At 54.5% G+C, this 55,052-nt stretch carries 51 protein-coding genes (1 of these 51 only partly in view); 27 read left to right on the top strand and 24 right to left on the bottom strand.

Annotation, left to right across the window (positions count from 1 at the left end):
- Positions 1 to 183 precede the first annotated feature (183 nt).
- The 7 genes from DB48_RS08625 to DB48_RS08595 form a co-directional block, all read right to left on the bottom strand.
- Positions 184 to 1,404, bottom strand: coding sequence for a hypothetical protein (locus tag DB48_RS08625; RefSeq protein WP_041509894.1), 1,221 nt, complete (start codon positions 1,402 to 1,404; stop codon positions 184 to 186).
- A gap of 855 nt (positions 1,405 to 2,259) precedes the next feature.
- Entirely contained in the window at positions 2,260 to 5,490 is a 3,231-nt protein-coding gene (locus DB48_RS08620) for an efflux RND transporter permease subunit (protein ID WP_041509889.1), read from the bottom strand.
- Positions 5,491 to 5,502: 12 nt separating this feature from the next.
- On the bottom strand, positions 5,503 to 6,744 hold the full coding sequence (locus DB48_RS08615) for an efflux RND transporter periplasmic adaptor subunit (RefSeq protein WP_041509888.1): 1,242 nt from the start codon (positions 6,742 to 6,744) through the stop codon (positions 5,503 to 5,505).
- A 61-nt stretch (positions 6,745 to 6,805) separates the two neighbouring features.
- Positions 6,806 to 8,101: a TolC family protein gene (locus DB48_RS08610; protein WP_041509887.1), complete on the bottom strand. Its 1,296-nt coding sequence runs from the start codon at positions 8,099 to 8,101 to the stop codon at positions 6,806 to 6,808.
- Positions 8,102 to 8,342: 241 nt separating this feature from the next.
- The gene (locus tag DB48_RS08605) at positions 8,343 to 8,741 is read right to left on the bottom strand and encodes a hypothetical protein (protein ID WP_052813721.1); all 399 of its coding nucleotides are present in this window, start codon (positions 8,739 to 8,741) and stop codon (positions 8,343 to 8,345) included.
- A 531-nt stretch (positions 8,742 to 9,272) separates the two neighbouring features.
- Positions 9,273 to 9,455 (bottom strand): DUF3012 domain-containing protein, encoded by a 183-nt coding sequence (locus DB48_RS08600; RefSeq protein ID WP_011867156.1) that lies wholly within the window; start codon positions 9,453 to 9,455, stop codon positions 9,273 to 9,275.
- Between the two features lie 49 nt (positions 9,456 to 9,504).
- Complete coding sequence (locus tag DB48_RS08595) at positions 9,505 to 9,888, bottom strand: STAS/SEC14 domain-containing protein (RefSeq protein WP_041509884.1); 384 nt, start codon at positions 9,886 to 9,888, stop codon at positions 9,505 to 9,507.
- Between the two features lie 110 nt (positions 9,889 to 9,998).
- Here DB48_RS08595 and arfB point away from each other — a divergent pair, with 110 nt between their 5' ends.
- From arfB to accC, 4 genes are all read left to right on the top strand, one after another.
- On the top strand, positions 9,999 to 10,409 hold the full coding sequence (arfB, locus tag DB48_RS08590; RefSeq protein WP_041509883.1) for an alternative ribosome rescue aminoacyl-tRNA hydrolase ArfB: 411 nt from the start codon (positions 9,999 to 10,001) through the stop codon (positions 10,407 to 10,409).
- 114 nt (positions 10,410 to 10,523) lie between these two features.
- Positions 10,524 to 10,976, top strand: coding sequence for a type II 3-dehydroquinate dehydratase (gene aroQ, locus DB48_RS08585; protein ID WP_041509882.1), 453 nt, complete (start codon positions 10,524 to 10,526; stop codon positions 10,974 to 10,976).
- 7 nt (positions 10,977 to 10,983) lie between these two features.
- Positions 10,984 to 11,415 (top strand): acetyl-CoA carboxylase biotin carboxyl carrier protein, encoded by a 432-nt coding sequence (accB, locus tag DB48_RS08580; RefSeq protein ID WP_041509881.1) that lies wholly within the window; start codon positions 10,984 to 10,986, stop codon positions 11,413 to 11,415.
- Between the two features lie 96 nt (positions 11,416 to 11,511).
- Positions 11,512 to 12,864: an acetyl-CoA carboxylase biotin carboxylase subunit gene (accC, locus tag DB48_RS08575; RefSeq protein ID WP_041509880.1), complete on the top strand. Its 1,353-nt coding sequence runs from the start codon at positions 11,512 to 11,514 to the stop codon at positions 12,862 to 12,864.
- 36 nt (positions 12,865 to 12,900) lie between these two features.
- Here the strand turns inward: accC and DB48_RS20550 are convergent, their stop codons facing one another.
- From DB48_RS20550 to DB48_RS08555, 5 genes are all read right to left on the bottom strand, one after another.
- Positions 12,901 to 14,541 (bottom strand): HD domain-containing phosphohydrolase, encoded by a 1,641-nt coding sequence (locus DB48_RS20550; protein WP_327270535.1) that lies wholly within the window; start codon positions 14,539 to 14,541, stop codon positions 12,901 to 12,903.
- Entirely contained in the window at positions 14,436 to 16,088 is a 1,653-nt protein-coding gene (locus DB48_RS20545; RefSeq protein WP_327270533.1) for a transporter substrate-binding domain-containing protein, read from the bottom strand. The genes DB48_RS20550 and DB48_RS20545 overlap by 106 nt, the downstream gene beginning before the upstream one ends.
- Positions 16,089 to 16,186: 98 nt before the next feature.
- On the bottom strand, positions 16,187 to 17,239 hold the full coding sequence (locus DB48_RS08565) for an MJ1255/VC2487 family glycosyltransferase (RefSeq protein ID WP_041509879.1): 1,053 nt from the start codon (positions 17,237 to 17,239) through the stop codon (positions 16,187 to 16,189).
- Between the two features lie 25 nt (positions 17,240 to 17,264).
- Positions 17,265 to 17,795: a phosphatase PAP2 family protein gene (locus DB48_RS08560; RefSeq protein WP_041509878.1), complete on the bottom strand. Its 531-nt coding sequence runs from the start codon at positions 17,793 to 17,795 to the stop codon at positions 17,265 to 17,267.
- Between the two features lie 97 nt (positions 17,796 to 17,892).
- The gene (locus DB48_RS08555) at positions 17,893 to 18,147 is read right to left on the bottom strand and encodes a YgjV family protein (RefSeq protein ID WP_033539479.1); all 255 of its coding nucleotides are present in this window, start codon (positions 18,145 to 18,147) and stop codon (positions 17,893 to 17,895) included.
- A 336-nt stretch (positions 18,148 to 18,483) separates the two neighbouring features.
- Here DB48_RS08555 and rraA point away from each other — a divergent pair, with 336 nt between their 5' ends.
- Entirely contained in the window at positions 18,484 to 18,969 is a 486-nt protein-coding gene (gene rraA / locus DB48_RS08550) for a ribonuclease E activity regulator RraA (protein WP_011867166.1), read from the top strand.
- Positions 18,970 to 19,092: 123 nt separating this feature from the next.
- Here the strand turns inward: rraA and DB48_RS08545 are convergent, their stop codons facing one another.
- Both DB48_RS08545 and DB48_RS08540 read right to left on the bottom strand, forming a co-directional pair.
- Positions 19,093 to 20,556 (bottom strand): serine hydrolase domain-containing protein, encoded by a 1,464-nt coding sequence (locus DB48_RS08545; protein ID WP_041509877.1) that lies wholly within the window; start codon positions 20,554 to 20,556, stop codon positions 19,093 to 19,095.
- Positions 20,557 to 21,209: 653 nt separating this feature from the next.
- Positions 21,210 to 21,863 carry an AbiV family abortive infection protein gene (locus DB48_RS08540; RefSeq protein ID WP_041509876.1) on the bottom strand — a complete coding sequence of 218 codons (654 nt, stop codon included), beginning with the start codon at positions 21,861 to 21,863 and terminating at the stop codon, positions 21,210 to 21,212.
- A gap of 1,101 nt (positions 21,864 to 22,964) precedes the next feature.
- On the opposite strand from DB48_RS08540, the gene DB48_RS08535 reads away from it, so the two are divergent.
- From DB48_RS08535 to hemB, 11 genes are all read left to right on the top strand, one after another.
- Complete coding sequence (locus DB48_RS08535) at positions 22,965 to 24,008, top strand: formimidoylglutamase (RefSeq protein WP_041509875.1); 1,044 nt, start codon at positions 22,965 to 22,967, stop codon at positions 24,006 to 24,008.
- Between the two features lie 200 nt (positions 24,009 to 24,208).
- Positions 24,209 to 24,964, top strand: a complete 756-nt coding sequence (gene ubiE / locus DB48_RS08530) for a bifunctional demethylmenaquinone methyltransferase/2-methoxy-6-polyprenyl-1,4-benzoquinol methylase UbiE (protein WP_041509874.1) — start codon at positions 24,209 to 24,211, stop codon at positions 24,962 to 24,964.
- Between the two features lie 223 nt (positions 24,965 to 25,187).
- Positions 25,188 to 25,811, top strand: a complete 624-nt coding sequence (locus DB48_RS08525) for a ubiquinone biosynthesis accessory factor UbiJ (RefSeq protein ID WP_041509873.1) — start codon at positions 25,188 to 25,190, stop codon at positions 25,809 to 25,811.
- Entirely contained in the window at positions 25,808 to 27,457 is a 1,650-nt protein-coding gene (gene ubiB / locus DB48_RS08520; protein ID WP_041509872.1) for a ubiquinone biosynthesis regulatory protein kinase UbiB, read from the top strand. The genes DB48_RS08525 and ubiB overlap by 4 nt, the downstream gene beginning before the upstream one ends.
- Positions 27,458 to 27,517: 60 nt before the next feature.
- Positions 27,518 to 27,748: a Sec-independent protein translocase subunit TatA gene (gene tatA, locus DB48_RS08515; RefSeq protein ID WP_041509871.1), complete on the top strand. Its 231-nt coding sequence runs from the start codon at positions 27,518 to 27,520 to the stop codon at positions 27,746 to 27,748.
- A 6-nt stretch (positions 27,749 to 27,754) separates the two neighbouring features.
- Positions 27,755 to 28,153: a Sec-independent protein translocase protein TatB gene (tatB, locus tag DB48_RS08510; protein WP_041509870.1), complete on the top strand. Its 399-nt coding sequence runs from the start codon at positions 27,755 to 27,757 to the stop codon at positions 28,151 to 28,153.
- A gap of 3 nt (positions 28,154 to 28,156) precedes the next feature.
- On the top strand, positions 28,157 to 28,912 hold the full coding sequence (tatC, locus tag DB48_RS08505; RefSeq protein ID WP_041509869.1) for a twin-arginine translocase subunit TatC: 756 nt from the start codon (positions 28,157 to 28,159) through the stop codon (positions 28,910 to 28,912).
- A gap of 111 nt (positions 28,913 to 29,023) precedes the next feature.
- Complete coding sequence (locus DB48_RS08500) at positions 29,024 to 29,563, top strand: hypothetical protein (protein ID WP_041509868.1); 540 nt, start codon at positions 29,024 to 29,026, stop codon at positions 29,561 to 29,563.
- On the top strand, positions 29,563 to 30,372 hold the full coding sequence (locus DB48_RS08495) for a TatD family hydrolase (protein WP_041509867.1): 810 nt from the start codon (positions 29,563 to 29,565) through the stop codon (positions 30,370 to 30,372). The genes DB48_RS08500 and DB48_RS08495 overlap by 1 nt, the downstream gene beginning before the upstream one ends.
- Positions 30,359 to 32,227: a sensor domain-containing diguanylate cyclase gene (locus DB48_RS08490; protein WP_041509866.1), complete on the top strand. Its 1,869-nt coding sequence runs from the start codon at positions 30,359 to 30,361 to the stop codon at positions 32,225 to 32,227. The genes DB48_RS08495 and DB48_RS08490 overlap by 14 nt, the downstream gene beginning before the upstream one ends.
- Before the next feature lie 92 nt (positions 32,228 to 32,319).
- Complete coding sequence (hemB, locus tag DB48_RS08485) at positions 32,320 to 33,336, top strand: porphobilinogen synthase (RefSeq protein WP_041509865.1); 1,017 nt, start codon at positions 32,320 to 32,322, stop codon at positions 33,334 to 33,336.
- A gap of 234 nt (positions 33,337 to 33,570) precedes the next feature.
- Here the strand turns inward: hemB and ubiA are convergent, their stop codons facing one another.
- The 5 genes from ubiA to DB48_RS08460 form a co-directional block, all read right to left on the bottom strand.
- Complete coding sequence (gene ubiA / locus DB48_RS08480; RefSeq protein ID WP_041509864.1) at positions 33,571 to 34,431, bottom strand: 4-hydroxybenzoate octaprenyltransferase; 861 nt, start codon at positions 34,429 to 34,431, stop codon at positions 33,571 to 33,573.
- 94 nt (positions 34,432 to 34,525) lie between these two features.
- A complete protein-coding gene (gene uvrD / locus DB48_RS08475) occupies positions 34,526 to 36,691 on the bottom strand; it encodes a DNA helicase II (protein WP_041509863.1) in 2,166 nt (721 codons plus the stop codon).
- A gap of 159 nt (positions 36,692 to 36,850) precedes the next feature.
- Positions 36,851 to 37,786: an SPFH domain-containing protein gene (locus tag DB48_RS08470; protein WP_041509862.1), complete on the bottom strand. Its 936-nt coding sequence runs from the start codon at positions 37,784 to 37,786 to the stop codon at positions 36,851 to 36,853.
- Positions 37,783 to 38,709 (bottom strand): SPFH domain-containing protein, encoded by a 927-nt coding sequence (locus DB48_RS08465; RefSeq protein ID WP_041509861.1) that lies wholly within the window; start codon positions 38,707 to 38,709, stop codon positions 37,783 to 37,785. Before DB48_RS08465 ends, DB48_RS08470 begins: the two co-directional genes overlap by 4 nt.
- Positions 38,710 to 38,738: 29 nt before the next feature.
- Complete coding sequence (locus tag DB48_RS08460) at positions 38,739 to 39,200, bottom strand: NfeD family protein (protein WP_041509860.1); 462 nt, start codon at positions 39,198 to 39,200, stop codon at positions 38,739 to 38,741.
- A 300-nt stretch (positions 39,201 to 39,500) separates the two neighbouring features.
- On the opposite strand from DB48_RS08460, the gene DB48_RS08455 reads away from it, so the two are divergent.
- Positions 39,501 to 40,253: an ion channel protein Tsx gene (locus DB48_RS08455; RefSeq protein WP_041509893.1), complete on the top strand. Its 753-nt coding sequence runs from the start codon at positions 39,501 to 39,503 to the stop codon at positions 40,251 to 40,253.
- 82 nt (positions 40,254 to 40,335) lie between these two features.
- On the opposite strand, the gene udp is transcribed toward DB48_RS08455, so the two are convergent.
- On the bottom strand, positions 40,336 to 41,094 hold the full coding sequence (udp, locus tag DB48_RS08450; RefSeq protein WP_041509859.1) for a uridine phosphorylase: 759 nt from the start codon (positions 41,092 to 41,094) through the stop codon (positions 40,336 to 40,338).
- Between the two features lie 443 nt (positions 41,095 to 41,537).
- On the opposite strand from udp, the gene DB48_RS08445 reads away from it, so the two are divergent.
- Positions 41,538 to 41,753: a YdcH family protein gene (locus DB48_RS08445; protein ID WP_041509858.1), complete on the top strand. Its 216-nt coding sequence runs from the start codon at positions 41,538 to 41,540 to the stop codon at positions 41,751 to 41,753.
- 63 nt (positions 41,754 to 41,816) lie between these two features.
- Here DB48_RS08445 and DB48_RS08440 read toward each other — a convergent pair whose 3' ends face one another.
- The gene (locus DB48_RS08440) at positions 41,817 to 42,992 is read right to left on the bottom strand and encodes a type III PLP-dependent enzyme (RefSeq protein ID WP_041509857.1); all 1,176 of its coding nucleotides are present in this window, start codon (positions 42,990 to 42,992) and stop codon (positions 41,817 to 41,819) included.
- Positions 42,993 to 43,215: 223 nt separating this feature from the next.
- Positions 43,216 to 43,671 carry a hypothetical protein gene (locus DB48_RS08435; RefSeq protein ID WP_041509856.1) on the bottom strand — a complete coding sequence of 152 codons (456 nt, stop codon included), beginning with the start codon at positions 43,669 to 43,671 and terminating at the stop codon, positions 43,216 to 43,218.
- Positions 43,672 to 43,904: 233 nt separating this feature from the next.
- On the opposite strand from DB48_RS08435, the gene DB48_RS08430 reads away from it, so the two are divergent.
- Positions 43,905 to 44,738 (top strand): mechanosensitive ion channel family protein, encoded by an 834-nt coding sequence (locus DB48_RS08430; RefSeq protein ID WP_041509855.1) that lies wholly within the window; start codon positions 43,905 to 43,907, stop codon positions 44,736 to 44,738.
- Between the two features lie 24 nt (positions 44,739 to 44,762).
- Here the strand turns inward: DB48_RS08430 and DB48_RS08425 are convergent, their stop codons facing one another.
- A complete protein-coding gene (locus tag DB48_RS08425; RefSeq protein ID WP_041509854.1) occupies positions 44,763 to 45,641 on the bottom strand; it encodes a radical SAM protein in 879 nt (292 codons plus the stop codon).
- Between the two features lie 294 nt (positions 45,642 to 45,935).
- Between DB48_RS08425 and DB48_RS08420 the strand changes: the two genes are divergently transcribed.
- A complete protein-coding gene (locus DB48_RS08420) occupies positions 45,936 to 46,127 on the top strand; it encodes a hypothetical protein (RefSeq protein ID WP_235375369.1) in 192 nt (63 codons plus the stop codon).
- Between the two features lie 79 nt (positions 46,128 to 46,206).
- Here DB48_RS08420 and DB48_RS08415 read toward each other — a convergent pair whose 3' ends face one another.
- Positions 46,207 to 46,659, bottom strand: coding sequence for a GNAT family N-acetyltransferase (locus tag DB48_RS08415; protein WP_041509853.1), 453 nt, complete (start codon positions 46,657 to 46,659; stop codon positions 46,207 to 46,209).
- 295 nt (positions 46,660 to 46,954) lie between these two features.
- Between DB48_RS08415 and DB48_RS08410 the strand changes: the two genes are divergently transcribed.
- The 7 genes from DB48_RS08410 to DB48_RS08380 all read left to right on the top strand — a co-directional run.
- Complete coding sequence (locus DB48_RS08410; protein WP_443018623.1) at positions 46,955 to 47,245, top strand: c-type cytochrome; 291 nt, start codon at positions 46,955 to 46,957, stop codon at positions 47,243 to 47,245.
- A gap of 393 nt (positions 47,246 to 47,638) precedes the next feature.
- Positions 47,639 to 49,714 carry a transcriptional regulator NosR gene (gene nosR / locus DB48_RS08405; protein WP_235375370.1) on the top strand — a complete coding sequence of 692 codons (2,076 nt, stop codon included), beginning with the start codon at positions 47,639 to 47,641 and terminating at the stop codon, positions 49,712 to 49,714.
- Between the two features lie 64 nt (positions 49,715 to 49,778).
- Positions 49,779 to 51,665 (top strand): TAT-dependent nitrous-oxide reductase, encoded by a 1,887-nt coding sequence (nosZ, locus tag DB48_RS08400; protein WP_041509851.1) that lies wholly within the window; start codon positions 49,779 to 49,781, stop codon positions 51,663 to 51,665.
- A 184-nt stretch (positions 51,666 to 51,849) separates the two neighbouring features.
- Positions 51,850 to 53,118, top strand: coding sequence for a nitrous oxide reductase family maturation protein NosD (locus DB48_RS08395; protein WP_235375368.1), 1,269 nt, complete (start codon positions 51,850 to 51,852; stop codon positions 53,116 to 53,118).
- Positions 53,119 to 53,122: 4 nt separating this feature from the next.
- Complete coding sequence (locus tag DB48_RS08390; protein ID WP_041509849.1) at positions 53,123 to 54,076, top strand: ABC transporter ATP-binding protein; 954 nt, start codon at positions 53,123 to 53,125, stop codon at positions 54,074 to 54,076.
- Positions 54,073 to 54,891, top strand: coding sequence for an ABC transporter permease (locus DB48_RS08385; protein WP_041509848.1), 819 nt, complete (start codon positions 54,073 to 54,075; stop codon positions 54,889 to 54,891). The genes DB48_RS08390 and DB48_RS08385 overlap by 4 nt, the downstream gene beginning before the upstream one ends.
- Positions 54,891 to 55,052, top strand: the 5' end (the start) of a protein-coding gene (locus tag DB48_RS08380; RefSeq protein ID WP_041509847.1) for a nitrous oxide reductase accessory protein NosL. 345 nt of this gene lie beyond the right edge of the window; the window shows 162 of its 507 coding nt (coding positions 1–162); its start codon is at positions 54,891 to 54,893; its stop codon lies off the right edge, out of view. The genes DB48_RS08385 and DB48_RS08380 overlap by 1 nt, the downstream gene beginning before the upstream one ends.

Genomic DNA, 55,052 nt, shown 5'->3' with positions numbered 1-55,052 from the left:
TTAATTGTAGAATAACTACTTATCTAAAAATCCTGCTTTGTTCTCAAGCGTTTTTCCTGCGCTATTTCTGATCACATGTTTACTGTGATTGGTATAAACCCTAAGTTCACCCTCGCCGATGGGCAGAAAAAAACCGCATCCTGTTAAGATGCGGTTTTTTATTTGGCGGCTAGGCCAAGCAGGCTAGAAATAGTAACCGAAGTTGATGTTAAAGCGCTTATTAGTGCCGCCATCACCCACCATAGAGCCTCCGATGAAAGGCTGATTCTCGGCGACCACAAAGTCAAAGTAGGTATACAGACCACCCGCAGTGACCGCCACCCCAGTCACGTTCATGAAGGTGTCTTCCTGGCCACTCGGCTTGTCGGTGATCAAGGAGTAGTCGTTATAGAAGGTCAGGTTTGATACTGGTCCCCACTTTACCGGCAGGCTATAGGCCAGGTCGGCCACATAACTGGTCGCCTCGGCAGGGATAGAATCGTAGAAGGCATAGGCGGCAACCACCATACGCTCTACATCCATGCCATCGACATCATACTTGTAGTCGGTGAGCTGCAACTTTAGGTTCCAGCGGTCATAGTTAAGCACCCCATGTACCGCCGCGGCAACCTGGTCACCGTCGGTGCCGTTTTCTATCTCAAGCTGGCCCATCTGACCCGACACGCCTAGCTCGAGCTTAACCTCGTCGAATTGAAAGTTATGGCTGTAACGGGCATTGAAGGTGTTCTTCTCACCGGCCGCATAGCCTGCGGTTGGCGCATCGTATATCCCCTCACCCGCCAAACGAACGCCTACTACGTCATAGGCATATCTGTGGGTGCGATCCGACACGTAACCATCCAGGCCACCTTGCTCGTCATTCTTGTAGAATGCGAGATCCAGTCGATTGCTGTCACTCTTATAGGTGTAGTTCAGACCCAAGTCGTAATCGTCTTCGAGACCCAGGTAGAAGTTAGAACTGAAGAAGTAGTTGTTCGAGGCATAGGTCAGGATACCGAACGGCACCTGAGTCACCCCTATCTTACCCTGCTGCTCCTCATCGAAGTTATAGCCGACCCAGGCATGATGGATCACGTTCATATATTCGAACCAACGATACTGGGCAGAGAAGATAACGTCGTCCAGATTACCGTTTACATCGATACGGAAGAGGTCGAAGTCGAAATCACCGCCGCGGTCGGTATTGGCGTCCGAATAGTCCTCGTAGGAATATTGGAAACGGGCTGCGCCGCCAAACTTGATCGACTTATCCATCTCCTTCTCTTCGGGCGCCTGCTCTTTCTCGGCTTCCAACTGCTCGATACGCGCCTTGAGCGCCTTAAGCTCTTCATCCACTGTCGTGGCGCCAGCATTGGCACTCAGGGCCAGCGCGATACAACTAGCTGCAAGTGTATAGCGAATCATCATTCATCCTCTTTGATTTATTTAGTTTTCTGCTTTTAAGCTGCCATCAACATCATGAGTATAGAAACCAGAGCACACTTAGGCCAAAAGCACCTAACCCGCTTAGTCAGGCAGGTAGATGGTCACCATTGAAACCAGAGGCCTCATACGCTTAGCAAAATGAATAAACATCGAGCCAAAACAATTAGCGCTCAAACCATGAAAGTTATTAGTATTATTATCGACGACAGCAAAGATGTGACCCAAATCGAACAAAAATGAGTTCACTCTGAGCATTAGGTGAAAAAATTTAACACATTTCACCCAAAAACTACAGAAAATTGCGATACAACAAGGATAAAGCGTCGGTAAAAATGCAGGAAACTAGTTACAGATCAAATCAAAATAAGAGGTAGCTGGAGGGAACGTAAGCATCTATCGCTAGGCTCTGCTTCAACCATTATCTAGGGAGTATGAGGATTGTCCATCTAGCGGCATATAGCTCAAAGCGTATCAATCCTCCATGCCCTAGGCAGGCAAGACTATCGCGCTAAAGCCAATTGAAATGACAGTTTAATACAGCACTTTGAAACAGCACTTTGGAGCAGTATTTTGAAGTTGTACTTTGAAACAGTACTTTAGATCAGTACTTTGAAAGAGCAGCTTGAAAAGACGAAAAAGCGCGGCCTCCTGCCGCGCGTGTTCACTTAAGGGAATTCCCCTTAGGATCTCTCCTCACAAGGTTAGTAATGAGCAGAGACTGAAAAGAGGAGGTCTCATTCCCCCAAGCTTCACCAAGGAAACATCAATGCGATGGCAAACTGAAAACATCGCCGCCTCCGGCCCTCCCTGGCCCCAATAAATCACTTCATCTTGCTAATCTAAGGCTTCCAGTTCCTTGTCAGCCTTAAGCGCCTTGGTCTGATATAGCCAGCGATACAGGGTCGGCAAAACCAGTAGCGTCAGGGCGGTCGAACTGAACAGGCCGCCGATGATCACCACGGCCAGCGGCTTTTGGATCTCGCTCCCCACGCCGCTCGACAACAGGATAGGGATCAGGCCCAGCGCCGAGGTCAGGGCGGTCATCAGCACGGGGCGCAGGCGCCCCACCGTGCCTTCATACACGCTGGTGTATAGCGCTTCCCCCGAGGCGCGGCGCTGATTGATGGAGTCCACCAGCACCACGCCGTTAAGCACCGCCACGCCAAACAGGGTGATAAAGCCTATGGAGCTGGGCACAGACAGATAGGTGCCGCTGACATAGAGCGCCACCACGCCGCCAATCAGCGCCAGCGGCACGTTGGCCATGATCAGCCCCACCTGCTTGATAGAGCCGAAGGAGAAGTAGAGCAGCAGGGCAATCAGGGCGATCGAGATAGGTACCACCAACATCAGCTTCTGCTGTGCCCGCTGCTGATTCTCATACTGACCACCGACCACGACCGTATAGCCAGGAGGCAGGTCGGCCTGGGGCACTATGGCGTAGATATCCTTCACCACAGAGCCCATGTCACGTCCCGATACGTTGGCCTGTACCACCACCCGGCGCTGCACGTCGTCGCGGCGAATGTTGGGCGGTGCCATCTCGACCACCACGTCGGCGACCTCTCCTAGACGCACGGTCGCGCCGCTGACACCGCTGAGCAAGAGGTCCTCCAGCGCATCCGGTGCGTTGCGATACTCACCGGCCAGGCGCACATTGATGTCGTATCTGGCGTTACCGTCTATCACCTGTCCGGCACTGGCTCCGCCAATGCCCTGGCTCACCAGGCTCATCACCTCATCGACGCTGATGCCATAACGGGCCAGTTGATCGCGCTTGGGACGCACCACCAACTGGGCCTCACCCGAGACCTGCTCCAGGGAGACGTCGACCGCGCCCTCGATACCAGATACCAGCTCACTCAATGCCTGCCCCTTGCTGGATAACACCTCGAGATCCGGCCCAAATAGCTTGATAGCCAGCTGCGCCTTCACCCCGGAGAGCAGCTCATCGACACGGGTGGCGATGGGCTGAGAGAAGGTAAACAACAGACCCGGGAAGACACTCAGCTTCTCCTCCATCTTGCGCTGCAGCTCAAGACGCGTCTCGGCGTGTTCCCACTCCTCTATCGGCTTAAGGCCGATATAGATCTCTATGTTGCTCACAGGTTCGGGGTCGCCGCCCAGTTCGGGAGCGCCGATACGGCTCAGGGCATAGTCGACCTCGGGAAAGCTCATCAGCAGGGCCTCCAGCTTGGGCGCCACATCCAGCGAGGTGCTCAGACTCGCCGTCGGTGCCAGGGTCACCCTCAGGTTGATGGTGCCCTCCTCCAGCTCAGGCACAAACTCGGTACCCAGTCTCGGCAGCAGTGCCATGCTGAGCCCAAACAGCATGATCGCGGTCAGCACCACCAGCTTAGGGCGGGCCAGCGTCGCGCTAAGCAGCCTGCGATAGACTGCCTCCACAGGTTTGAGTACCGGACTCTCCCTCAGGGTGACGCCACGTTTAAACAGGTAGACGGCCAGGGCAGGCACAGCTATCAGGGCGACAAACAGCGCCGCCACCATGGCCAATATGATACTCACCGCCATCGGCTGGAACAGCTTGCCCTCTACCCCCTCTAGGGCGAACAGCGGGGCGAACACCACTATGATGATGGCGGTCGCGAAGAAGATGGGACTGCACACCTCTTTGGCGGCCAGCATCACCCGCAGCGCGATACCGCCGCGCTCACCCGCTGCCTGGCCATCTTCCTCGCCGTGGTGAGGATCGACTTCGCCCGAGGCGCGCGCCCGCGCCGTATCAAGATGGCGCCTGTCGGGCTGAGTCAGGTGCTTGAAGATATTTTCCACCATCACCACAGAGCCATCCACCAGCATGCCGATAGCCACCGCCAGCCCGCCGAGGGACATGAGGTTGGCAGACATGCCAAAGTAGGCCATGACGAGCAACGCCAGGCCGATGGAGACGGGAATAGAGAGCAACACCAAAGCCGTCGCCCGCAGATTCACCAGAAACAGCGCCAGGATCACAACGATAAACACAAAGGCCATCAGGAGGGCATCGCGCACCGTCTCGACCGCCTTGTTCACCAGGTCGGCCTGATCGTAGAACACCTCGAAGGAGACTCCCTTGGGCAAGGCCTGCTCTATCATGGCGGTGCGGGCCGATATGTCGTCTATGGTCGCCTTGGTATTGGCGCCCATGCGCTTAAGCACCACACCGGCGACCACTTCTCCCAGCGCCTGCGGCGTGCCGCTATCGTCGCGGCGGGTCATGGTCACCGCCCCCACCCGGATCTCGGCGCCAAAGTCCACCCTGGCGATATCCCCCACACGAACCGGCGTGCCGCCAGCCTCCGTGAGCGGGATCTGGGCGATGGCCTCCAGGCCCGCCTTACCGGCGGGTAACAGGCCGTAGCCGCGAACCACCAACTGCTCCTGCCCCTGGTCCATAAACCAACCGCCAGCGTTGCGGTTATTGCTCTCCAACGCCTGGGTCACCTGATCCATGGAGAGACCATAGCTGCGTAGCTTGTTAGGCTCCAGCTGCACCTGATACTGACGCACCTCACCGCCGAAGGAGAGCACGTCGGTTACGCCGCCCACCGGCATCATGATGAGCTTCACCAGATAATCGTTGAGGCTTCTCAGCTCGGCCGCATCTATGCCGGACTCGGGCGTCGCCCGTAGGATGTACTGATAGATCTGTCCCAAACCCGAGGTGTTGGGGCCAATTTCAGGCACGCCCACGCCATCGGGAATCATCTCTCTGGCGGCCTGCAACTGCTCAAACACCTGCTGACGGGCAAAGTAGATATCCGTGCCCTCGGCAAACACCACGGTCACTATAGAGAGACCCGTGCGCGATAAGGAGCGCACCTCGGTCACCGACGGCAGGGCATACATGGCCGATTCCACCGGATAGCTGATCAGCTTCTCGACCTCCTCGGCCGCCAGCCCCTCGGCGGCGGTATTGACCGTCACCTGCACATTGGTGACATCGGGAAAGGCATCGAGATTGAGCTTAGGTAACATGGCGACACTGGCAATCACCCCGCAGAGCAGCGCCAGGGCCACCAGAAGCCGATTGCGTATCGCGCTATCGATAATTTTCTGAAGCATAGGAGCTACCTCTTAGTGATTGTGAATGTCGAAGCCAGACTTGGCCTGCTCTGAGGCCAGGAAGAAGGCGCCCGAGACCACCACCCGCATGTCCGGGCTAAGCCCCTGCACCAGGTTCATGCCGCGTTGGCGCTCACTCACCTCCACCTCGACGGCCTCGAAGCCCTCACCCTCTTCGACAAACACCTGCCAGTCGCCGTCACCGCCACGGGTCAGCGCGGCATCGGGCAATATCACCCCATCCTGACTTTCATCGGCCAGATAGATCTCGGCAAACTGCCCGGCGTGCAGCACATGGCCAGGGTTGGCGAAGGCCACCAGGATCTGCTCGGTACGGGTGACGGCGTCGATCTCATGGGAGCGGCCGATCACCTCGGCCTCCAGGCTGAACTCGCCCACCTTCACCAGCGCCTTGCTGCCTACCTTGATCTGCTGGGACTGGGTGGGCGTCACCTGGGCCTCGACCCAGAGGTGAGACTCGTCGGTGAGCTGCATCAGTGCGGTGCCACCAGCAAATACTTGTCCGCGCATGGCCACATCCTGCTGCACTCGGCCAGCCAGCGGTGCCAGCAGCTGATAGCGACCTATGGTCTCGGGATCCGATTCCAGCGCCTCGATCTGCGCCGGCATCATCTTAAGAGCGTCGAGTATGGCGCGCTTAAGCTCGGCATCCACCTGAGCCTGCAGGCGGCGACTGGCGCTTACCGCGCTTTGGCTCATGCGTTTAACCCGGCTCCACTCGGCGGCGGCATTGATATAATCCGCCTGGGCCTGGGCCACCGCCGCGCCCCCCAGCGTCAGCAGGGGCTGGCCCTTGGTCACTTCCTGACCCGGCACCACATGGCGGGCCAGCACGCGCACCTCTGACTGAGGCGCCAGGGTGACGGTGCGCTCTCTGTCCACCACCAGGGTGGCGGTAGCGACGGCGGCCAGACTAAAACCCTGGCGGCTGATGGGCGCCACACGAATACCGGCGAGCTGGCGCTGGGCCTGGTTGAGCACTAGCTCACCACCATGAGCCTCCTCACCGCCAAGGCTTTCCGCATCGCCATGCCCCTCGCTCTGATTCTTGGTCTGCTCTGGTGCCGACTCTTGTGTCAGCGGCTTCTTGTCCGACTCGGCGCCATGGTCATGCCCCTCGGCGCCGAGGGCGACCCCGCCCATGGCCGTCATCGTCATCAGGGCGCCGAAGCCCATGGCCCGCATCAGCGGGTTAACCCGTAGAAAACCTGTCTTATTTGATTGATTCTTCATAATTTTCACCTAAATTCTTTAGCCTTCTCTTTCGGTTCACTCAGTCCGTGCCGAAAGAGGATTAAACGCCTTCACGACTGACTTGACGCTGCAGGTATTCCTCCAGCTGGCCGCTCTGAGCCATCCAGTCGAGCCAGCTGCGATACAGGGCACTCTCGAGGGCCACTCCCGCCAGATAGCTGCTGGCCAGCTGCCGCTGCCCCTGCAGGTAGTCGCCTGTGCTAATGTCGCCCGCACGCCATTGCTGGGTCAGGGCATCCTGCACACCGGCACCGGAGGTGAGCACCAACTCACGCCACTGGCGGTAACGCTGCTGCAGTCTGGGCAGGCTTAGGTGAAAGAGTTTGGCGGCCTGGGTGAGGCTGCGCTCACGGGCCAGATAGTCTTGCTCGGCGATGGCAACCTGTGTGCCGGCCGCCGCCTTGGCTTCGCGGTAGTTGTTGCGGATCTGAATCGGGATAGAGAGCCCCACGCCTAGCTTGTTCTCCTCTCCCTCTCGCTCGGCGTTCAGGCTGATGCTGGGATCGGCGCTGGTATCTGCCGCCACCTGCTGGCTGGCAAGTTTGGCCATCATCACCTGCTGGTAGGCGCCGGCCAGTGCGGGCAGCTCGGGGCCAACCTCGCCACTCGCCGCTGTGTCGAGGGCTCCGATAAATTCGGCAAAGGGTAGTGCCAACTCACCAAAGCGGCTCAATACGCTGGCATCGGCGGCCAGGGATGCCTGCTCGGCATTCGCCAGTTCGGCGGCCTTACTGGCGAGATCCAGCTGCATCAGCTGCAGCTCGGCCCGTGACAGGGCTCCCGCCTCAAGCTGTTGCCGGGCGATGGCAAGCTGCTGCCTTGCACTCTCTAGCTGTTGCCCCTGAAAGGCCAGTAACTTGGCCTGCTGAGCCTGCTCCACCAGCGCCATCAGGAGGTCACCGTAGAGCTGGCTGCGCGCCAGGCGATTGTCCGCTAGCAGGATCTCGGCCTCGAGCTGGGCGATACGCTTGGCCACTCCGCGCTTGTCGCCCCAATCCAGGGTCTGACTCACCTCCAGGGTGTAAGTATCTTCGCTGGCATTTTGATAGCTCACCCCCAGCTCGGGGTTATAGACGGGCCTGTCTGCGGCCTCGACCAAGAGCCTGGCCTGACGAACCTTGGCCTGCTGCGCCTGGATCTCGGGCAGTTGATTTACCTTGGCCATCAGGGGGGCCAGCCACCCCTGAAAACCTGTTTCATCTATCTGCGCCAGCAGCGGCGCGGCTGCCATGTCACCGGATTCGGCGTGCTTTTGCTCGCCGTAAAGGGGCTCGGCGTAGAGGGGCGCGCACCATATGGCGCCCAGCAATGCGGTGGCGATTAAGGTCTTTCTCATCGCAATTCCTAATCTTAAGGATCAGGGTTTTCCGTCGCCTGTCGCCATAAGCAACAAGCCATGAGCAACAAGCCATGAGCAACAAGCCATGAGCAACAAGCCGTGCAGGTGCACGGTCTGTGACAACACAAAGCGCCACAACCGCTAGGCAGACAGTTGACAGAAAACACCCGATAAAAAACGGTCACCTCACAGAACCTGTGACATTCTCCAGGCCTGAAAAGGCATATTTTTTAACAGATTAAGAAAGAAGGATCGGCGGACGATAGGCCGCTTGTTGCTCCGGGGGAAGGTAGTGCAATCTGGCGCTCGCAGGCTCGTCGCTCACGGGCACAGAAGGAGTGAGTGTCAGCAGAGAGACTAAGGTCACATGACCGCCATGGCACTGGCAGTCGAGGCAGAGATCGAAGGTCTGAGTCTCTGTCTTGCTGATCTGATGTTGATGAGGTTTCTCTACTCCTGATTCCAGCTCTGGCTCATCGAAGGCGCACTGACAATCGATACATTGCGCCAGGCTTACCACCTCGGCGGTAAACTGCAAGTGGGGATGGGTTTCGCTCTCCTCTTCATGGCTACCAAGATGCAGCTGATGCGCGCCAAGATTCGCCCCTGCAAACTGCAGTGCGACGACGGCTATCATCATCAAGGCTAACTTGTGAACCAGTTGTCGAAAGAAGAGGCTCAAGCAAACTCCAAAAGGAAAAAGCGTAAAAAGGTCGGGAATTCAGACCCAGGGGTTGGCAAATAGTTCCAAGACTAGCGATTAAATAACGGGGCTCTCGCCCCATCATGCCAACCAGATCACACTGCTAGGGACTGTCTAAGGCCTGTCATTGCTGTTCGGTCTAAACGCATTTTATATGCGACCTTGCAGCTTACAGGAAAGCTCGACAGCCCTAGGGCCTGTTGATCTTTCAAGTTTAATTTTTGTTCAATCTAAACGCGTTTTGCGCGAGGCGAGAGCCATGAAGCATAGTTACTCTATGTGAATGGCGAACAACAAAGTGCAGCGCGCGTTTAGATGAACCCGTTGGGCAGCTTTTGTAGACCATTTCTACGGTGTTATCGCCAGTTTGTGTAGGATACTACACGGCACAGGCTCTGCCTTGTATAAATCACCTTCAAACTGCTGCAAAAACAAACGGCAAAGATCAACAGGCCCTAGCGGTAATTACTTAAATACGCAGTGCTTGGTGTAGTCGGCGGCTTCGTTGGCCGTCCAGTCACCCTTAGGCTTATCTTCCATCTGCTTACACCACTTTTCGCTACCCACCTCGGGAGCACAACCAGAAAGCGATGCCATCAGAGCCAGAGCCAGTGCGGCAGACGTCAGAGAGAGTGAAGATTTTAACATGAAGAGATTCCTTAAGGATGTCAGATAGTAATATTACCAGTCCTGGAGCCTAAGACTCCTGCTCGATCGGACAACTCAGTTTGGCGGTGATCCACTCGATAGCCTGGGGTTTATCTTCAAGAGCATACCACGCCACCTCCCCCTGCATAAAGGGGCCCATTAGGCGCACAGCATTACCAAACCAATCGGGCCCGCCCACCAGCACCAAGGCATCGAACCTAGGCAGTTGCAGCTCACCGACGCCCGAGAGCGACTGGCTCTCCCAGCCTTCCAGCAGCACGTCGGCCTCGATATAGAGACACACCTTACCCGAGGCCTGCTGATATTCCTCAATGATCGGGACTATCTTGCGGCAATAGTCCTGGGTCGACAATCGCCCGCTGGCAAATAAACTGATCACCCCATTGGTGATATCGGCGATTTGACATAACATACTCACACTCCGAGAAGGCGCCTAATTTGGCGACCATTTTGCATCATTTTGACAGGCCAATGATACAGGTCTAGATCAAATAAGCCGAACATGCCGACAAGCGAGCTCAGATGATACGGATCTCTCAACGCGTCCAACTAGCCGATAACGAAGTGGAATGGCAATTCATCCGCTCCAGTGGCGCCGGCGGTCAGCACCTCAACAAGGTTTCTACCGCGGCCCAGCTGATCTTCGACATCCGCCAATCCTCCCTGCCCGAGTTCTATCAACAGCGTCTGCTGGCTAAGTCGGATCATCGCATCACACAAAGTGGCAAGATCATCATCAAGTGCCAGGCCAGTCGCAGCCAGGACGCCAACCGTCAGACGGCGCTGGAGCAGTTTATCGCCCTAGTGGCCAGCGTAGGTCACACCGCCAAGAAACGGGTCGCGACTAAACCCACCAAGGCCAGCCAACGCAGGCGGGTCGACGCCAAGAAACAGCGCGGCGCCACCAAGGCCCTCAGGCAGAAACAGTTCTAGCCAACAAGCAGGCTAAGCCAAGCTGAATTTTAGTAACGAGTAGCCAAAATCGCCGATAAGTGTGCTAAGTTGCAGGTATCTGACTTAAAAGACTGAATCCATAAGGTGTTGTGCATGAGCAAATCGGTGAAAATTCTCCTGGTGAACGGCCCCAACCTCAACCTGCTGGGCCGAAGAGAGCCCGGCCATTATGGTCATCACACCCTGGCGCAGATCGTCGAGCAGCTACAGTGCTTGGCAGCCGAACAAGGCGCCAGCCTGGATCATATCCAGTCCAACGCCGAACATGAGCTGATCGACGCCATCCACCAGACTGACGCCGAATTTATCATCATCAATCCGGCGGCCTTTACCCACACCAGCGTGGCACTCAGAGACGCCCTGCTCGGCGTCGCCATCCCCTTTATCGAAGTGCATCTCTCCAACGTACATGCCAGAGAGGCCTTCAGGCATCACTCCTACTTCTCCGACAAGGCCGTGGGCGTCATCTGCGGCCTGGGCGAGCAGGGCTACCGCTACGCCCTGGATTCGGCCATCGCCCGTGTGAGAGCCAGCAAGGAGAAATAACCCCGCCATGGATATTCGCAAGATAAAGAAGCTGATCGAGCTGGTGCAGGCATCTGACATCACAGAGCTTGAGATCAAGGAGGGCGAGGAGTCTATTCGCCTCTGCCGCCAGGTGTCCGGTGCGCCGAATACTCAAACCCCAGGCGTCACCCTCGCGAGCGAGACAGAGCCCGAGACGCAAGCCAGTCAAACCGAATTTGAGGAGGAGACCCTGCTGCGCTCCCCCATGGTAGGCACCTTCTATCTCTCCCCCGCTGTCGATGCCGCCCCTCTGGTGGCACTGGGTCAGCAGGTCGAGCAGGGGGAGCCTGTCTGCATCATAGAGGCGATGAAGATGATGAATCAGATCCAGGCGCCACACGCAGGCGTAGTGAAGGCGATCCTCTGCCACAGCGGCGATGGCGTAGAGTTCGATCAACCTCTCATGGTTATCGAATGATGGTGATCGAATGATGATTCCCGAACAATGATTGTCGAATGATGGTGATAGAATAGGGATAAAACCAACCCCCAGGAGGCTCAGGTGGCACAAGCGATGCGCTCATTCAACAAGGTCTTGATCGCCAATCGCGGCGAAATCGCCCTGCGCATCATACGCGCCTGTCGCCAGCTGGGCATCAAGACGGTCGCCGTCTACGCCAGCGCCGACAAGGACAGTGCTCACCTGAGACTCGCCGACGAGACTATCTGCATCGGCCCTGCCCCCGCCAGAGAAAGTTACCTCAATATTACCGCCATCCTCGGCGCCGCAGATCTAACAAAGGTCGATGCTATCCATCCCGGTTACGGCTTTCTGGCGGAAAATGCCGACTTCGCCCAGCAAGTCACCGACAGCGGCTTTCACTTTATCGGCCCCAGCCCCGACACCATACGCCTGATGGGCGACAAGGTCAGCGCCATCGCCGCCATGAAGGCGGCGGGCGTGCCGACCGTGCCCGGCTCAGACGGCCTGCTGGGAGACGATGATGCCGACAACCTCAAGCTCGCCAGAGACATAGGCTACCCGCTGATCATCAAGGCCACCGCAGGAGGTGGCGGCAAGGGGATGCGGATCGTCGAGGCGGAGGCCGGGCTGCTCAATGCCATCGCCCTCACCCGCCAGGAGGCCGATGCCGCCTTCGGCAATGGCGGCGTCTACCTGGAGAAGTACCTCACCCGGCCAAGCCATATCGAGGTGCAGGTGCTGTGCGATCATCACGGGCATTGCATCTCGCTCGGCGAGCGAGACTGCTCGCTGCAGAGGGCCCAACAGAAGGTGATCGAGTCAGCCCCGGCGCCAGGTTTGACGCCAGAGCAGCGCAAACAGATAGGCCAAAGCTGCATAGAGGCCTGTCAGGCCATAGGCTATCGCGGTGCAGGCACCTTAGAGTTTCTCTACCAGGATGGCGAGTTCTACTTCATGGAGATGAACACCCGCATTCAGGTGGAACACACCATTACCGAGATGGTCACCGGCGTGGATCTGCTTGCCCTGCAGCTCAAGGTTGCCCAGGGCGAGCCTTTAAATTTAAATCAGCGATTAATCGCACCTAAGGGTCACGCCATCGAGTGTCGCATCAACGCCGAAGACCCGGCCAGCTTCGCCCCCTCACCAGGCCGGATAGACAAGCTACAGGTGCCCGGCGGGTTAGGGGTGCGCTGGGAGTCCCACCTCAGCGCCGGTGCCAGCGTGCCGCCCCATTACGATGCTATGGTCGCCAAGTTGATCACCTGGGGGGATGACAGGCCAGAGGCGATCGCCCGCATGCACACCGCCCTGGATGAACTGACTATCACAGGCATTAAGACCAATGTGCCGCTGCTCAAGGCACTGCTCGCCGACCCACAAGTGCAGCGGGGCGAGGCCTCGATACACTACCTGGAAGATACCTTCTTTCCTGGAAAATAAGTACCTGCAAGACTTCAAAACCAACCCCAGTCTCGACTAGGCCGCCAGGTACTTGTCAATATCCACCTCGTCGATCTGCTCTGCCGCCAGATAACGATTAGCGTACTCGAGATAGATGCCGCTTGAGAGGAACAGCTTAAACACCTCGCCGTCCACATGCTGATCGAGCACCATCTTATGCAGAATATCGATGGCGACGCTCAACGGCTTGGCCTTCTTGTAGGGCCTGTCGGCGGCGGTGAGCGCCTCGAAGATATCCGCCAGCACAAGTATGCGCTCGGGGATCGACAGGTCGTCGCCACTGAGCTTTCTGGGGTAGCCGGTGCCGATCAGCGTCTCGTGATGGGTCGAGGCATAGCGAGGCACACGCGCCAGCTCCGGCGGGAAGGGTAAGTTCTCCAGCATCTTGATAGTGCTGGTAATATGCTGATTGATCTTGAACCTGTCCTCGTCGGTCAGGGTACCACGGGAGATACTCAGGTTATAGATCTCCCCCTGATTATAGAGCGCCTCGGGCACAGTCATCTTGATGCCAAACTTAGGGTCGAACACCTCGGGGCGATGGCGAGGGACCACATGCTCTGGCTTGTCGGCCAGCAGCTGCTCTGTCACCGGCAGGCTGACCTCCTTAGTAGACTCGGGATGGTTAAGCTCCTCTACCGGCGAGAGGCCGAGACGATCATCAAAATGACGCTGCCAGGTGATTTGCGACAACTCCTTTAACCTGTCGATATCGGCTTGCTCCATGAACTCGCCGCCCACGTTGGCCCCGGCGATGAAGGCAAAGTCTTCCCTCAATTGCTCGCGGCGTTGGTTCAGCTCCGCTTTATGCTCGGCCTCAAGCTCGGGGCGCTCCAAGCACTGCTTAAGGTAGTGAATCTCGGCGTCGCGCCACAGCACCTCGAAGCGCATGCGCACCTCGTGGATGCGGTTATAGATCAGCTCCAGCTTGCTGCCCTTGTCCACGATATGCTCTGGCGTAGTGATCTTGCCGCAGTCGTGGAGCCAGGCCGCAATACGAAACTCTCTGTGTTCGTCGGCGTTATGGAAGCGAAACGCCTCAAAGGCGGGCAGATCCGATTTGGCCGCGTATTCGGCCAGCATCAAGCCCAACTCGGGCACCCGGTTACAGTGCCCGGCGGTATAGGGAGACTTGTCATCGATCGCCTGAGCGATCAACTTGATGAAGGCGTCCATCAGCGCCTTATGATCTTGCTCGTGCTGACGAATCGACTCGGCCATATCCACCAGGGAAACCGCCAGCTCGTCGATCTCCTTGATATAGGAATCTACCTTAGCAACCTCGTCATAGCGGCGAAACTTCACCTTGAGGTTTTCCAGTGCCAGCTGCTTGATCGGCGAGATAATGGGCGAGGCAAACACCCAGGAAAACGGCAGTGCCAGCAGCAGGCAGAGCCCTGTGATGGCTATCGACTGCTTCACCTTATCCAGGCTAGAAGCCAGCAACATCTCTTGGGGCACCAAGATGGCAAAAAACTCCTGTTCAGCGGCGTTACTGCCAAGGGGAGAGACATAGACAAAGCAGGGCTCCCCATTGAGCGAGGTGGCGATCAGCTGCTGCGACGGCTGGGATCGGCGGCGATATCGATAAGCGCCTTGTAGGGCACAGTCCCCTGCACCCTGGTCGGTGCCACCTGCTGCCCCTCGGCAAACCATTTATTGCGCAGCGCCTGCATCTGCTCTGGCGTGATATTGGCGATCGCCTTATTGATCAGCGAGATAAGGGCGGCATCCTCCGAATGCATCACTATGCTGAGCCCCGCCTTAACCTCCACGGGGGCGTAATCTAAGTCCTCATGAAACTGCAAGCCATCGATATAATATTGCTGCGCCGTGTAGCGCAGCACTATGCTGTTGTCGATGGCGGCATAGGCCCGCCCCTCTTTCACCGCCTGTAAGATCCCTCGGGTCGAGGGGATCTCAACCACCTGGATGTCGGGGAAATATTGCCTGATGATAGGAACGATCGACCAGCCCTCAGGGATCGCCACCCGCTTGCCCGCCAGCTGATCCACATGTTTAATCGACGGCTCTCCGGGCCGGGTCACGGCCGCGAAGGGCATGCTCAAGAAGGACTGACTGAAGACCCCTAACGAGCGATTGGCCTCGCTGTTAAGCACAGAGTGCAGCAGGTTGATCTCCCCCGCCTTAAACTTGTCGACAAATTCCGACCAGGTGAAGCCATTGTTGTAGTTAATGGTTAGCCCCGTCATCTCGGCCACCAGATTGAGCAGGTCTATGCTGTAGCCCATCGGGCGACCGGCCACGGCAAAGTCTATGGGGGGCCAGTCGGTCTCGTTGGAGGCGATAAGCGCCGGCGTATTGGCCACCAGCGCCTGCTCCTCTGGCGTGAGAGTCAGTGGCTGGGCGGCAGGAATATCGACCAAGGCGGCCTGCTGACGATTAGAGGCCACCAGGGCGCCGCTGGCACGGTAGACAAAGACTTCACGCCCCGCTTCACGCCCCGCCTCATCGCCGCTTCCCAGCTGTATCAGGTAGTCATCCAGACTCGACAGGGCCACGTCCACCGCCAGCACGGCATCGCTGCCTGGCAGGCGGATAGAATAGGTGATACCGGGAGCCTGCAGGTTCTGAAACAGATAGGGTTCGGTCTTAAACACCTTGTCACGGCGCGCATCGATAAACCAGGGGCGGATGCTGGCATCGTAGTCTGTGGGTTCCATGCGGCTCGCGCGCTGATTAAAGTCGGCATCGAGATAATGAAAGGCGCGAATACGCCCCTCGCCCTTGCCCTGAATGCTGATGATCACCCAGCGATCCTCCAAGGAGGCCTTGAGCTGGCGCCGCACTATGGGGTGGGCATCTAGGTTCACCAGCTCGAACAGATCGCCATCCGGGCTGCCCAGGTAGATGGCATAGATAAACTTTGCCGAGCGCATCGCCTGACCGAATACCTGCTTGGCCTCTCGGGTCAGCCCCATGGGGGTATAGAGCCCCTCGAAGTTGGCGACCAGCTTAGTGGTGTTAATAGCCTGGCTGTCGAGCTGACTCAGGTAGCTGCCTGTGCTGTCGGCGCTCTGGTTATAGAGCTTGAGGCTGGCCTCGGTGGCCAGCCGCTGCCCGAAATAATATTGCAGGCCGATCGCCACCGCGGCGGTGAATAGTGTGGCGATGATAAAGGTGCCCACCACAGTGACGCGTATGGTAAGCCGCTTAGGTTTGGCTAAGGTGAGACCCAGCATGCGATGTCCTTTCCCATGAGTATCCGACTCAATGAGTATAACCAGATATCCGCAGCTCTCACCATAAAAAGCGAGTTAACATCCTAAAAAATCACATATTAGGGACTTTTCTTGCGCCATGATTCCGGCAGTTCCACCTGCTGCCACAGCTCCTGGCACAATGTCTCGCCCTGATGCCAATTGCCCTGCTTGAGCCAAGAAACCAGAGCATCTCCCACCTGGGGATAGGCGATAGGCTCGGGCTTAGGCGCCCGCAGCCAGCGCTTCACCACTGCAGGATCGAGCCACTTCATGCTCTCGGCCGCCCCCAGCAGCTCAAGCGCCGCCACGTTAGAGAGCTGCTCAAACTGCCCGTGCAGCGGCTTGACCAACAGCTTCTTACCCAGAGTCAGCGCCTCACTGGCCAGCTCGAACCCGGCGCTGGCGATCACCCCACCACACTGGGCCAGCTTGGCCTTGAAGCCGTCACGATTAAAGCCAGACCAGATAACATGCTCGGCGCAGCCCAGGGGCGCAGCCGAGCCATGAAACACATGAAAACGATACTCGTCAAAGTCCCTGAGTAACGCGTTGATATCCTCGGGCGACTCGAACGGCAGATAGACCAGAATGTCGTGGGAGTTATAGCTCACCAGCTCGCTCACCTCCACGAAGGGCGGCAGCAGCGGGAAGCCAAAATGATGCCAGTGGCAGCCCAGCGCTCGATCGACCGGCGCAAAATAGTTGAGCAGCATCTGATTAAACCAGCCGTTACCCACCTTAGGCACATCATATTGCAGCGCCGCCTGATGGCTCACCCCTATAGAGGGCACCCCCTGAAGCCGCGCCGCCCAGGCAGAGACAGGTTCGAAGTCGTTAAGTACTAGGTCATAGCCGCTGAGATCTAGGCCGCGCACATCTTTGACCAGGGCGCTCAGGGAGTTCTGCAGCGCCGTCTTGGCGATGCTGACACAGCCATTTTGAGTCGCAAAGGTTAACCCGGCCTGGGTGCGATACTCGCCGAAACACTGCATGTCGAAATAACCTTGACTGTCACGACCGGAAAAGAAGAAATCGACATCGACCTGCTGATTTTTAAGGGCCGTCGCCATGACTCTGGCACGACTGAGATGGCCATTCCCTGTGCCTTGCACGCCGTAAAGAATACGCATGTTTGTGCTGACTCCTGCTAGTGATTTATTGCCCGACGAGAGGTAAAGCCAGGTAGCAACTCGTCACGCCCAGAAGGGCCCCCGCCAGAATATCCAGCGGGTAATGCACGCCCAAGATGATACGCGAAACACCTATGATCGTCGCCCAGCCGAAGACCAGCCAGGCAAAAGCGGGATAACAGCAGGCGATGGCGCTGGCCATCACAAAGGCCGCCGCCGTGTGGCCCGAAGGCAAGCTGAACTTATCCGATGGCTCAAAGGTCAGCATCAGGCTATCGCCGCCGGGCAGAGGCTGATGACAGGGACGCGTACGCCGAATACTGTTCTTGAGCGCCAGGTAGAGGGGCAGCTCAATGATGAAAGCGGCAAGCGCCAGGTTGAACAGTGTCTCCCCCCGCTCATCGAGCAGCAGCAAGAGCACACACAGATAGAGATAATAAGGCCCGTCGCCCGTGGCCGAGATAAGCCTGGCCTTAGGGTTTAGACGGTAAGCCACGCCACAGGCGTTGATCGCGGCAAAGACCTGGCGATCTAGCTTAGCTAAGGTCTGAAACATAAAAGGCTCCGGATCATTAAGGTATGAGCAGGAGCCTAAAAACTCGCTATGACGCCTAGGTGACATCTAGCCTAAATATTTATGACAGGGATAACCCTTATGCCTCGGCGGTATTGCCCACCTGAGACTTAGCGCGGAATAACTTCACTAAGTGATAGATATTGATACAGGCGACAAAGGCGTTCATGCCGGCCACAGGCCAGGCCGAGATATAGATCCCGTAGATCACAAACAGTGTACAGCCGGTAAAGTTAAGACATCTTAGCCAAACTATATCTTTCATCATCAAAGAGATAGCCACCATCACCGAGGCGGAATAGCCGATTAGTTCAATTGTGTTTGAAGCTTCCATAAGGCACCTTCTTAAGGCCCTCTGCCGTCCATAAGCTAACTGGGGGATCCGTGCCCCTAAAGCAAGTTAAAGTTAAGTTAATCGTTGACTACCTACATGCTAACAAATTTAGCCCCAGCTTGTAATTAAAATACGTTATTTAATGACCTTGGTCATGTTTTTTGCACAATAAGAAAGCAATGAAAGAAAGATTACAACAACTTAGCCAAACGGCGCTATTATCACCAATAGCGTGAGTTATAACGCTTTTCTTTTTAAGAATCCCTTATATACTGGCTGGTAACAATATATTGCTGATTTATCCCAGTAAAATGCCTCTCTACAGGAGTATGACTTATGGAATACAACACCTCAGAACTTTGTGACACTTACATTGATGTGGTCGATGTTGTTGAACCCATGTTCAGTAATTACGGTGGTTGTAGCTCTTTCGGCGGTTCAATTAGCACCATTAAATGCTTCGAAGACAATGGATTAATCGCTGAAGTACTGCAACAAGATGGCGAAGGCAAAGTATTGCTGGTCGACGGCGGCGGATCCCTGCGTCGAGCATTGGTCGACGCCAACATCGCCGAGATCGCCGTGGCAAATAACTGGGAAGGCATTATCGTTTATGGTTCGGTGCGCGACGTCGACGCACTGGAAGATCTGGACATAGGTATTCAGGCGCTGGCCTCCATTCCCGTCGGTGCAGACGGCCACGGCGTGGGCGAACTGGAGATCCCGGTTAACTTCGGCGGCGTGACCTTCCTGCCAGCCGACCATATCTACGCCGACAACACAGGCATCATCCTGTCACCCGAGCCTCTAGATATCGATTAAGCTGATGCCCGAAATGGCATGATAATTTTGGCTTAGCCATCTAATCGTAAAAGGACGACCGAGAGTCGTCCTTTTTTGTGGCCTATCGATAGCCCCCCTTGCCTCTGCAATCACTTTTGCTAGTTATTGTTTCAACCGGGCTAGCTGCTTAAGGGCATGTTGATTGTTCGGCAAAAACTCGAGTACTTTTTCGTAATTAGCTATCGCTTCTGGCTTATTGCCAAACGCGGCATAGGTTTCGGCTAGGCTGTCATAGGCATTGGCATTGTCGGGAAACAGATGAACATTGAGCTTAAATACCTCTAATGCCTTTGCTAGGTCATTTTTAGCCACATAGCGATAGCCCAAAAGGTTAACTTCTTGCACATCAAATTGTGCACTTGCTTTCATTTTATCTGCTAAAGCAATGGCTTGATTAAAGCCCTGTGTTTTCATTCCTTGGAAAAGTGTGAATAAGTCTTTTGACAATCCCCAACCGTTGTCAGCTTTCATCTCAGGGTAATAAAAGCCAGCAATTTCATCGATGAAGAATATCGGTAAGCTACCCAACTTATTGGTTAATACAATGACGGTTAAGTTATCTTCAGGATAAATCACCATTGACGTCGCATCGCCACCACTGGCACTCACTGCCGGATGCTGTTCTCGCCCAATCGTTTGCCAGCCAAGGGCATAGCCATTTTCTAAATTACTAAAGCCTGCGGTTTTACCATTGTTTAAACGAGTAGGTGTCCACAACTCTTTAAGGTGCTCCTTATCGAGCAGTTTTTGTTGTTGCAGCGCTATCGCGTAATTAGCAAGCTCTGTTGCGGTTGCACTCATACCCGCCGCGGTTCTAAAGAAGGGGTCGTAAGTAATTTGTACCGTCTGAAACTTTCCCTGATTGCCAGTAAAATAGGGACGAGCCTGATTGGGCACTATGGATTCAGTATGGGCAAAACCTGCCGCCAAGGTGATAGGCATATCTAGTTTAGCCAACTGATTTTGCTGGATATAGCTGGCAAACGGCTGGCCCGATAATTTATCAATAATTTTACCCAACAAGATGTAACCTGTTTGGTTGTATTCGAAACGGGTATTGGTTTCAGAACGCATGGGTAAGCTAAGTACTTCCTGCCACGCCGGTTCGGGTTGGCCATTGGCAATTAAATCAACCCAATGACCATTTAATATCTTGGGTAGACCAGAGGTATGGCTCAGCACCTGGCGGATAGTCAGTGGTTGCCACGCTTTAGGCAAATCATCTAAGTGCTTTGAAAGCGGATCGTTGACCGATAACTTGTTCTCTGCGGCAAGTTGCATAATAGCAACGCCGGTAAAGGCTTTCGTCATCGAATAAATGGGAAAAGGGGTATGGTTTTTTACCGTGACTTGATCTTGCAAGTTTGACAGACCATAACTGGCTTTTTTTATCAGCTTATTGTCTTTGACGATTGCCAGCTGTAATCCGGGAATATTGGCTGTGCGCATTTTCTCCAGCAGAAAATCGTCTATTTCATCGGCTTTTACCTGTGAGAGTCCGCCGATCAGTAATAGTGTGCTTAATGAGAGAACATGTAAGCGGAGACGAATGTTTTTCCTAAACATCAGAACAGGATTTCCTTAATTGTAATCGTTGAGATAAAACACCCTTTATAGCGCTTGATAAGTAGCAAAAGTATAAGGTGCAGGGTATGACACTCGAAGTGAATTATCTAAATTAGCTTCGAGTAATGGTGCGCATAGTCTACCGATATTTACATTATTGACAAATACCTAGACGTTAGCCTGTCGCCAATGCCGTTAGACATAGATCAAGCTGACGCCGAAATCGGCCGCGTACTTTAGGCTGAGTGATTTAGGCTTGGCTGTTTAGGCTAGATGAGTTAGGTGTTTTCTACTTTTCGCCTCAAACTAGCTTGATGTTTAAGAGAGAGCTTTAAACCATAGCTTTATGGTGTATTAATTGCCTGCGGCAAGCTTATGTGCAGGTACTCCTGAGGCACGCTGTAAACCCTTCCCTGGGCGCTCTACGATTTCATCCCTGAAATCGAAGGCCTCAGCCGTACCTACACCGAGTTATCCACCTCTTCGATTTGACCTTACTGGACATTCAACAAGAGGCAAAAGCTAAGTTGTTTTTGGACAGAAACGCGTTAGAGTATTTGATCAATAACCCCACCAACATGGGTAGTGTCAGCTGGCGGAAAATTTGTTTCAAATTTTATGACAGCTTGCACTATCCCTTATGATTGGCCTTGTTAGTTTCGTTGGCGATTCTTCTTTCTCCAACCGTTATTCTTAATTCCACTCTTGTGGGGCCACTTCAAAAGCTTTTTATAGATCTCATAATCGAACACTTCATCCATGTCCTTGCCACCCTCGAAGTAGAACTCATCCTCTTCGATTCTTGCGCATATTCTGAGCAGCTCATCGTTGATAATTGAAATAAACTGCTTTGCATCTTTTTGTTTGATTTTCCACGGGGTTGAAACCCGACTATCCGTATCAATCTTGCCTCTCGATCGAGACAAGCCAACATAGATTGCATTTTGCTTTTTCTCTTCAAGCTTTCGGCTTTGGATCAGAGAAATAAATTTTGGGGAATAATCATCTGTTTCTCTTGCCACAAAGTTCCACTGCTTTTTTGGATGCAAGTACAGAAGCTTTAGCCACTCTTGCTCAAACTCTGTATCAGGATAACCTTCATTCGTTTCTGATGACCATATATAGTGGTCCACCCAGTTGGCCTTGGAGAATTCCTCCAAAGCCAAGACTGAAAGCTGAAGAGCACTTGGGTAAGAGCCGTTTTCATAGAGCAACACAGAGTCAAAATGAAGACGTATAGTATTTTTCAAGGATTCCGTAGCAATTTTATTCAGCTTGTACTTTGAGATTCCGTCTTCTTTCTTCACTGATACTCCGACTCAGAAACTTACATTTTATTAGTGCACATGCGCGTTTAACTCATTGGACTAGTGAAAACGCACACAGTTAACTATCTGTATGTAATGAAATTATCAGCATTCTGCTAAATACGCCATCTGGAAAAATGCGCATGCGAGTTTTCCAAACCTATTATCTATTCAAGCAATTAACTAAGACACTGACTTTAAACACATTAATTTAAAATCAAATGAGGAAACGCGCACGAAAATAGAATAAAAATCGTCAAAATCCTTATACTCTTAATATGACTGTAAACTTATCTAGTTTTTGATGGGGAGTAATGAATGACATCGATGGGTCTAGATGAAAATTTCTAGGCCAGAAAATCCGTTCGTTACTACTCCACCGACAACTTGTTAACTCATTTTGAGACACAACTAAGCCTGCTTTTTAAGCCACCAGACGCTCCCAACACAACCAAATAGAAGAGACGTTAGATACCCAGTGTAAACACGATTTTGGCCCTCGGCGGCAAGGCCAAAAATGTTCCCTACATTTTTCGGCATTCCCTACATCCATGTAGGTCAGTACCGCCGTGGAGCGTATAGGGATATATCCACAGCGTGCCAAAATAGTGTCTGCACATACGTCGTTCCTTCACGTCCATGTGATCACGGCATTGATACTTCCATGTACAGCACCCGCCGGGCAGGCGTTAAGTAACAGTGAAGGTGCGACCTTCAAACACTTCCCAACAAGCTTTCAGGCAAACATTACAAGCTGAAAATCGAGAATCCTCGAATACCAGATGAAGTCAAATCGAAGAGGCGTTAGATAACAAGTGTAGATACACTGGTGAGCTTCCGTGACAGGGATGTCACGGCAGAGCCTACAGGGAACGTACTTGCGGCGTCTCACAAGGGTATCTGCACATCCCCCGCCGGGCAGGCGTTAAGTCACAATGAAGGTACGACCTGCAAACACTTCCCAAACAAGCATTCGGTTAGAAGCTGCTCAAAAGCAATACAAAAAACTGAAATTTGTGCAGCCCACAAAAAAATCAAACTTTTCTAAATTTTATCCATTAAAATTACCCCACCTCCGCATTAACAACTAAAAACACAAGCATGCAAAACCTGATTCCATTTACCGCCGAACGTTGCCAAGGCTTTGTCGCCAAGCGCGAAGGCGAGACCAAGATAGGCCAGACCCTGCACTGTTATGAGGGCAAGGCGCCGCTCAACGAGCACCTGGCAAAGGCCAAGGCCGACGGGGTGCGCTTCGTCATCTTAGGCATAGGCGAAGATATCGGCCCCAGGGCCAACCTGGGGCGCGGCGGCGCCGTCGATGGGTTCGAGGCCGCCATGGCACAGTTTTGTAACTTCCAGTCGAATCAGTTTCTCGACGGCAGCCACTGCATGGTGCTGGGCCAGATAGCCACCCAAGATCTGCAACTATCAATCGATGCCAGCCCTGAGGCGCTGAGAGACAAGGTCGAACGACTCGATGACAGAGTGATCGACATCGTCAGCCAGATCATGACGGCAGGCCTAGAGCCGATAGTGATCGGCGGCGGGCATAACAACGCCTATGGCCTCTTGATGGCCACCAAGAAGGTAACCGGTCGCCCCGTTGCGGCGGTCAACTTAGATCCCCATTCAGACTTTCGCCCCAGAGAGGGCCGTCACAGCGGCAATGGCTTCAGCTATGCTGCTGCCAGTGGTGCCCTGGGCCACTATCATGTGCTGGGGCTGCACGAGCTGAAAAACAGTCAGCAAACCCTGGAGCAGCTGAGTGCCTTCGGCGGCAAGTGGCACACGCTGCAGGCCATCTGGGTGAGGCGAGAAATCAGCCTGGAGCAGGCGCTGAAGACGATAGTCGATGATCTTAACGGTAGCGATCTGCCGGTGGCGCTGGAGCTGGATCTCGACGCCATCACTAACATGCCCAGTAGCGCCTCGACGGCCGCTGGCATCCCCCTGCTCGATGCCCTCTATTATGTCAATCAGGTGGCCAGCAAGACCCCGGCCGCCTACCTGCATCTGGCCGAGGCGGCCCCCAGCTGTCACGTGGCCGGTGTCGAGGCGGGACGACGGGAAACGGGCCAGAGTATCAGCGAGCTTATCTACGCCTATATTCAGGGACGACAGGCACAACACCCCCTGGGATAAGTCATTCGGCGCATTTGGCATATTGCTAATATTATGCTGTAATGCGCTCCACATTTTTAAACTCTGCGCTATCACGCATTTTTCGATTAATTGTGCGCGGATTATTTACATCGATCACAGAGTGATAGACCAATGATTCAGCAAATTGTGTCAATCACTTACACTCGCGGTTAACAGCAGCAATAAATAGGAAGCCAGTAATGTCAGAGGGCAGCTCAAACAGTACCCACTTTGGATATAAGACGGTCGAAGCAGAGAAGAAGGCAGATCTGGTTGCCGACGTATTTCACTCGGTCGCCGCCAAGTACGACATCATGAACGATGTTATGTCCTTTGGTATTCACCGTCTCTGGAAGCGTTTTACCATTGAGAGTGCGGGTGCACGTCCGGGCATGAAGGTACTGGATCTCGCCGGTGGTACGGGCGATCTTACCGCTAAGTTTTCTCATATCGTGGGCAACACAGGCCAGGTGACCCTAGCCGATATCAACGACTCTATGTTGAAGGTAGGCCGCGAGAAGCTGCGCAATCGTGGTGTGGTGGGTAACGTCAACTATGTGCAGGCAAACGCCGAGGCGCTGCCTTTCCCTGACAACCACTTCGACATCATCACCATCGCCTTCGGCCTACGTAACGTGACCGACAAAGATGCGGCCATCCGCTCTATGCTGCGTGTGCTTAAGCCGGGCGGCAAGCTGCTGATCCTGGAGTTTTCTAAGCCACAGCATGATCTGATGCGTAAAATTTACGACATCTACAGCTTCAAGGTGCTGCCTAAGATGGGCGATATCATCACCCAGGACGCCGGCAGCTATGAGTATCTGGCCGAATCTATCCGTATGCATCCGGACCAGGAGACTCTGAAACAGATGATGGTCGATGCCGGCTTCGAGCAGGTGGAATACACCAACATGACCGACGGTATCGTCGCCCTACACAAGGGTTACAAGTTCTAATACAGGTGCTTATACCTATACTGATACCGCAAGAGGCCCCGCACATTAGGGGCCTTTTTATTTGCTAGCTCTGCCTTGCCCACACATCCCAAATCCTACTGAATAAATTAGCTTTATCCTTAGCCCTTTTACCGCCAGTTTAGTGTAGAATAGCGACAAATTTGCGCCGTCATCATTTGATGACGAGCCCAGCAGCCAACGATTCACAGGTCTTAGGTAACGCATGAAACGTGAAATTGCATTGCTGATCTGTGCGGCCCTCGAAACCGCACTCAAAAAAGTGACTCAGCAGTCTCCCGGCGCCTACGCCAAGCTCCACAACCTGCAGGGGCGGGTACTCTGCCTCGAACTCAGCCAACTGGGCTGGCCCATCTATCTACTCTTTGCCAAAGAGATTCAGGTATTCAGCCATTATGATGGCGAGGTAACCACTAAGGTGAATGCCGACCTGACCACCCTTTACCGGCTGACCGAAGGCGCCAACCTCACCGAGCTGATCAAACAAGACAAGCTCACCCTGGAGGGGGATCTCAACCTGCTGCAAAGCTTTAGCCACTTCATGCAGCAGGTGGAGTTTGATTTTGCCGAGCCATTGTCACGCTACATTGGCGACGCACCGACCCATCTGCTGACCCAGGGCGCAAAGCAGCTGAAACAACAGCTGAGTCAGGTAATTAGCAAGAGCTGGGATCACATGGGACAACTGACCTCGGAAGAGTATCGCCTGAGCCCACATAAGCTAGAACTTGTTCATTTTAGTGATAGAATCGAGCAACTTGAGGCCGATACCGACGCCTTAAGCCAACGGATTGAGCGACTCATAAACAAGGCAAACGGCAACAGATGACAATCAAAAGCATGCGGCGCGCATACCAGGTCGTAAAGACGGTACTTCAATATGGTCTGGACGATCTGATCCCCGCTAAGCTCAAACCCTGGTATTTCAGGCTGCTACGCTGGAGCTTCTTCTGGCTCACCAATCAACATAAAGACAAGGTAGGCGGCGAACGCCTCAAGCTGGCGATGCAGGAGCTGGGCCCCGTTTACATCAAGTTTGGTCAGATGTTATCGACCCGCCGCGATCTGCTGAGCGATGAATGGGCCGAAGAGCTGGCCATGCTGCAAGACAGGGTGCCGCCCTTCGACTCCGCCATCGCCCGCGCCCAGATAGAGGCCGAGCTCGGCGCCCCCATAGAGACCTACTTCGACAATTTCGACGACACACCATTGGCCTCGGCATCGATCTCTCAGGTACACACCGCCACCCTCAAGTCTAATGGCGAAGAGGTGGTGCTCAAGGTGCTCAGACCCAATGTGGAAGAGAAGGTCCATGCCGACCTGCTGCTGATGAGCCAGAGTGCCCAGGTGTTAGAGACCCTGTTAGGCCATGGCAACCGCCTGCGCCCCGCCGAGGTGGTGGAAGACTATCGCACCACCATAGAGGGTGAGCTTAACCTCAAGCTCGAGGCACTCAACGCCATCAAGCTGAGAAACAACTTTATCGACTCGGGCGCCCTCTACATCCCTAAGATGTATGAAGAGTTTTGCTTTACCCGCCTCATCGTCATGGAGCGCATCTATGGCGTGCCCGTGTCAGATAGGGCGGCGCTGGAGGCCCAGGGCACTAATCTGAAGCTGCTCGCAGAGCGCGGCGTCGAGCTGTTCTTTACCCAGGTGTTTCGCGACAACTTTTTCCATGCCGACATGCATCCGGGCAACATCTTTGTCAGTACAGAGCATCCGGAAGATCCCTTCTACATAGGGCTGGACTGCGGCATCATGGGCACCCTGTCGGAGCAGGATAAGCGCTACCTGGCGGAGAACTTCCTCGCCTTCTTCAACCGCGACTATACCCGCATCGCCCAGCTCTATATCGAGTCGGGCTGGGTGGCTGCCGATACCGACTTAGTGGCCTTCGAGCAGGCGATAAAGGTGGTGTGCGAGCCCATGTTTAACAAGCCGCTGGATGAGATCTCCTTCGGCCATGTGTTGCTGGAGCTGTTTCGTACCGCGCGCCGCTTCGACATGGTGGTACAGCCTCAGTTGGTGTTGCTGGAGAAGACCCTGCTCTATATCGAGGGCCTGGGGCGTCAGCTCTACCCTCAGCTGGATCTCTGGAAGACCGCCAAGCCTTTCCTCGAAGGCTGGATGGCCGAGCAGATGGGTCCTGTTGGCATGGCGAAGAAGATCAAGAAGCAGTTCCCCTACTGGACAGATAAGCTGCCAGAGCTGCCAGAACTGGTGTATGACAACCTGAAAATGGGCAAAAATTTCGTCAATAGCCAGAATCAACTGCTGGATCGCTACCTAAAGCAGCAACAAAAAGCCCATAAAAGCAACTACCTTTTGATCACATCAGCAGTTTTAGTGATCTGTGGCAGTATTTTGTTTTCTCAAGACGCTACACTATGGGCCTCTTATGCTTGTATCGGCATCGGTGCAACCTTGTGGTTACTCGGATGGCGATCTAGACCAAAGAATCGCAAATTTTAGCTAGCACTAAATAACCAAAGGTTCATAATAGAACCAGTATTACATCAAGAGGAAAGTTACATGGGTGGCATCAGTATTTGGCAACTTCTTATCATTGCTTTAATTGTTGTTTTGCTTTTCGGAACTAAGAAATTGCGCTCTTTAGGTGGTGACCTCGGCGGTGCTGTTAAGGGCTTCAAGAATGCCATGTCTTCTGAAGAAGAGAAGAAGGCAATCGAAGACACAAGCGCAGAAAAAACTGCTCAGACTGAAGAAAAAAAGACTGAGTCCAAGGATAAAGAACAGGCGTAATTCCTTATGTTCGACGGTATCGGCTTTATGGAGCTGCTGTTGATTGGTATTTTGGGGCTGGTTGTACTCGGCCCCGAAAGACTACCGGTCGCAGTGCGCTCAATTACAGGCTGGATTCGTGCCATGAAACGCATGGCTAACTCGGTAAAAGATGAGTTGGAGCAAGAGCTTAAGATTGAGCAGCTACATGCCGATCTCAAGAAGGCAGAAAATCAGGGCCTGAAAAACCTCTCCCCCGAGTTACAGGATTCAATCGATCAATTAAAAGAAGCAGCCCAATCTGTTAATCGTCCCTATAAGGTAGAAGATATTGCCACTGGCAGCGACAATGCCAGCAGCGAGGATAAACCTGCAGCGACCACGACAGCCAAGGCCAGCAATTCAACCGAAAAATCTGACGGGTAGTTCATGTCGCAACAGCAGCCGTTAATCAGCCACTTGCTTGAGTTACGCAACAAGTTGCTCAAGGCCATTGGCAGTGTCCTTCTGGTCTTTATCTGCCTGGTCTACTGGGCAAACGATATCTATCACTACATGGCGACGCCGCTTATGCAGGCGCTACCCGAGTCCAGTAGTATGATTGCGACGGATGTGGCCGCGCCCTTCTTCGCCCCCTTTAAGCTCACGCTGATCCTGGCGTTTTTTATCGCCATTCCCTATGTCTTGTACCAGATCTGGTCGTTTATCGCGCCAGGCCTCTACAAGCATGAGAAGCGTTTGATGCTGCCGCTACTGGCGAGCAGTACCTTACTCTTCTATCTGGGTATCGCCTTCACCTACTACATAGTGTTTCCCGTGGTGTTCGGCTTCTTTACCAGCGTGGCGCCCGAAGGGGTACAGGTGGCGACCGATATCAGTAGCTACCTGAGCTTCGTGCTCAAGCTGTTCTTCGCCTTCGGTCTGGCATTCGAGATCCCGATCGCCGTTATCCTGCTCTGTTGGGCGGGAGTCACCACGGTTGAAGATCTCAGGGCGAAACGTCCCTATATTGTTGTCGGCGCCTTCGTCGTCGGCATGCTGTTAACGCCGCCGGATATCATCTCGCAAACCATGTTGGCCGTCCCTATGCTGATATTGTTTGAGGGGGGATTGATTGCCGCGCGTTTCTACAGTAAAAAGGACTCTGACGAAGACGAGCTCTCCGAGCAAGACAGCCCAGAGTAATAACGCAGAATCTTGCTTCAAGCTATCCGGTAACGGATAGCTTGTTGTTATTTTTTACCCCGTCACCTGCCTGTCTCGCCGCGAGCCCTCCATAATAAAAAGGAACTCTCTATGCGCTTAAGTTTTGCGGCACCAACCAGCTGGATAGCACTCTCCACTCTACTCTTCTCACTCAATGCCTCTGCCGGTATCGAGCAGCAACTCAGCCAATGTGCGGCCAAACAGGACAAGCTAGACAGGCTGATCTGCTACGACAAGCTGGCCGCCAAGGTCGGTAACAAGGCGCAAAGCAGCAAGCATGTCGCCCCCGTCTCTAAGTCTGCACCGACACCACAACCTAAACCTGCACCACAGGCGGCCGCCGTGGTAGCCAGCACACCCGCTTCGGCAGAAGCCAGTTTCGGTAAGGTGTATAAGGAAGAAGTCACCGAAGTCGAAAAGATTGTCATGACGGTCGAGTCGGTGAAGAAGAATCCCCGTGGTATCCTGACCATCAGCTTCGACAATGGCCAGGTCTGGAAACAGAATGACACCAATCGCTTCAAGGTTAAGGCAGGTGAGAGCGTGTATATCGAAAAGGGCGCCCTAGGTTCTTTCCTCATGGGTAAAGATGACACTAACGCCACCATCAGGGTTAAGCGCATCGACTAATGCCCAGCTACATAGACATAGCTGTCAACCTGGTTGGCAGCCCGTTAGAACAAGAGTGTGACACGCTAATCAGTGATGCGGCGGCCCAAGGGGTATCGCCGCTCATTGTTATTGGCTCCAGCCTAGATGAGAGTCAGCAGGCGAACGACTGCGCCGCCCGTTATCCAAACGCCCTCTACACCACGGCGGGAGTGCATCCGCATCACGCCAGCGAGTGGGATGCCAGCAGCCGCGATCGGCTCACCCAGCTAGCGAAGCAGACCGGCGTCGTGGCCGTCGGCGAGTGTGGCCTGGACTATAATCGCGACTTCTCACCCAGGCCGAAACAGCGTGAGGCCTTCGAGGCGCAGCTAGCCCTAGCCGTCGAACTCGAGATGCCCGTGCTGATGCATGAGCGCGATGCCCACGAGGACTTTGCCGCCATCTTGCAGGCCTATCGCCCACAACTAAAGGGCGCCCTGCTGCACTGCTTTACCGGCAATCGTGCCAGCCTGGAACGATATATCGAGCTGGATCTGCACCTGGGGATCACCGGCTGGGTGTGTGATGAGCGCCGTGGCCAGGAGCTGGCCGAACTGGTGGCCGATATTCCAAGTCATCGCATCATGATAGAGACCGACAGCCCCTATCTGCTGCCCCGCAGCATGCGTCCCAAGCCAAAATCGAGCAAGAACAAACCTCAGTACCTGCCTTACATCGCCAGGGTCATCGCCGATCTCAGGGGCGAGTCTGAACAGGCCTTTGCCCGTCAGGCCTATCACAATAGCTGCGCCTTCTTCGGCATAGAAGAGGACTATGAACCCATTTAAGCTATTGCTCCTGCTGATCACCCTGAGTTTCCCCGGCTTTAGCCAGGGCGAGTCGCTGCTGGCGGTCAACAGAGACCAGTCGATCCAGCTCACCTCCTGGCTCTATTATATTCAGGATGACAGCCTGACGACGCTGGAGCAGGTCAGCAAGCAGAGCAGTCATCGCTGGCAGCGGCTGACTCCTGAGTTTAATCAGCACCTTGGGGTCAAACCTTTCTGGGTCAAGTTCAGCCTCTATAACGCGACCCAGAGCCAGATGCGACGCTATCTTAAGCTGGGTAACCCGCACTTAGATAAGATAGACCTGTATCACCTGCAGACGGGTCAACCCACGGTGCACCTTGAGATGGGTGACAGCCTGCCCTTTCGTCAGCGCCCCATCATCAACAATGACTTTCTCTACCGTTTCGAGCTGACGCCGGAGCGGGTGCACACCTTCTACATAAGGATAGAGAGTAAGGGCAGTGCCAACCTGCCTATCTCGCTGCTGTCACCAGACCATATCGTCAAGGCCACTGAGACGCAGTCCCTCTACCAGGGATTCCAGCTGGGCGCCCTGATGGCGATTGGCCTGTTTAGCCTGTTTATCGCACTCACCTCGCGCTCCTACAGTTACAGCTACTATTCGGGCTATGTGCTGTCAGCCACACTTCTGGTCGCCAGCCTGCATGGTCTCTCCTTCAGGTATCTCTGGCCCAACTGGCCTGTGTTACAGGCGATCATGGTGCCGATACTTATCCCTATCGCCCTCACCTTCGTGCTGATGTTTTCCGAGAAGGTGTTGCAGCTCAAGTACCACAACCTCAAGATGCTGAGAGTGTGCCGCTACGGCGCCGCCACCGGCTTGTTGCTCACGCTAATCACGCCGTTTTTAAGTTACTCGGTGGCGCTCAAGGTCAATATCATTGCGGTATTGATCACCACCAGCATACTGATGCTCATCGCCCTGCTGCTGAGCCTGCGAGGCCATAAGCTGGCCAGACTCTACACCCTGGCCTGGTCTGGGATGCTGATAGGCTCGTTCGTCACCGCCATGATGTACCTGGGGGTCATCTACCTGCCCATCATGCATCAGACGCCTATCATGGTCGGCCTGAGTTTCGAAATCGTCTTCATGGCGGCCGTGCTGGCGATCCGCTATAACGATGAGCGCAAGGCCAAGCTCAAGATCCAGCAGGAGGCCTTACTGCAAGCCCAGCGAATACGCCAGGCCCGCGAAGAGGCCCTCAAGGCCGAGGCCGACACCAACGAACGCCTGGAACAGATGGTGCAGGAGCGCACCTTAGAGCTCGAGATCGCACTTCGAGAATTAAATGAGGCCAACCAGAAACTTACCGAGCAAAACACGGTCGATAGTCTCACAGGCGTGAAAAATCGCGCCGCCTTCGAGAAACGCCTGCAGGCCGAGGGCCGCCTGAGTCGCCGCCAGCAGACACCGCTGGCGATCCTGATGATAGATATCGACCACTTCAAGGCGATCAACGATACCTATGGCCACCTGGCAGGGGATCAGACGCTCAAGAGCATTGCCCAGGCGTTAAAGGCAAAATTAAGGCGCCCAAGTGATCTGGTGTCACGTTTCGGTGGCGAAGAGTTTGCTATGATACTGCCCAACACCTCCTCAGACGGGGCTCAGCAGGTGGCAGAGCTGATGCGCAGCACTGTCAGTCAGTTACCCCTGGCATGGGGAGAGCAGGCTATTCCGCTCACCATCAGTATCGGGATCTGCGCCGAAGTGATCGTCGATGATCAGCACACTCAGCTGCTGGTCGACCAGGCAGACAAGGCACTCTATCGTGCCAAGCATGAGGGCCGAAATCGCGTTTGCGTCTATTCGCCCGAACTCGAAGAATAAAATTAACCGACTTAGCGGCTATGCGCCATCTAGCCATGTGCAGTGAAGCGTGTAGCCCAATAAAGCAAGCAACCCTAAATTAGGAGTCGAATGTGAACATCATTACCAGTGCTTTCCCTCAGCGCAGAATGCGCCGCATGCGTAAACACGATTTTAGTCGCCGTCTGATGGCCGAAAACCAGCTATCGGTCAACGACTTGATCTACCCAATGTTCGTGCTCGAAGGTAATAACCGTACTGAGCAGGTCGCTTCAATGCCTGGCATCGAGCGCTACTCAATCGATCTATTGCTCAAGGAAGCGGAAGAATTAGTCAAGCTGGGGATCCCATTAGTGGCGCTGTTCCCTGTGACCCCAGCCGAGAAGAAGACCCTGATGGCCGAAGAGGCCTACAACGCCGATGCCTTGGCGCAGCGCGCGGTGCGCGCCCTGAAAGAAGCCTTCCCCGAGCTTGGGGTCATGACAGACGTGGCGCTGGATCCCTTCACCACTCATGGTCAGGACGGCATCATCGATGAAGATGGCTATATCCTGAATGACATCACCACTGAGATCCTGGTGAAGCAGGCACTGTCTCATGCAGAGGCCGGTGCCGATATCGTCGCGCCATCTGACATGATGGATGGCCGCATCGGCGCCATTCGTCAGGCGCTTGAAGAAGCGGGCCATGTGAATACCCAGATCATGGCGTATTCGGCCAAATACTCCTCAAACTACTATGGTCCCTTCCGTGATGCGGTTGGCTCTGCCGGCAACCTCAAGGGCGGCAATAAGCACAGCTACCAGATGGACCCGGCCAACAGCGACGAGGCGCTACACGAAGTCGCCCTGGATATCCAGGAAGGCGCCGACATGGTGATGGTCAAGCCAGGCATGCCATACCTGGATATCGTTAACCGCGTTAAGACAGAGCTGGCGGTACCAACTTTTGCCTATCAGGTGAGCGGTGAGTACGCCATGCACATGGCTGCCATCGAGAATGGTTGGTTGGCCGAGAAGGCGATCGTCATGGAGTCACTGCTGTGCTTCAAACGAGCAGGTGCCGACGGTATCCTCACCTACTTCGCCAAGCGTGCGGCCCAGTGGCTGAAAGAAGCCGACAACAAGTAATATCAATCACAGTCAGTAGGTGATCATAAATAGCGCAGCAAAAACGCTAGAAAACCAAGCAGGATTTTTAGATAAGTGGTTATTCTACAATTAAAAATTGCTAGTACCCTTATCGAGCGTTTTAACAAGCTAGCATGATCAATTATTGATTACGATTGGTATGAGACCTACCTTGATCCAAAAAAAAAGCCAGTGACTTGGGTCGCTGGCTTTTTTGTTCTTACCCTGAAGGGATTAGATGAGGTAATCGGCGCCGAGAGCCACAAACAGCGTCATGCCGGCCCAGTTGTTGTTTAAGAAGGCCTGCAGGCAGGGCGCGCGCTCGCGATCGAAGATCAATTTCTGCTGATAGAGACCAAAGCCGATAAAGGTGAGGATCCCCAGGGCAAACACCAAGCCACGATCGGCACTGAGGCCGGCCATGACAAAACAGCCTAGGGCCGCCAGTTGAAACAGACCTATGATCTGACGGTCGAGGTCGCCAAATAGAATCGCCGTCGACTTGATACCCACCTTGAGGTCGTCGTCTCTGTCCACCATGGCATACATGGTGTCGTAGGCCACTGTCCAGCACCAGTTGGCGGCAAACAGCCACCAGGCTTCTACGGGCACCTCACCAAGCTGCGCCGCATAGGCCATAGGAATCGACCAGCTCCACACCACGCCGAGGAACATCTGCGGCATGTTGGTAAAGCGCTTGGTAAAGGGATAGATGATGGTCAATATGATGCCGACGAAGGAGAGCTGCACCACCAGAGGATTGAGCATCAACACCAGGCCAAAGGCTAACAGGCCCAGCACCACAAACAGAATAAGCGCCTCTTTGACCGTCACCTCGCCACTGGCCAGGGGACGACTCTTGGTACGCTCAACATGGGAGTCCAGCTTGCGGTCGGCATAATCGTTGATGATACAGCCGCAGGCACGCATCACCACCACACCGATAACGAAGATGATCAACACCTTAAGATCCGGCATGCCACCGGCGGCCAGCACCAGCGCCATCAGGCATGGCCATAACAACAAAAAGGTTCCTATGGGCCTGTCCATCCGTGCCAGACGCAAATAGGCGTCCAATTTATCCCTTAAGCTCATTTTCTAGGCTCTCCTAACGACTGCTTTGGCCTTTATCATTACTTGGCATTATGACTGACGCCCTTAGAGTTTCAAGCGCTTTATCAACGCAGTTCTACAGCGTCTCCAAACGCGCATAGGCCACCACCAGCCACTTGCTGCCCACGTCGAGAAAATCGACCTGGACTCTGGCCTGGGCACCGCTACCCTCGAAGTTTGTCACCTTACCCTCACCAAACTTAGGGTGGTTCACCCGCTGGCCGATATTGAAGCCGGAGTCGTTAAAGGAAGCCTGCGCCTGACTGAACCTGTTAGTGCTGGCAGGCGCGGTAACGCTGGTCCTCATGCGGATCTCCTGCACATAGTCGTCAGGGATCTCCTTGATGAAACGCGACGGACGAGCATAGTTTTCCCGGCCATAGATGCGGCGTGACTCGGCGTAGGTGATATAGAGCTGCTTCATGGCACGGGTCATGCCCACGTAACAGAGGCGGCGCTCCTCATCGAGCCTGTCGCCCTCATCCATCGCCATCTGGCTGGGGAATATCCCCTCCTCAACCCCCGCCATGAAGACCATGGGGAACTCCAGGCCCTTGGCCGAGTGCAGTGTCATCAGCTGCACGGCGTCGGTGAAGGCATCGGCCTGCCCCTCGCCTGCCTCTAGAGCCGCATGGGAGAGGAAGGCGTTCAGCTCGCCCATGTCTTCGAGGTCTTCCGGCATCACGAAGGTGCGCGCCGCGGTGACCAGCTCTTCTAAGTTTTCTACCCTGGCACGGGCCTTCTCGCCCTTCTCTGCCTCGTACATGGCCTTGAGGCCAGAGGCCTGGATCACATGGTCTGTCATGCGGTGCAGCGACTGCTCCTCAGTCTCCTGCTGCAGGGTGACGATAAGATCCATGAAGCCTCGTACCGCGTTGGCGGCCCGGCCCGAGAGCACCTTCTCATCGAGCAGACGCAGACAGGTCTGCCACAGGGTCAGCTCCTGCTGACGCGCCGTACTGCGCAGGATCTCCAGGGTACGATCGCCTATGCCGCGGGTCGGCGTGTTGATGATACGCTCGAAGGCGGCATCGTCGTTCTTGTTGCTGATCAGCCGCATATACCCCATGGCGTCCTTGATCTCCTGACGCTCGAAGAAGCGCAGACCGCCGTAGATGCGATAGGCCATCCCCTTGTGCAGCAGCGCCTCTTCCAGCACCCGCGACTGGGCGTTGGAACGATAGAGGATGGCACAATCGCTGAGATTGCCGCCCATGTCCTGCCAGTCGGTGATGCGCCCGACGATGAAGCGGGCCTCATCCATCTCGTTGAAGGCGCAGTACAGGCCTATCTTCTCGCCTGCCTGATCTTCGGTCCACAGCTTCTTACCCAGTCGGTCCGGATTGTTGGCGATCAGCTCGTTGGAGGCGTTAAGAATGTTGCCGCTGGAGCGGTAATTCTGCTCCAGGCGTATGGTCTGGGCCGCCGGGAAGTCCTGCAGGAACTTATGCAGGTTCTCCACCTGGGCACCGCGCCAGCCATAGATGGACTGGTCATCATCGCCGACGATCATCACGTTGGCCGTGCTGCCCGCGAGCACACGGATCCAGGCGTACTGGATGGCGTTGGTGTCCTGAAACTCGTCCACCAGTATGTTCTTGAAGCGCTCCTGATAGTGCTCGAGAATATGGGGCTTGTTGAGCCAGAGCTCATGGGCCCTTAGCAAGATCTCGGCAAAGTCCACCAGGCCAGCGCGATCGCAAGACTCCTGATACACCTGATAAATCTTCAGCAGGTTCTGCTCTATGGGGAAGCCACCGGCGTCGATATGCTTGGGTCTTAGCCCCTGATCTTTCTTACCGTTGATATAGCCCTGGGCCTGGCGTGGCGGATACTGTTTCTCATCCAGATTCAGGCTCTTGAGGATCCGCTTGATCAGCCTAAGCTGATCATCCGAGTCGAGAATTTGGAAGCTCTGGGGCAAGTTGGCGTCTTGATAATGGGTGCGCAGCAGGCGATGGGCCAAGCCATGGAAGGTGCCGATCCACATGCGGCCCATGTTGCTGCCGCTAACCTTCTCCACACGCTCGCGCATCTCGGCCGCGGCCTTGTTGGTAAAGGTCACCGCCAGAATAGAATAGGGACTCTGCTGCTCTACCTGCATCAGCCAAGCGATACGGTGGGTCAGTACCCGGGTCTTACCGCTGCCCGCGCCCGCCAGCACCAGCATGCTAGATTGTGGTGCGCCGACGGCCTCGCGCTGTTTATCGTTTAAGCCGTCGAGTAAAGAAGATACGTCCATTCTTGCCTCCAAAAAATCAGGCGGCAAGTATAACAGGAGGCGTAGCCCGATCCTACCGTCGCCCGTATTCCTAAGCGGTCGTCACACTAAAACTGCAAGTAAAAAAAAGCCCAGGCTAAGGCTTGGGCTTTTAGGGATAGGTCGGGGGTTAGGCGAGGCTTAGTCCTTGCTCTCCTCCAGCCCTATGCTGTCCATCCAGTGATCGAAGTCCATCATGTTGCCCGGCAGGACAATCTTGTTGGCGCTGTTAGTCAGGCCGTCGAACTGCTTGAGGTACTGGGCACCGAGCTGCATACGCACCACATTCTTACCGCCGGGCGCCGACACCACCTGGGCCATGCGCTCGATAGACTCGGCCGTCGCCTTGGCGATGGTGAGGATCTCCTCCGCCTTACCCTCGGCCTCGTTGATCCGCTTTTGCATCTCACCCTCTGAGCGGTTGATCATCTCGGCCTTGACCCCTTCGGAGCGATTGATCTTGCTCTGCTTGTCACCCTCGCTCTTGGCCAGTAAGGCGCGGCGTTCACGCTCGGCGTTCACCTGCATCTCCATGGCGTTCTTCACCGTCTCAGGAGGGGCGATATTCTTGATCTCATATCTGTGTACCCGGATCCCCCAGGTAGCACCGGCCTGATCCAGCACCTCGACCACCTTGGCGCTGATCACGTCACGCTCCTCGAAGGTGCGGTCGAGATCTAGGGTGCCAATGACAGATCGGGTCGTGGTCTGCGCCAGCTGAATGGCGGCGAAACGGTAGTCGGTCACGCCGTAGCTGGCCTTTACCGGATCCACCACGGAGATATAGATCACCCCATCTACCTCGACGTTGACCTCGTCGCTGGAGAAACACTCCTGAGGCGGCACGTCTATGGTTTCCTCTTTAAGGTCATGCATGTATGCCACCTTATCGATGAAAGGCACCAGGGCGTGGAAGCCGGCGTCCAGGGTGGTGTGATACTTACCCAGACGCTCGACGATATAGGCCGACTTGGTAGGCACCAGACGAATCGACTGGAACAGCTTGATGATGAAGATGGCGAAGATCAGTCCCCAGATCCCCAATACGATTAAATCTGTGTTGATACCTGCGATCATGCGCGACCTCCTTTTACCTGACCCACACTCTGAGTCACCTGCTCCATGCCCTCAAAGAAACCTTCCAGCTTGGCCATCTCGGCCGGCACCACAGAAATATCGGCTTCGTTGAGTATCTTGCCAACCTGATTGATGAACTGCTCCTTAAGCTGCATATTCATCGCCTCGTTACCGCCTTCGAGCGCCAATGCCTCGGAGACAAGGGTCATGGCTTCCGCCTTGGCACGGGCAACGATGGCAATCTCCTGGGCCGTACCCTTGGCCTCGTTGATCCGCTTCTGCTTCTCACCCTCCGACAGGTTGATCGCCTCCTGACGCTCGCCCTCTGAGAGGTTAATCATCGCCGCCTTCTCGGCATTGGCCAGGGTGATCTCGGCGCGCTTGCTGCGTTCGGCCTCCATCTGCTTTTCCAGGGTGTGGATCACCTTGAAAGATGGCGTAATGTTTTTGATCTCATACCTGAGTACCTTGATCCCCCAGGGATCGGACGCCTTATCGATCTCACGCACGATAGATTCGTTGAGGCTGTCTCGCTCGGAGAAGGTCTCACTCAGACTCAGCTTACCTATCTCGGAGCGCATTGTGGTCTGCGCCAGGTTCACCGCCGCGCGGCGATAATCTTCGATACCATAGCTGGCCAGCTTGCCGTCCATCACCTTGAGATAGACCAGGCCGTCGACCTCTAGCTGAGTGTTGTCTTTCGAGATACAACTCTGTGGCGGCACATCCAGCACCTGTTCACGTGTGTCGTGTCGGTAGGCGACACGGTCGAAGAAAGGGATCAGAAAGTGAAAACCAGGCTGTAATACCACCCGGAACTTGCCCAGGCGCTCGATAACGTGTACCTCGCGCATAGGCACGATCAACAACAGGTTATAAAGAATAAAAAAAACGAAGAGTATTAATAAGGTAAATTCGAACATAGATTCCATCCTGTAAATAAGCAGCCAGGCTATGCCTGCTCTGTCAAAGGTTCAACGACCAGGGCAATATTTTCGCGGCAAATCACTCTGACGCGCGCGCCGACCGGGATCTCGCTGCCATCACCCAGTGCTGGCCATTCGCTTCCCTGAAATTCGACGCGTCCCTGCTGCTGTGCCGGGCCGATCGCCGTCTTGACGACGGCAACTTGATTATAAAGGTCAAACTCCTCATCGGTATTATCCACATGGGAATCACCACCCACCAGACGCTGTGTTACCTGGCGAAATGCCAGCAACAAGACGATGGCAGAGATGAACCAGAGCGTCAGGGCCTGCACAAAGCCTTCAACCCAGCCAAGGGTCAATGCGCCCGCGACCACCAAACAGGCGGCGCCCAGGAAAATAACGATACCGCCGGGCAGAATGATCTCGGCTAACATCAAGACTATACCGGCAGTAATCCAGATAAAGATAGGATTAGAAAACTCCATATTTCCCCCCTGAAATGAGAGTATCCCTGCCAAGACTATATCAGCTCTTTTCTCTCAATGCGACATATTATGTCAAGATACAAATGTGACACAGGCAACAAACATTTAATTTACCAGGGTAAAAGACATTGTTTTGGAATTGGGCACAATGGCGAAATCCCGTATACTTGCGGCGCATAAAACATACGGCGTGAAAACAGTCCAAAAAGGCAGCTAAGAGTGCCAAGATTGTTTTCAAATTAACCACAAATAGCCGCACCGCAAAATAACTCAAAAAACGACGATAAAGGTAAACAGATGATGAACAGGAAATGGCTTCTCCTCGCGCTACTCGCCGCCCAGCCCGCGCTGGCCGATGACATGGTTCAATGGTGGGATCTCAGTGCCACCGCCCTCTATGGCGACAACTATGATCTGGCTCCCTCTGAGCGACAAACCACTGTCACCATAGAAACTGCAGGTGGCTGGAAGTATGGCGACTGGTTCGCCTTCCAGGACTTCATCTACTTCAATGGCAACAACGGCGGCAAAGATAGCACCACCTATGGCGAGATCTCCCCGCGCTTCAGCGCCAGCAAGATCTTAGGTAAGCCTGTGGGCGTAGGTGCCATCACAGACGTATCGCTGGCACTCACCTACGAAGAGGGCGAAGGCCCGGTGAAGAGCTTCCTCTATGGTGTGGGTCTGGACTTCAAGATCCCCTATTTCAGCTATTTCCAACTCAACACCTATCGCCGTGATGCCATCAGCAGTGGCAACCTGAGCGACGGCTGGCAGTTGACCCCAGTCTTCCGTATGGACTTCCCGGTAGGCCACTCAAACATAGTGCTCGACGGCTTTATCGACTGGGTATTCTCGGCCGATAACACAGGCTATGAGGAAAACTTCCACTTCAACCCTCAGGTCAAGTACGACCTGGGTGCGGCCATCTTCGGCGCACACAAGAAAGATAAGCTGTTTGTGGGTATCGAATACGATTACTGGAAGAACAAATATGGCGTGAAAGGGATAGATCAGAACACCTACTCGGTGATCGCCAAGTATCACTTCTAATCCGACAGTGCAAAAGCCTGTTCAGATGCAAGCAAACAAAAAAGGCGCCATCAGGCGCCTTCTTAACATCGTTTAGCGAGACTTAAGCCAACAGCTTCTTCGCCGCCGCAACCACGATAGACACGGCACTGGTCTCGGTCTGCTTCATGGTCACCTCATCAGGGATCTCCTGCTGAGTACGGTTAACGATCACACCGGCCACACAAGCCGCGCGCCAGCCTTGCGTCGCACACATGGTGAACAGGGTAGACGACTCCATCTCATAGTTGAGTACGCCCATATCCTGCCACTCTTTCATCGAACCAGCGAAACGACGAGTCACGCGACCCGTTACCGTGTCGTAGCGCTCCTGACCTGGGTAGAAGGTATCTGACGAAGCGGTGATACCGATATGTGGCTCTAAACCGGCTTCGCGGCTCGCCGCCACCATGGCAGTGGTACATTCGAAGTTCGCCACGGCTGGGAACTCCATAGGTGCAAAGTGCAGACTCGCACCGTCTAGACGCACTGACGCCTGAGTCACGATCACATCACCCACGTTAACCTGTGGCTGAATCGCACCAGTAGTACCGACGCGCAGGAAAGTATTGATGCCCAGCTGAGCCAGCTCTTCTACGGCGATAGAGGTCGATGGACCACCGATACCGGTAGAACAGACCACCAGCGGCTTACCGTCGATATAGGCAAGGTAGCTGGTGTATTCGCGGTGACTGGCCAAAAATGTTGGATTGTCCATCAACTCAGCGATACGCTTCACACGCTCTGGGTCACCCGGAACGATCGCAAGTGTTGCACCATCTAACATCTCTTTCGTCAGGCCTAAATGAAATACATCTGACATTATGAAAACCCCTTTCAATTTTGATTATAAAATTCTTATTAAATGGACTTTAACCTAGTATGAAAGCCATTAAGGTTAACCTGATCACACTTTCCCCGCCAGTAGTTAGATAATTTGTTGTAATGAATTTACCAAAGCAATTCCGCTAGCAGCACTGAAAATATAGCAACTCCCACCTAGGCTGCCAGCCAGCCGACAAAATTTATTGCTTCCACTGAGTCTTCGCCAAAAATCAGGTATTAGCCCAAAATAAAAAGAAGAAAATAGTCTTATAAGACAACAGGTTGAAATCGCTGTTACAAAGTGACAGAAGCGAAACCCCAGGCGGTGAATTTGATCACAAAACAGACAGCAAGATCGCGCTAGGCTGAAACCATAGCAAGGGGAAATTAACCACTCTTGCTTACGACCTCTCCCCCATTTGACCAAGAAGGACGGCCAATATGTTTCCAGAATACAGAGACCTAATCAGCGAACTAAAATCAAAAGACGCGCATTTTCTCAAGATGTTTAACAAACACAACGAACTCGATGACGAGATTAAAGAGCTAGAGCAACATGCGACCAGCGATTTCACCCCAGAGGTCAAGGTGCTTAAGCAGCAGAAACTGCATATCAAGGAGGAGCTGCATCAGATCCTTCAGGCACACGACAAATAGCCAAACGGCAGACATAGTAAAGGGCGCCTAGGCGCCCTTTATTGTGATCTCTTTAGCAGGTACTTAGAGATAGTAGTCTTTCAGCGGCGGGAAGCCATTAAAGCAGACCGCCGAGTAGGTGGTGGTATAGGCCCCGGCCGTTAGCCAGTACATACGATCCCCTATCGCCAGATCCACAGGCAGCCCATAGCTGTAGTGCTCATACATGATGTCGGCACTGTCACAGGTTGGGCCGGCGATTACGCAGCGGTCCAGCTCGCCCTGACGTTCGGTATAGATGGGGAATTTGATCGCTTCATCCATGGTCTCGATAAGGCCCGAAAACTTACCCACATCGGTAAATACCCAGCGCTCTAAAGCCGTTTGGGACTTCTTGCTGATCAACACCACCTCAGACACCAACACGCCGGCGTTAGAGAGCAGGGAGCGGCCAGGCTCGAGGATGATCTGTGGCAGCTGATCACCAAAGTCCTCTTTCAGGAAATGGGTGATCTGCTCGGCATAGGTGCCCAACTCGTTGGTCTTATCCAGATAGTTCGCCGGAAAACCACCGCCTAAGTTGATCATCTTCAGCTCGATACCATGCTCTTCACGCAGGCGCTCGAAGATACTCTTCACCTTGCCGATGGCCGAGTCCCAGGCGCCGATATCGCGCTGCTGTGAGCCGACATGGAAGGAGATGCCGTAGGGTTCGAGCCCAAGCGACTTGGCCAGGATGAGTAGCTCGAAGGCCATCTCGTTCTGGCAGCCGAACTTACGCGACAGCGGCCAGTCTGCCGTGTGGGTGCCTTCGGTCAAGATGCGTACGTAGACGCGCGAGCCCGGCGCCTCCTCGGCGATCATACGCAGGTCGGCCTCGGAATCAGAGGCATACATGCGCACGCCGCGCTCATAGAAGGCGCGCACATCTTTGCGCTTCTTGATGGTGTTGCCATAGCTGACTCTGTCGGGCGTCACGCCGATCTCGCTCACCATATCCAGCTCATAGATAGAGGCGATGTCGAAATTGGCACCACGGTCGCGCAGCAGGGTCAATACCTCCCTGGCAGGGTTAGCCTTGACCGCATAGTAGATACTGGCATAGGGGAAGTTATGCACCATGTCATCATATTGTTTTGCAATGATTTTAGTGTCAATCACCACGAAAGGTGTCGGTTTATCCTGAGCAAATGCCTTGATACGCTCAAAGGTAGCCTGGTCATAATACTCATTAACATCAATCGCTTGAAATTGGCTCATCTCGCCAGTATCTCCGTAGCAGAATAAAAATAGTTCAGCGTGATTCGATTAAAAATCGCTGCGAAGTAAACGCTATTTTCTCGCCGAGATCAACGAATTTTTATGCTTAATAAATAAATTTTTATTCCAAAAGAGATGGTGCCTTTTACGTCTGGACAAGAGCCAGGCTATCCTATTGATTGTTATGACAAATTCTCATAACCAACAGACGGCAGTGCTTGGCCTATTTCACCGCCTCGAGCAGTGCCTTGGCCGAATCGACCCGAATCACCTTGCTGATCTCGAGTCCCTCCAGGATGATCACCGTCGCCGTCTCCTTATCACCCGGTAATAGATGAGTCGCCTCGCCCTCCTGATCCAGGCCGATGGCAAAGTCTAGATCTTGCATCTTGGGGATCGCCGCAAACTTGGCGATCAAAGAGGGCATACCGCTGATATCGGCGACATAGCGCCAGTTGTCCGGCATAGGCGCATCCAGCGACTCCAGCGCCTCCTGAATGATCTGCCCTCCCTTCATGCCACGACTAAAGAGTAAAACCTGAGTATTGGTGTTGAGCTCCCACACGGCTTGATGTTGATCCACCAGGGTGATCGCCTCGATACGGTCACCCGTGGTCAGGCCGCTGGCCAGGCTCGCGGCCGAAAACAGCACGCCCACAGCCAAAATTAGCGCTTTCATAATGCCTCTTTCATGATAAAGGTTAGGTTACTTAGGGGTGAAATAGACTATATCTTATACTGGTCGTCATGCCCTCGGATGCATGCCAATAGCTTGATATGCTTCACGCTAATTATTGTCATGGGACATGGGTGAGATATTGGTTATCAAGCCATTGAATATTAAGTAACATACCCAGGTTAGAATCCACGGCCGGGCGAGCGACGTTCGGGGCAAATTTTAGGATGAGTGTTATGAATGAGAATGGTCTGGAGCAGGAGCTGGCGCAACTGCAAAATGTCTACAACCTGTTGACCGAGTTTCTGGTGAAATACAGCTTCCAGCTGGTCGGCGCCCTACTGATCTTCCTGTTGGGCCTCTGGGTCGCCAATAAGATCTCTAACTTGGTGGCTAGCCAGTTTGAGAAGCATGAGATCGACATCACCCTGAGCAACTTTGTCTCCAACCTGGTACGCATTCTCATCATAGTCATGGTGGGGGTTATCGCCCTGGGCAAGCTTGGGATTAGCATCACGCCAATGGTTGCCGCCATCGGTGCCGCCTCCCTGGGTGCCGGCCTGGCTCTACAGGGCATGCTCTCTAACTACGCGGCGGGCGTCACCATCATAGTGACCCGCCCCTTCGTGGTGGGCAATACCATAGAGATCCAGGGGGTCAGCGGCGTGGTCAAGAGCATTCACCTGGGGCTGACCCTGCTCACCAACGAGGAAGGCGAGGTGATCAGCATCCCCAACAAGCACATCGTCGGCGAGATCCTGCACAACTCCTTTAGTGAAAAGCTGGTCGAGATACGTTTCAACATCAGCTACGCGGCCGATGCCAATCAGGTGCTGGCCATCGCCCAGCGAGTCCTGGATGCCAACCAAGAGGTGAATCAGGAGCGCGCCCCCCAGATAGGCATCAACGGCTTCAACAGCATAGGCTTAGAGATAGGCCTGCGTTACTGGGTGCCCACCAATCGCTACTATCAGAATAAGTACCAGGTCAACCTGGAGCTAATCAACGCGCTGCGTCAGGCCGGTATCGAGATCCCCTGCCCCGTACGCGAGATCCATATCGAGCGATAACTCCAACGGCATGACGGCTGCGGCTTACAGGCCGCGCTGCCACTCCTGGCGCAGGGGCACCAGCCCCTGAATCGCCTGATCGACCTGGGCCAGCAGGCTCTGCTTGTCACGACCTAATATCCCCTTGAGCACCAGATAGTTAGAGGCGTGATCCGAGCGGAATATGGTCTTCTCAAGCTCGAGTTCACCGAGCAGAAGCTGCATCTCGGTCAGCAGGCCATGTTGGTCCGGCAGTTTGAAATCACCATCGAATCCGGCGTCCATGCGCGCCTTGCCAAGGGGCAGGGTCACCACCAAGGTCGACAGATAATCCGGCTGCGCCTGATTCATCAAGCGGGCCGAATTGCGCGCGTGCTGCGCTGATAATTCAACGCCGCCCAGGCCATTGAGTATCATCACTGACGACTTCATGCCGGCGGCGCGTATGCGCTTAAGTGCCAGCAAGGAGGAGTCGAAGGTCTCCCCCTTCTCGATGCGGGCCAGCACCTCATCGTCTCCGCTCTCACAACCCACATACAGTAGGCTGAGCCCAAGTTCTCTGAGGCGGGCTAGCTGTGCATCCGTCTTATTGCCTAGGTTACGCGGCAGGCAGTAGCTGCTGATGCGGGTCACCTGTGGCAGGTGTTCACGGATCAACAGGCAGATGGCCTCCAGGCGATTAAAGGGCAGGCTCATGGCGTCACCATCGGCCAAGAATACCCGTGAGATCGGCAGATTTTGCTGGGCGACTCTTCGAATATCCTCTGCAATTTTATCTAGTTTTTGTGCACGAAATTGCTTCTGCGGTGCGGTATACATGTCGCAGAAATGGCAGCGATTCCAGCTACAACCATTGGTGACCTGCAGGATGAGGGACTTCCACTCCGAGGGTGGCCGAAAAAGCGGCTCGATATAATTAATCATTTCACTCCAGTCTCAAAATGCGGCCAAGTTGTGAGCATTTTCATAGTTTTTCACTTTCGGGCTCACTTCTCGCCCCATAAATTGATCTCGTTCAATTAATGCCCAATTAAAGTCAGTAAAATGACTGATGTTAATCTAATTAAGATTAAACTTGTAAAACTGTCTGGCCATGCCAGCACAGGATAATGATTGGCTACATCGGCCGACAAACGTGTAGATAATAACATGCAAATAGCACAACAACTGCAAGACAGGCGAGGGAACGTCCTGCATCATGATGAGCATTGGAGCTCGATGAGTGCGGAACAAAAGATGGCCCTCTATAGCCTGCATCGATACGGGTATCGGCTGTTGTTTGTTCGCCATTTGCCTTCGGGTCCGCTGGCGATCATCGCCCAACAGAGCCAGCTGTCTACCATAGACAGATATGGCGAAGTTGAACATGATCCCAAGATCCAACTCAGGGAACAGTCGCTGACGCTGTGACTGACAAGTCTGACGGCTTAATTACCCGAACATAAAGGAGCACACCCTGTGCTCCTTTATTTGTCCCCGCCAGTTTTCCTCACGTATCGAGCAACATGTCGAGATGGGGAATACCATCCTCGAGATAGACCTCTGACACGGGCCTAAACCCCACCCCTTGATAGAATCCCTTGAGGTATTCCTGAGCGCCAATCTGAATCCCCTGCTCTGGCCACGCCTGGCTGGCAATAGCGATCGCCTCCAGCATCAATGGCTTAGCAACCCCCGCGCCCCGGGCCGACGGCGCCACTATGACACGGCCTATGCTGGCCTGGGGGTAGCTCACCCCTGGGGCCAGGATTCTGGCATAGGCGGCAATCTCTCCCTGCTCGTCCAGCCCCAGCAGATGGCGAGTCTCGGCCAGGGTGTCCTTTCCATCTAGCTCGGGGTAGGCACAGGCCTGTTCCACCACAAACACATCGACGCGCAATTTGAGCAGCTCGTAGAGCCGCTCGCGGCTCAACTCGGCAAACGCCAGATTCTCCCAACGCACTACAATCCCCTTATCCGTTAATTCTGAGTCACTTGCTTGTTATATTTAGATTATTCCTGCGTCTGCAACGAGACGACAAGATGTGATACCCGCCCCAAATTTCGGCTAGACTTGACCTTGGTCAAATACATACATTATAAATACACCTAATATTCACATGTCCAATTTAACCCAGTCTAAACTAGGAAGCATTCGATTGACGCCGCCTATTTTTAGATGACCTAAGTCGTCTGTCATCAGATATTGCGACAACAATTGTTCTTAAAAATAAAGAACTTATTTAAATGGAGTTCATATGAAAAAGATTGCCCTCATCGCTTTTGCAAGCCTATTCACGCTGTCGGCACACGCAGGCGATATCGAAGCCGGTAAAGCAAAATCTATGCTTTGTGCCGCCTGTCACGGTGCGGACGGTATCTCGCTAGCCCCCATCTACCCTAACCTCAAAGGTCAGAAGGCTCAATACATTGAGAAGCAACTGAAAGCCTTCAAAGAAGGTACACGTCAAGACCCAGTCATGGCACCTATGGCCATGCCACTGACAGAGAAGATATCGCCAACCTGGCGGCCTATTACGAGAGCCTGAAATAAATCGGCCCTAGTTCATCGAGAGCAACCATACTCTCGCAGCAGGTCGCGCCCCATAGCTCGGGTGACGCGACCTGTCATTTAGCGCTAACCATTCAGTTAATAGAAATTAATAACAAGGCGGCCAACTCAATTTAAATGCCACTTGTTCACCGCCCGCCAGGGTGATCCCCCCCCCACACCGCACCCGAAAAAAAGCCTGTCAAATTAACAAATTTGCAATTTATTTGATCTCAATCACGTCACAAACATAAAGATGCATTTAGGATGCACTATAAATAACGCTAGGTTGACACACCTTGAGACTGACTGTAGGAGCGTTCGAGTGGCAAGATTGATACACCATACGACACAGGCAAAATGGATTTTACTCACCCTACTGGCACTCATGATGGCACTCATGCTGGCTGCGCCCAGCTATGCCCTGTTCGTCAGCCCGCCAAAAGATCCCCTGCCTATCCTGCATGAGCTATTTCCAGATGCGACCCGTATCTCAGACAAGCAGGGCGAGCCTGCCCTAAGGACCATCTACCAAGACGAGCAGATCTTAGGCTATGGTTTTGAAACCAATGATATTGCTCGCATTCCTGCCTACTCGGGCGAGCCGGTCAACATACTCGTCGCCATAGATCCAGCGGGTAAATACCTGGGAGCTAAGGTGCTGGAGCACCATGAACCCATCATATTGGCGGGGATCCCCGAGAGTAAGCTGTGGAAGTTTGCCGAGCAATATACCGGGCTGTCGGTCAAGGACAGGCTCAAGGTGGGTGGCAACGAGAAGGAGGGCATAGTCGCCATCGACGGCCTCTCCGGCGCGACGGTAACCGTCATGGTGATGAACGTGGCGATCACCAAGGCCGCCACCCAGGCCGCCATCGCGCTCGGGATCATCGAGCAACAGGCCGACCAGATTCAACCCATCTCGACCATCAAACAGGAACTCTTTACCCAGGCCAACTGGCAGCAACTCACCGGCGATGGCTCCATTCGCAAGCTTTATCTGAACCGCGGCGCCGTCGACGAAGCCTTCATGGGCACCGCCGCCGAGGACGTCGATAAGGCCGATGCCGATCAAAAGCAGGAGATGTTTGCCGAGATCTATTACACCCTGGCCGACATTCCCACCATAGGCAAGAACCTCTTCGGCGACGCCGACTATCAATGGCTGACGCAGAACCTACAACCCGGCGAACACCTGGTGGCCGTCATGGGCAACGGTTACTCCTTCAAGGGCTCAGGCTATGTACGCGGCGGTATCTTCGATCGCATCCAGGTGCATCAGAAGGATAACGCCATCTCCTTTAGAGACCTGGACCACAACCGTATCAGCGATCTCTACATTCAGGGGGCCCCTAAATTTAAAGAGATGTCGGTATTTCGCATCGCCGAGCATCACGAGTTCGACCCGGGTGCCCCTTGGCAATTCGAGCTCTTGGTCAGACGCCAAACGGGCCCTATCGACAGCCTGTTCACCAGCTTTAAGGGTCAGTACGATCCGCTCGATAAGTATGTGGACACCCCGGCGGCCATAGTCCCAGAACCCGAACTCACCATGGTGCAGCAGATCTGGCATGACAGACAGGTAGAAGTGGTGCTGCTGTTGATCCTCATGGGCGTCTTGCTGCTCATCCTCTTCTTCCAGGATATTCTGGTCAAACACCCGACCTTCATGCACCGCCTGCGCCATGGCTTCCTGGTGGTGACAGTGGTCGTGATCGGCTGGAGCTGGGGCGGACAGCTCTCTGTGGTCAACGTATTCACCTTCCTGCACGCCCTGATGAAAGATTTCTCCTGGGATCTCTTCCTGCTCGATCCCATCATCTTCATTCTCTGGTGCGCCGCGGCGGTTACCATGCTGCTGTGGGGGCGCGCCGTCTACTGCGGCTGGCTCTGCCCCTTCGGCGCGCTGCAGGAGTTGGTCAATGTTGCCGGCCGCTACCTGAAGCTACCGCAAATAGAGCTGCCCTTCGCCGTACACGAGCGCCTATGGGCCATCAAATATCTAATTTTACTGGCGCTGTTTGGCCTGTCGCTGGATTCCCTCGCCATGGCCGAGCAGTTTGCCGAGATAGAACCCTTCAAGACCACCTTCTTGCTCAAGTTCGATCGCGAGTGGCCCTTCATCCTCTGGGCACTGCTGATGATCTTTTCCAGCCTGTTTAATCGCAAGACCTTCTGCCGCTATCTCTGCCCACTGGGCGCCGCGCTGTCGGTGAGTAATAGCGTGCGACTGTTCGACTGGCTCAAGCGTCGCCCCGAATGCGGCACGCCTTGTAAGACCTGTGCCAAAGAGTGCGAGATCCAGGCGATTCATCCCAACGGGGTGATCAACATGCGCGAGTGCCACTACTGCCTCGACTGTCAGGTGACCTATTTCAACGAGGAGAAGTGCCCACCGCTGAAGAAGATGGCCCGTAAGCGCAAGCAATATAAGGAACAAGAGATCCCAACGGTCACTGCCGTATAGGACCAAGCAACACACATTTAAGTGCAGGTAATTAAAGTCAATACAACTATGATGGAGATGGACTATGCAAGATAACAATAACAAACCGGCAAACCAGTTGGAGAACGCCGGACGACGCGAGTTTATGGGCAAGACGGCCCTGCTCGGCGCCGGCGCAGTCGCCGCGCCCATGAGCGCCGCCATGTTCGCCTCGATGGCCAAGGCTCAGGCGGCCGAGGCTGGCAACAGCCCAGTGGTACATCCGGGTGAGCTGGACGAATATTATGGTTTCTGGAGCGGTGGACACTCTGGCGAAGTCCGTATCATGGGCCTGCCTTCTATGCGTGAATTAATGCGCATTCCGGTATTTAACATCGACAGTGCCACCGGCTGGGGCATCACCAACGAAAGTAAGGCGGTCAAGGGCGACAGCGCTCACCTGCTGGCGGGCGATGCCCACCATCCTCACATGAGTATGCAAGACGGTCGTTATGATGGTAAGTATCTGTTTATCAACGACAAGGCCAACACACGCGTGGCGCGTATCCGTTGTGACGTCATGAAGACAGATAAGATGATCACTGTGCCTAATGCCCAGGCCATCCACGGTTTGCGCGTACAGAAGGTTCCCTATACCAAGTATGTCATCTGTAACGGCGAGTTCGAGATCCCCATGGACAACAATGGTAAGGAGACATTGGAAGATGTCAGCACCTACCGCTCACTGTTCAACGTGATCGACGCCGAGAAGATGGAAGTGGCCTTCCAGGTCATGGTCGATGGCAACCTGGATAACACAGACGCCGACTATGACGGCAAGTACTTTGCCTCTACCTGCTACAACTCAGAGATGGGCATGAACCTCAGCGAGATGATCACCGCCGAGCGTGACCATGTGGTGATCTTCAACCTGGCTCGCTGTGAAGCCGCGGTCAAGGCCGGTAAGTTCAAGACCTACAACGGCAACAATGTACCTGTACTGGATGGCCGTAAGGGGTCAGATCTAACCCGCTACATTCCTGTGCCTAAGTCGCCTCACGGCCTGAACACCTCACCAAGCGGCAAATACTTTGTCGCCAACGGTAAGCTGTCACCTACCGTCTCTATCATCTCCATCGAGAAGCTGGACGACCTGTTCGACGACAAGATCAAGCCAAGAGATGCCATCGTCGGTGAACCTGAGCTGGGCCTCGGCCCGCTACACACGGCATTCGACAACAAGGGCTACGCCTACACCACCCTCTTCCTCGACAGCCAGATCGCCAAGTGGAACGTAGAGGAAGCGATTCAGGCCTATCAGGGCAAGAAGGTGAATTACCTGCGCCAGAAGCTGGACGTACACTATCAGCCGGGCCATAACCATACCTCTCAGGGCGAAACCCGCGACGCCGACGGTAAGTGGTTGGTATCTCTGTGTAAGTTCTCCAAGGACAGATTCCTGCCCGTCGGGCCGCTGCGTCCAGAGAACGACCAGCTGATCGATATCTCAGGCGACGAGATGAAACTGGTACACGACGGCCCGACCTTCGCCGAGCCCCATGACTGCATCATAGTGCATCGCAGCAAGCTCAAGCCGAAGAAGCTCTGGACCCGTGACGATCCTCTATTTGCCGATACCGTTGCCATGGCCAAGAAAGACGGCGTTCGCCTCATGATGGACAACAAGGTGATTCGCGACGGCAACAAGGTACGTGTCTACATGACTTCTGTGGCACCTAACTATGGCCTGAGCGAGTTTAAGGTCAAGCTGGGCGATGAGGTCACTGTGGTGGTCACCAACCTGGATCAGGTGGAAGACGTGACCCACGGCTTCTGTATGACCAACCATGGGGTACAGATGGAGATTGGCCCGCAGGCCACGGCGTCTGTCACCTTTATCGCCGACAAGCCAGGCGTGCAGTGGTACTACTGTAACTGGTTCTGTCACGCCCTCCACATGGAGATGCGTGGCCGCATGCTGGTAGAAGCCTAAGCGTGATGCAAGGGCCTGACGCACTGCGTCAGGCACTTGCCTTCTCGATGAGAACAGCGGTAAAAACAAGCAAGTAAAAAGCGGAAAAATAAAGCGATAAGCGCAAGAGGTGTAAAACGCTTTGAACCACAGCCAAGAAACACCCAAGACCATATCCGGCCTGCTATGCACAATGCTTTGTGTCATGCTGGCGCTGCCCACTCAGGCGGCGGATATTCAGGTGACACCCGAGCAAGATCTTCAGCAGGTGCTAGAGAGTGCCAAAGCGGGCGATACCATCCAGCTACATCCGGGCCGCTATCTGGGCAACTTCGTCGTCAACAAGGGGATAACCCTCTCTGGCGCCGACGGCTACACCAGCATCATAGATGCCCAGGGCAAGGGCAATGCACTGCTACTGCAAAGCTCTAACGTCACCATAGAAAGACTCAGGATCGTCAACTGGGGCGATGACCTCACCGCACAGAACGCCGGCATCTACTCGGACCAAAGCGCCAGCCAGCTCACTATCAGAGAGAATCAGCTAAAGGGTGACGGCTTCGGTATCTGGCTGCAGAAGGGTAAAGCGATCAAGGTTCACCACAATCGCATCCAGGGCAACCCGGCGCTCAGATCCGCCGACAGAGGCAATGGGATCCAGCTCTCCATAGTGCAGAATGTCGAGGTAAGCGACAACGAGGTCAGCCAGACCCGCGACGGCATCTACATCATCTCAAGTCAGAACAACACTATTACAAACAATACCATGCATGACCTGCGTTACGGGATCCATTACATGTATTCCCATAGCAATCAAGTGCTGGACAACCTGGCCTACGACACGCGCGCCGGTTATGCCCTGATGAGCTCACGCCACCTCACCGTCAGCGGCAACGAGAGCCGCGACAGCCAGGACTATGGTTTCCTGATGAACTTCATCACCTACTCTGAGATCAGCCATAACCGCATCTACCGCGTCTGGACCAAGCCGGAAAACAAGGTGCTGGGCCGTGAAGGCAAGGGGCTGTTTGTCTATAACTCGGCCTACAACAGCATAGATCATAACCTGATCGACACCGCCGAGATCGGCATACACCTGACCGCAGGATCGGAGCATACCAAGGTGTTTGCTAACAGCTTCATCAACAATCCGCTGCAGGTGAAATATGTCGCCAACCGTCAGGCAGAATGGAGCCAGGATGGCGCCGGTAACTTCTGGAGCAACTACCTGGGCTGGGATCTCGACAACGACGGCTATGGCGACAGACCCTTCGAGCCCAACGACGGTATCGACAAGCTGATCTGGCAATATCCAGAGGCCAAGATGCTGCTGGACAGCCCGGCCGTGCTAATCCTGCGCTGGATACAGACCCAGTTTCCTGTGCTCAAACCCGTAGGCGTCAAAGACAGTTTTCCACTCATGCAGGCCCCCTCTCTGGGTGCCCGGCAGGCAGTTATTAATGAGGCAGAGTGACACAATGCAAGCATCTTCTCCTTCGAGACCCATAGTCTCCCTAAGCGGTGTCGCCAAGCACTATGGCAAGGTCGCCGCGCTCCAGCAGGTCGATTTTGAGCTATTCCCCGGCGAAGTCATGGGGCTGTTTGGCCACAACGGCGCCGGCAAGACCACCATCATGAAGCTGGTGCTGGGGATCATCCCACCCTCAGACGGCCAGGTGAAGGTATTTGGCCAGGATCCCCTCTCCAAGCAGGCCTTCGAGGCCCGCAAACAGGTTGGCTACCTGCCCGAGAATGTCAGCTTCTACGATCAACTCACCGGACGCGAGGTGCTGCGCTACTTTGCCCGGCTCAAGTCGGTGCCTAAACAGGCGTTCGAACAACTCCTGCAGCAGGTGGGCCTTACCCACGCCATGGATCGTCAGGTAAAGACCTACTCCAAGGGGATGCGTCAGCGTCTTGGCCTGGCACAAGCCTTTCTGGGCAGCCCTAAGCTGCTATTACTCGATGAGCCGACCGTGGGGCTGGATCCCATCGCCACCCAGGAGTTTTACGCCAGCGTCGACAAGCTCAAGAGCGCGGGCGCCAGCATCATACTTTGCTCCCATGTGCTGCCCGGCGTCGAGCAGCATATCGACCGCGCGTTGATCATCTCCGGCGGCCGCCTGCTGGCCAAAGGTAGCCTGAGCGAGCTCAGACAGCAGGCGAAACTCCCCGTGGCCATCAAGACCCAGGGGCTCAACGGCGCCCTGAAACAGGATGCCAGATTCACCCCATACCTGATCGCCCCGGATCAGCTACTGGTACCCGAGCAGGAAAAACTCGCCATCATACGTCAGCTGGTCGAACTGGATCAGCTGGGGGATATTCGCGTCGAACCCGCCGATCTTGAACGTGTCTACCAGCATTATCTCGGCCAAGGCACCGGCGCAAGCAGCCCGGATGCCAGCCACCAGGGAGGGCCAACACAATGAATGCCATTCTCGCCGTCGCCATCAAGGAGTTTCAGGACGGGCTGCGCAATCGCTGGCTGATCTCCATCACCCTCATCTTTGCCGTGCTCTCCCTGGGGCTCAGCTACTACGGCTCGGTCGCCTCTGGGCAGCTGGGCAGCGTCTCGCTGTCGTCCACCATCGCCAGCCTGTCGAGCCTGGCGGTGTTTCTGATCCCGCTGATCGCCCTGCTGCTGGCCTACGACAGCTTCGTCGGCGAGCAGGAGGCCGGCACCCTGCTGTTGCTGCTCACCTACCCCATCAGCCACACCCAGCTGCTGCTGGGCAAGTTTGTCGGCCAGGGGGCCATCATGGCACTGGCCACCAGCCTGGGCTTTGGCAGTGCCGCGGTGCTGCTCGCCAGCCAATCCGATGCCAACGCGGTGCTGCAGAGCTTCGGCCTGTTTATCGCCACCGCGATCCTGCTCGGCCTCTGCTTCATCAGCATCGCCTATGTGATCAGCCTGTCGGTGAGTGAGAAGTCTAAGGCCGCCGGACTGGCGCTGATGCTCTGGTTCTTCTTCGTGCTGGTGTTCGATCTCGCCCTGCTGGCGGTGTTGGTTGGCATAGAGGAGGGGCTGAGTCAGCAGCAGTTGGTGCAGCTGATGATGCTCAATCCGGCGGATCTCTTCCGTCTGGTGAATCTCGCCAGCCTGGATACCAAGGATGTCAACGGTGTGCTGGCGGTGGCCATCAATAGCAGCATGTCGGCCGGCGGCTTGTTTTCGCTGCTCCTGGCCTGGGTATTCGCGCCACTCACCTTAGCCGCCTTAATCTTTAACAGGAAGACACTCTAATGCGCCAAGCCTTAAATTCAAGCTCATCACTCTTCGTTAGCCTATTCTGCCTGCTCCTGCTGGGCCTAAGTGCCTGTGGGCAAGAGGATACCTCGAGTCCAATTCGTCAGGCGGTCGTCATGGAGCACGGCGACGAGTGCCACCTGTGCGGCATGTTAATC

Origin of the sequence: Shewanella sp. cp20, assembly GCF_000832025.1 — a bacterium.
GTDB lineage: Bacteria > Pseudomonadota > Gammaproteobacteria > Enterobacterales > Shewanellaceae > Shewanella.
The sequence above is the reverse complement of the archived record's forward strand: the minus strand, read 5'-3'. Positions and strand labels throughout refer to the sequence as shown.

What these genes read in the sequence shown, in the direction of transcription:
- DB48_RS08560 (WP_041509878.1), bottom strand. Translation starts at nt 17,795, where the DNA reads ATGTTTCAGACCTTAGCTAAGCTAGATCGCCAGGTCTTTGCCGCGATC.
- DB48_RS08410 (WP_443018623.1), top strand. Translation starts at nt 46,955, where the DNA reads ATGAAAAAGATTGCCCTCATCGCTTTTGCAAGCCTATTCACGCTGTCG.
- accB (WP_041509881.1), top strand. Translation starts at nt 10,984, where the DNA reads ATGGATATTCGCAAGATAAAGAAGCTGATCGAGCTGGTGCAGGCATCT.
- udp (WP_041509859.1), bottom strand. Translation starts at nt 41,094, where the DNA reads ATGTCAGATGTATTTCATTTAGGCCTGACGAAAGAGATGTTAGATGGT.
- DB48_RS08445 (WP_041509858.1), top strand. Translation starts at nt 41,538, where the DNA reads ATGTTTCCAGAATACAGAGACCTAATCAGCGAACTAAAATCAAAAGAC.
- nosZ (WP_041509851.1), top strand. Translation starts at nt 49,779, where the DNA reads ATGCAAGATAACAATAACAAACCGGCAAACCAGTTGGAGAACGCCGGA.
- ubiA (WP_041509864.1), bottom strand. Translation starts at nt 34,431, where the DNA reads ATGAGCTTAAGGGATAAATTGGACGCCTATTTGCGTCTGGCACGGATG.
- DB48_RS08620 (WP_041509889.1), bottom strand. Translation starts at nt 5,490, where the DNA reads ATGCTTCAGAAAATTATCGATAGCGCGATACGCAATCGGCTTCTGGTG.
- DB48_RS08455 (WP_041509893.1), top strand. Translation starts at nt 39,501, where the DNA reads ATGAACAGGAAATGGCTTCTCCTCGCGCTACTCGCCGCCCAGCCCGCG.
- DB48_RS08390 (WP_041509849.1), top strand. Translation starts at nt 53,123, where the DNA reads ATGCAAGCATCTTCTCCTTCGAGACCCATAGTCTCCCTAAGCGGTGTC.
- DB48_RS08435 (WP_041509856.1), bottom strand. Translation starts at nt 43,671, where the DNA reads ATGAAAGCGCTAATTTTGGCTGTGGGCGTGCTGTTTTCGGCCGCGAGC.
- DB48_RS20545 (WP_327270533.1), bottom strand. Translation starts at nt 16,088, where the DNA reads ATGCTGGGTCTCACCTTAGCCAAACCTAAGCGGCTTACCATACGCGTC.
- DB48_RS08425 (WP_041509854.1), bottom strand. Translation starts at nt 45,641, where the DNA reads ATGATTAATTATATCGAGCCGCTTTTTCGGCCACCCTCGGAGTGGAAG.
- DB48_RS08610 (WP_041509887.1), bottom strand. Translation starts at nt 8,101, where the DNA reads ATGAGAAAGACCTTAATCGCCACCGCATTGCTGGGCGCCATATGGTGC.
- DB48_RS08495 (WP_041509867.1), top strand. Translation starts at nt 29,563, where the DNA reads ATGCCCAGCTACATAGACATAGCTGTCAACCTGGTTGGCAGCCCGTTA.
- DB48_RS08615 (WP_041509888.1), bottom strand. Translation starts at nt 6,744, where the DNA reads ATGAAGAATCAATCAAATAAGACAGGTTTTCTACGGGTTAACCCGCTG.
- DB48_RS08385 (WP_041509848.1), top strand. Translation starts at nt 54,073, where the DNA reads ATGAATGCCATTCTCGCCGTCGCCATCAAGGAGTTTCAGGACGGGCTG.
- accC (WP_041509880.1), top strand. Translation starts at nt 11,512, where the DNA reads ATGCGCTCATTCAACAAGGTCTTGATCGCCAATCGCGGCGAAATCGCC.
- nosR (WP_235375370.1), top strand. Translation starts at nt 47,639, where the DNA reads ATGGCACTCATGCTGGCTGCGCCCAGCTATGCCCTGTTCGTCAGCCCG.
- uvrD (WP_041509863.1), bottom strand. Translation starts at nt 36,691, where the DNA reads ATGGACGTATCTTCTTTACTCGACGGCTTAAACGATAAACAGCGCGAG.
- DB48_RS08470 (WP_041509862.1), bottom strand. Translation starts at nt 37,786, where the DNA reads ATGATCGCAGGTATCAACACAGATTTAATCGTATTGGGGATCTGGGGA.
- aroQ (WP_041509882.1), top strand. Translation starts at nt 10,524, where the DNA reads ATGAGCAAATCGGTGAAAATTCTCCTGGTGAACGGCCCCAACCTCAAC.
- DB48_RS20550 (WP_327270535.1), bottom strand. Translation starts at nt 14,541, where the DNA reads ATGGTTTGCCGAGGGGCAGCAGGTGGCACCGACCAGGGTGCAGGGGAC.
- DB48_RS08600 (WP_011867156.1), bottom strand. Translation starts at nt 9,455, where the DNA reads ATGTTAAAATCTTCACTCTCTCTGACGTCTGCCGCACTGGCTCTGGCT.
- arfB (WP_041509883.1), top strand. Translation starts at nt 9,999, where the DNA reads ATGATACGGATCTCTCAACGCGTCCAACTAGCCGATAACGAAGTGGAA.
- ubiE (WP_041509874.1), top strand. Translation starts at nt 24,209, where the DNA reads ATGTCAGAGGGCAGCTCAAACAGTACCCACTTTGGATATAAGACGGTC.
- DB48_RS08490 (WP_041509866.1), top strand. Translation starts at nt 30,359, where the DNA reads ATGAACCCATTTAAGCTATTGCTCCTGCTGATCACCCTGAGTTTCCCC.
- DB48_RS08555 (WP_033539479.1), bottom strand. Translation starts at nt 18,147, where the DNA reads ATGGAAGCTTCAAACACAATTGAACTAATCGGCTATTCCGCCTCGGTG.
- tatB (WP_041509870.1), top strand. Translation starts at nt 27,755, where the DNA reads ATGTTCGACGGTATCGGCTTTATGGAGCTGCTGTTGATTGGTATTTTG.
- DB48_RS08545 (WP_041509877.1), bottom strand. Translation starts at nt 20,556, where the DNA reads ATGTTTAGGAAAAACATTCGTCTCCGCTTACATGTTCTCTCATTAAGC.
- DB48_RS08535 (WP_041509875.1), top strand. Translation starts at nt 22,965, where the DNA reads ATGCAAAACCTGATTCCATTTACCGCCGAACGTTGCCAAGGCTTTGTC.
- DB48_RS08595 (WP_041509884.1), bottom strand. Translation starts at nt 9,888, where the DNA reads ATGTTATGTCAAATCGCCGATATCACCAATGGGGTGATCAGTTTATTT.
- DB48_RS08525 (WP_041509873.1), top strand. Translation starts at nt 25,188, where the DNA reads ATGAAACGTGAAATTGCATTGCTGATCTGTGCGGCCCTCGAAACCGCA.
- DB48_RS08430 (WP_041509855.1), top strand. Translation starts at nt 43,905, where the DNA reads ATGAATGAGAATGGTCTGGAGCAGGAGCTGGCGCAACTGCAAAATGTC.
- DB48_RS08465 (WP_041509861.1), bottom strand. Translation starts at nt 38,709, where the DNA reads ATGTTCGAATTTACCTTATTAATACTCTTCGTTTTTTTTATTCTTTAT.
- DB48_RS08420 (WP_235375369.1), top strand. Translation starts at nt 45,936, where the DNA reads ATGAGTGCGGAACAAAAGATGGCCCTCTATAGCCTGCATCGATACGGG.
- rraA (WP_011867166.1), top strand. Translation starts at nt 18,484, where the DNA reads ATGGAATACAACACCTCAGAACTTTGTGACACTTACATTGATGTGGTC.
- DB48_RS08500 (WP_041509868.1), top strand. Translation starts at nt 29,024, where the DNA reads ATGCGCTTAAGTTTTGCGGCACCAACCAGCTGGATAGCACTCTCCACT.
- DB48_RS08605 (WP_052813721.1), bottom strand. Translation starts at nt 8,741, where the DNA reads ATGATAGCCGTCGTCGCACTGCAGTTTGCAGGGGCGAATCTTGGCGCG.
- DB48_RS08565 (WP_041509879.1), bottom strand. Translation starts at nt 17,239, where the DNA reads ATGCGTATTCTTTACGGCGTGCAAGGCACAGGGAATGGCCATCTCAGT.
- tatA (WP_041509871.1), top strand. Translation starts at nt 27,518, where the DNA reads ATGGGTGGCATCAGTATTTGGCAACTTCTTATCATTGCTTTAATTGTT.
- tatC (WP_041509869.1), top strand. Translation starts at nt 28,157, where the DNA reads ATGTCGCAACAGCAGCCGTTAATCAGCCACTTGCTTGAGTTACGCAAC.
- DB48_RS08625 (WP_041509894.1), bottom strand. Translation starts at nt 1,404, where the DNA reads ATGATTCGCTATACACTTGCAGCTAGTTGTATCGCGCTGGCCCTGAGT.
- DB48_RS08460 (WP_041509860.1), bottom strand. Translation starts at nt 39,200, where the DNA reads ATGGAGTTTTCTAATCCTATCTTTATCTGGATTACTGCCGGTATAGTC.
- ubiB (WP_041509872.1), top strand. Translation starts at nt 25,808, where the DNA reads ATGACAATCAAAAGCATGCGGCGCGCATACCAGGTCGTAAAGACGGTA.
- DB48_RS08395 (WP_235375368.1), top strand. Translation starts at nt 51,850, where the DNA reads ATGCTGGCGCTGCCCACTCAGGCGGCGGATATTCAGGTGACACCCGAG.
- DB48_RS08440 (WP_041509857.1), bottom strand. Translation starts at nt 42,992, where the DNA reads ATGAGCCAATTTCAAGCGATTGATGTTAATGAGTATTATGACCAGGCT.